The sequence below is a fragment of the Spongiibacter sp. genome, assembly GCF_041602295.1.
Lineage (GTDB): Bacteria > Pseudomonadota > Gammaproteobacteria > Pseudomonadales > Spongiibacteraceae > Spongiibacter.
Window position 1 is genome coordinate 1 of the sequence record NZ_JBFIGO010000018.1, and the last position, 41,457, is coordinate 41,457.

Below are 41,457 nucleotides of genomic sequence, written 5' to 3' on the forward strand. Positions count from 1 at the left end.
CTCAGCACCTCAGCACCTCAGCACCTCAGCACCTCAGCACCTCAGCACCTCAGCACCTCAGCACCTCAGCACCTCAGCACCTCAGCACCTCAGCACCTCAGCACCTCAGCACCTCCGTGGCATGGTAATTGCTCTTTTTATAGATAGTGACGGTCGTTTGGCGGCCGCCGCAATGAAGATTCGTGAGCATCCGCCGGCGAGACCAGCCGGCGGTGATACCTAAACAGGGCGCTGTCATGACTACCTTACCTCCGACCAGTTTTATTAGTCCTGCCAAAGATGGCCACAAGCACAGCGCGGCGACGGCGCTTAACGACCGGGCTGAAGCGGCGCCACTACTGCCTTTCAGCAATGTGATGGCCGACCAGTTACCGGCGACGGAGGCGACGGCAGGACCGGGTGTAGCGCTCTTGTCTGCACAGCCCCTGGCGGACTCGGGGGAGTTGGCGGGCGAGTTCGTCGCTGACCTGGGCCTCACTTCGGCCGCAGAGGACGGCGGCAAGATATTGCCCGAAGAGCGACAAAATTTGCCGCTCTTCGGGGGGGCTGCCCAAGTCAATTTGGCCAGCGGCGCAATCGCTCAGGCGCCCGGTGAAGGCAGCGATGCTTCCGTTAAAAGGCGAATTCCGGAGACACCGCTCACTGTGAAAAGTGGCGCGGTGGAGGCACCTCCGCTCGGCGGCGGCGAGTTGTCGTCGGCCGCTGCCCGCAGTGGCGGAGGCTCAGCACTACTATGGAAGGTAGCACCGGCGGCTGCGCCTGTTGAGGGCGCGGCGGCGTCAGCAGGCGCGACTAATAGAGGAGCTGAGGGAGACGGGCCATTGCTGGCATTCGGCGCGGCAGCGCGCGGTGTTGACGCCGCTGTATCGGCTTCTGCGCAGGCAGCGGTGCTGACACCGGCACCATCGCAGCTCGATGTGGCGGCAAGTGAAACACGCTTGGACGCGGGTGAGTTGACGGACGTTGCGCGCCAGCTCGGTGCGCGGCCGATGGCCGGTGCCGAGAAGGCGAATGCACTGCAGCTGACAATAAGCCAGCACGCAATCGATGATCCGGGTTGGAGTCAGGCGCTGGGTGCGCGCCTGCAGTGGATGGCGAGTCGCGGTGTACAGAGCGCGACCCTGCGATTACACCCCGAGGAGTTGGGCGGTATTAACGTGCAACTGAGTATGAATGGTGATCGCGCCGCCGTGCAGTTTCAAACCCAGCACAGCGAAACCAGCGAGTTGCTAGAAAGGCTGATGCCGCGCCTGAGTCAGGCCATGGAGCAACAAGGCCTGCGTTTGGAAGACGCTAAAGTGAGCCATCACACGGCGTGGGGCGAGGCACAGCAACAGAATCAACAGTTCGCCGATCGCAATCAGCAGTTTTTTGCGCGACTCCAACGGCCCGATGTGGCGCTCAGCGACAGTGAGCCGGAGGTGGTGAGGACATCTGAGCGCCGCGACTCGGGCGATTCGTCGGTCGACGCCTACGCCTGAGTCGAGTCGTTCGTTAGCGTCTTTTTTCCTGATTTCCCTTCCTTAAGCAGTAGCTAACTGCCGGCGATTCCTCTGCGGATCGCTTTTTCTGGCGTCGCCAATAAATTGGCGGCGCCGTATTCTTGTTTCTTAACGTACTGATTTTAATCAAAAAAATTGAATGGCATGGCGATTGCAGATAACGCTCTGAGACACTCTTATGTTGATATTTTGGCGCGTGTCGTCACAACGTTTTAAGGCTTTAGCACTATGTTGAAAAATAAATTTGTACTGATTGGCTTGGTTGTTGTGCTGCTGCTGGCAACAGCGGGGGGCACTTGGTTTTTCGTGAGTGGCAATGCGCCGGTTGAGGTCGCTGAGGGCGCAGAAGGGGAGAAGGCGGTTAAGGAGAAGGAGTTAGCCAAGCCGGTGCTTTACAGCCTAGACCCTTCCTTTGTTGTGAACTTGCTGAATGAACGGGGCACCCGCTTTTTACAGGTCGACGTGCAAGTGATGAGTCGCGATGAGAAGGCCATCGACCGGGTGAAGGAGCACGAAGTGCAGATCCGCCATGAGCTGATCATGATGTTCAGCAGTTTGACGCGCGACATGATTGTCGATCGCCAGGGGCGAGAAGCGGTGCAGCAGCAAACGGTGGACAGTATAAACCGGGTGCTCAAAGCCCAAGTGGGCAAAGCGGGTGTCGACGCGGTGTATTTCACTAAGTTTGTGGTGCAGTGAGGCGAATGTGAGCAGCGTACTAGACCCCGAAGAGCTCGAAGCGTTGATGGCGCAGGAGCAGGGCGGCGCGGTAGAGGGCAAGTACAACCTTGCCCGGCAAGACTACGCGGTGCAGCGCCTGATTCCCACATTGTCGCTGATCCAGTCCCAGTTTGCCGCCGCTGCCTGTCGACGCATGGGTGAATTCATTAGCGGTATACAAAGTATCGAAACCGACCGTATTACGGTCATGAAGTTTGATGAGCTGCAGGGCGCATTGCCGGCGCCCTGCAGTATCTCACTGGTTTCCGGTATGCCGCTGGGTGGCCGGTTGATTATCGCCTTTGAGTCAGAGCTGGTGTTTCACCTGGTCGACCGCTACTTCGGTGGTTACGGCAGCGCTGCTGCCGATGCCGCTCGCGAACAGTTTTCAGCCTCTGAATACAGTTTTATGGAAATCTTGGCCGCGGCCCTGCTGCCCGATCTCGGTGAGGCGTGGAAGGTGGTGATGGCCGGGACCCCGACGATAGAGAGCCAGTGTAGTGACCCACGTTTACTGGAAGGGTTTAGTGACGCTGACTCACTGGTCGCTACGCGCTTCTCCGTGGATATCGGCGACTTCACTGGCGGGCTTTGGTCGGTCGTGCCGTGGAGTGCCATTGATGCGGTGAGAGATAGTTTGGCGGAGAGCGGTGGCGCCAATAAAAAGCCGGCCAGTGAAGAGTGGCGAAGTCGTATGGCCACGCGCCTGGACGAGACCTGCGTGGAGCTGGTGGCGAAGCTTCCGGGTACGCGTATCAGTTTGCAGCGCGTTGCAAACTTAACTGTGGGTGAGGTGATTGAGTTGCCGTCGGCTGAAGAGGTGTTGTTGATGGCCGGTGAGCAAGCGCTACTGCGCGCGTCGTTGGGCAGTCACCAGGGGCAAATCGCCGTAAAAGTTCTAGGCCCGGCGGGGCGCGGCAGACCAGATTCTGATGTTTAAGGGGAAGGTAAATGGCAAGTGATTTGAATTTGGACAAGATCATGGATGTTAACGTTGATGTCTCGGTAGAGGTGGGGCGTCGGCGGATGAGTATTCGCGACATCAAAGCCCTGAACCAGGGGGCGATCATCGAACTGGATCGCGCTGCCGGTACCCCGTTGGATGTACTGGTCAATGGCACGTTGGTGGCCCGTGGGGAAATTGTCGTGGTCAAAGAAAAGTTCGGCATTATGCTCACCGAAGTGCTGGGGCAGGATGAGGAGGGCGGCGAGTGAAGCCTGTGGCGGCAGTGTTAATGCTGCTCCCATTGTCGTTGGCGCACGCTGGCGACGCCGCCGATAAGGTCGCATTGCCGATAGCGGCGGGTGAGGATGTGATCGGTTTGCTCGGCAGCCTGCTGTTGATGGCTCTGCTGTTAGCCGCCGGACTGTGGTTTTTGCGTCGCCTGCGCAGCGCTCAGGGGCCCAATCGCGGTGGGGTCGAGGTAGTGGCGCAAATTCCTTTAGGGATGAAAGAAAAACTGCTGGTCGTGCAGGTGGGTGAGCAGAGTTTACTGGTGGGCTGCACGCCTGCCTCTATGCAAACCTTGCATAGCTGGCCCAGTGCCGACAGCCCATCGCTGCCGCCGACAGGTGATTTTGCCAAGCTGCTAAAGGGGCGCTTGACCGCACTAAAACCGGAGCGCAGTGATGAACCGCGCTAACGTTCTCGCCTTGTTGTTGATGTTAGTTCCACTGGCGGCATCGGCGGCTGATCCGCTGTCACTGCCCGCAGTAAGCAGTGCTGCGAATGCGGCCGGTGGTCAGGAGTACAGTGTATCGCTGCAACTTCTGGCGATCATGACGGCCTTGACGCTGCTGCCGGCGTTGTTGCTGGGGATGACGGCTTTCACGCGCATTATGATTGTGTTGTCTATTCTACGGCAGGCACTGGGCACCGGGCAGACACCGTCGAATCAAGTGTTGTTGAGTCTGGCGCTGTTTCTCACGTTATTCATTATGTATCCCATCGGTGAGCTGGCCTACCAGCAAGCCATTGCGCCTTATTTGGCGGAGGAAATGCCTTTTCAAGAAGCGGTGCAGCAAGGGTTTGCGCCGTTTCGCGAATTCATGCTCAGCCAAACGCGCGAGGATGATATCGCCCGCTTCGCGAGCATTGCTGGCCACGATGCGTATCAGCAGCCGGAAGATGTGCCGTTTTCGGTGTTGATGGCCTCGTTTTTAACCAGTGAACTGAAAACCGCATTTCAGATCGGCTTTTTGATTTTCATCCCCTTTGTGGTGATCGATTTGGTGGTCGCCAGCGTGCTGATGTCCATGGGCATGATGATGTTGTCGCCGATGATGATTTCACTGCCATTTAAAATCATGTTGTTTGTGCTGGTCGACGGTTGGGGGCTGATCATGGGCTCGCTGGCGGCGAGCTTTTATCGCTGAGGTTGCCATGACTCCGGATACTGTGATTGAACTTGGTCGTCAGGGAATGAATATCACGGTGTTACTCGCTGCGCCGCTACTGCTATCTGCCCTCGCTGCGGGCTTGTTGATCGGTATGTTTCAAGCGGCAACCCAGATCCAGGATATGACACTGAGCTTCATTCCCAAGCTGGTCGTGCTGGTGGCGGTGCTCGGTCTCACCGGGCCGTGGATGCTGCGCCATTTACTTGATTACACGCGGAATCTGTTTGAAATGATTCCCCTGTTGGTGGGCTGATGATCGCGGTCAATGAGGCGCAAATTCTGTCGTGGATGGCGGCCCTTTGGCTGCCTTTTGCGCGTGTCAGTGGCGTGATGTTAACCGCACCGCTGTTCAGTGCCTCCTATGTGCCAATGCAGGTCAAAATTGTGCTCAGCGTAGTGATTTGCATGGTGCTCATGCCGCTGTTGCCGGCGCCGCCTGCCGTCAACTTGCTGAGTCTTGGCGGTATGTTGTTACTGGCTAACGAGCTTCTGCTGGGGCTGTGTATCGGATTCATTGTCCAGCTGGTGTTTGATGCCATCGTACTCGCCGGCCAGTTGATCGCCAACGGTATGGGGCTGGGGTTTGCCATGATGTTAGATCCGCAGCGCGGTGTGCAAGTGCCGGTGTTGTCCCAGTACTTATTGATTATCTGCATGCTGTTATTTGTGGCCCTGGACGGCCACCTCAACCTATTGAGTCTGTTGGCACGCAGCTTTGATATTTGGCCCAGTGGCGGTCGAACCGTCGGGCCGCAGTCCCTGAACACGGTGCTGCTGTGGGGGAGTGAGCTGTTCTCTGGCGCGATTCGCGTGGCGCTGCCTGCGATTATTGCTCTGCTGGTCGTTCAAGTTGCAGTGGGTGTTATCAGTCGCGCCGCTCCGACTCTTAATTTGTTTGCGGTGGGCTTTCCTCTGGCGATGTTGATGGGGTATTTGATTGTCGATCAACTGATACCCAACTTGTTGCCGGTGTTGACTACCCTGTTGGAACGCGCGCTGACTCAACTGTCGGTGTTCCTGGGAGGCTGAGATGGCGGAGAATCAGGACGGTCAGGAACGTACCGAAGAGGCATCGGCAAAGAAATTGGCCGATGCCCGCAAGAAAGGCCAGGTGCCCCGCTCAAAGGAGCTGGCGACGATGATGGTCACGGTGGCCGGCGCGCTGATGCTGATCGCATCCGGTAGTTTTATGGGTGAGCGCATGCAGGCATTGCTGCGCGGCAGTCTGTCGGCAGATTTTTTGCTCAGCCCTGCTGAGCGCATGCCCGGACAACTCTATGCCTTGTTACTACACGGCTTGCTGTCGATTTGGCCATTGATGCTGGTGGCATTGTTGTCGGCGATTGTCGCCAATGTGGTGCTGGGCGGCTGGACCTTTAAGCTGAGCCTGAAGCTGGACCGTCTGGATCCGATTAAAGGGGTGGCAAAGCTGTTTTCCGTACGCAGCCTGGGTGAGCTGTTCAAGTCGATCGCCAAGATGAGCTTCATCGGATTGGCGGCGTTTTTTTTGCTGCGCTTTATGGCCGAAGACATGCTCGGCTTGGGCATGCAGTCGCCGCGTCAGGCGATTGTTAACAGCGCGGGGCTGCTCGCCTGGTTCTTTTTTATTGTCAGTTTGCCTCTGGTGGTGATTGCCGCTATCGATGTTCCCTGGCAGCTGTGGAACTACAAAAAAGAACTGCGTATGACCCTTCAGGAAGTGCGGGATGAACACAAGGAGTCTGACGGCCGCCCCGAAGTGAAGGCCAAGTTGCGCGAGATGCAACAGGCTGCAGCGCGCCAGCGAATGATGGAAAAGGTACCCACAGCCGATGTGGTGATCACTAACCCGACCCACTTTGCAGTGGCCTTGCGATACGACGAGGCGCGCTCGGCAGCTCCGGTGCTGGTTGCTAAGGGCGCCGACCAGGTGGCAGCGCGGATTCGCGAGTTGGCCAAGGACAATGCCGTTAGCATTGTCGAGTCACCGCGTCTGGCGCGGGCGGTTTTTGCCAGTACGGAATTGGATGCGGAGATTCCCGCCGGCCTGTATTTGGCGGTGGCGCAAATTTTGACCTATGTCTATCAGCTGCGCAGTTGGCAGGCCGTGGGTGGCGACTATCCGGTGGCGCCTGAACCCGAGGTCGATGACAGCTATCTCAAAGATTTACTGTGAACGGCGGTTATCAGCCCGAAGTTAAACACTGAGCGAGAATATTAAATGGCTACTCAACAAATCAGCGTGCCCAATTGGGTTCAGGGAATAGCTGGCAGCGGTATTGGCGTTCTGCTGTTAATGATGGCCTGTTTGGGGATGCTGGTTATTCCCATGCCCCCCGTGCTTCTGGATCTGCTGTTCACCTTTAATATTGCCCTGTCGCTGGTGATTATCATGGCGGTGATCTATGTCGAGCGGCCTATCGACTTCTCGGTATTTCCCACGGTGCTGTTGCTGGCAACGCTGTTGCGTTTGGCCTTGAATGTGGCGTCCACACGGGTAGTACTGCTCGAAGGACACACCGGCCCTGGTGCGGCGGGCAAGGTGATTGAATCGTTTGGCGAATTCGTGATCGGCGGCAACTATGTGGTCGGTATGGTGGTGTTTGTCATCTTGGTGGTGATCAATTTTGTGGTGGTCACCAAGGGCGCGGGACGGGTGTCGGAAGTCACCGCTCGTTTTACTCTGGATGCCATGCCGGGCAAACAGATGGCGATCGATTCCGATCTTAATGCCGGCATTCTCAGTCAGGAAGATGCCAGCCGCCGCCGTGAGGAAGTGCGCACCGAGGCCGATTTCTACGGCTCGATGGATGGTGCCAGCAAATTTGTCCGCGGCGATGCCGTGGCGGGCATTTTGATTCTGTTCATCAACGTGCTGGGCGGGCTCGGGGTGGGCGTCGGCCAGCACAACCTCAGTTTTTCCCAGGCCATGCACAACTATACCCTGTTGACGATCGGTGATGGCCTGGTGGCGCAGTTGCCCTCCCTGCTGCTGTCCACTGCGGTCGCGATTATTGTGACGCGGATATCGCGCTCGCAGAATATGGGCGAGCAGATGGTCGGCCAATTGGCGGCGAAGCCGCAGGTTCTGTATATGGTCGCCACCGTGATGGGGCTGATCGGCATTATTCCTGGTATGCCGAATATGGTTTTTCTGTTGCTGGCCGCACTGTGCGCGGTGGGGGGCTGGTTGATTGCTCATCAAGCCGATAAACCGGCGCTGGTCGAGGAGGGCGATTCGCCGGAAACCCTGCCTGAAGTTAAAGAGCCGAGCGAGCTGAATTGGGATGAAGTCACACAGATGGACGTGGTCAGCCTGGAGGTCGGCTATCGCTTGATTCCTCTCGTTGACCGCAATCAAGGGGGAGAGTTGATTGCGCGGATTACCGGGGTGCGCAAAAAACTGTCGAAAGATCTCGGTTTTTTGGTGCAGGCGGTGCACATCCGCGACAACCTCGAGCTGTCGCCCGGCAGCTATCGTATTCAACTGCTGGGTGACAGCGTTGCCCAGGGGGAGATTCAGGCCGGTAAGGAGTTGGCGATCAATCCCGGTGGCGCCCAAGGGGGGCTCAGCGGTTTGCCGACCAAAGACCCGGCCTTTGGCATGGATGCCATTTGGATCGATCCCAGTCAACGGGATCAGGCGCAGACGCTGGGGTATACCGTGGTTGACCCCTGCACGGTGGTTGCGACGCACCTGAGTCAGGTGATTAGGCAGCACGCCCACGAGTTGCTCGGTCACGAAGAAGTGCAGCAGTTGTTGGACCGCTTGGCTGCCAGCGATCCGAAGTTGGTCGAGTCTTTAGTTCCGCAGCAATTGCCGCTGAGCGTGGTGGTTAGGGTGTTGCAAAACCTGCTTAAAGAGAATGTGTCAATTCGCAGTATTCGGTTAATTGCCGAATCTTTGGCGGAGCAGGCGCCGCGTAGTAAAAATCCTGACGAACTTTTGGAGGGGGTTCGCGTTTCTTTGGGTCGAATGATTGTTCAGGAAATCAATGGCTTAGAGGAAGAGTTGCCGGTTGTTGCGCTCGATGCAGAGCTGGAACAGATGTTGCAGGATATGGTGAGAGGAGGCAGCGGCGCCATTGGTTTGGAACCGGGTATTGCCGAACGCATACAGCGGGAGTTGGCGGACTTTAGTAATCGCCAAGAACTCGCAGGGCAGCCTTCGGTGGCATTGGTTTCGCCATCGATCCGGCCCTGGTTGTCGCGGTTTACGCGGCGCAGTGTGCCTGCCCTGCATGTGCTGTCCTATAACGAAGTGCCGGATAGCAAGGAAGTGCGTTTGCTGTCGACTATCGGCCAGCAGGCGCGAATAGCTTGACGTTGGGCTCAGTGGGAGCGGTGAAATGAATGTAAAGACATACCGAGCAGCAGACAGTGAGCAGGCGATGCGCATGATCCGCGCCGCTCACGGCCCCGATGCGGTGATCTTGGATTGCAAGTCTGTTGCTGGCGGTGTTGAGCTGGTGGTGAGCTGGGAATCGCTCGATGGCGGTTCGGCGTCGTCCGCGGAGTCGAGTACTTTGGCGGCACTGATGAATCGGCGTGACGCCGCCGATCAGCGCCAAAAAATTGACGAGCTGCCAGTCGCGCCACAACTGGCCTGGTCACAGGGGGATGAGCTGCTGCATCTCAAGCAGGAACTGGCGGCGATGAAGTCGATGCTGACGTCTCAGCTCAAGGATCACAACTGGCAGGCGCTGAGCGCCGAGCAACCCGCGCAGCGGGGCTATCATCAAATATTGTCGGCAATGGATATCGAGCCGGGCATCGCCGAGGCGCTGCAGCGCGAATTGCCCGCCGGCGAAAGTGACACGGTGCAGCGCGAAATGCTGAAGATGTTGCTGCAGCGCCGCCTGCCGGTCGCGCCGGCGGCGGATAAAGGGGCGATTTGCCTGTTGGGCCCTCAAGGCGCCGGTAAAACCACCACCGTTGCCAAACTCGCCGCCCAACATGTAATGCGTCGCGGCCGCGACGACATTGCCATTTTAACCACCGACAGCGGCCGCGTCGGGGCCCAGGAACAGCTGCGTGCCTACGGCCGTATCTTGCAGATTCCGGTACACGCTGCCGGCAATGCCGATGAAGCCGCGCGCACCTTCCGGTTGTTGCAGAAAAAGGCGCTGGTGCTGGTCGATACCGCGGGTCTGTCATTTCGTGATCGCGACGGCCTGGCGGAGCTTGAGCAGCTGCTCGGTGTGATGCCCGGATTGCAGTGCTACCTGACCCTGCCGGCCGACAGCGAGGCCTATGTACAGAGTGAGATCATCGATGCTTATGCGCGCTTTTCCCCGGTGGGGGCGGTGCTCAGTCGTATCGACGAAGCCATGCGGCTAGGGGCAGTGCTGTCGAATTTAATTCAGCACCGGCTGCCGGCAGTCTGGTGTACCAATGGCCCGAGAGTGCCGCAAAATCTCAGTGTTGCCGATGCCGGCAAGCTGGTGAACATGGCAATGTGCATGGCGCGCAGCTTCAGTAGCGAGCCGCGTCGCGATGTACAGCGCGAACCCGCCGCACTGTCGTCGGGAAGTTATATTGCGTAGAGCGACCGTCCTGTAAAAGATAAGGAAGCATTATGAAGCCAGTAAAAGTGATTGCCGTTAGCAGTGGTAAAGGGGGAGTTGGCAAGACCAATGTTTCGGTCAATCTCGCCTGCCAGTTGGCGCGTCGCAACCGCCGTGTGTTGTTGATGGATGCCGACCTGGGGCTCGCCAACGTCGATATCATGTTGGGATTGCGGCCCAAGTGGAATTTGTCCCATGTGCTGGATGGCAAGTGTGCGATTCAGGATATTTTGATGCCCGGTCCCAGCGGAATCTCGATTATTCCGGCGGCATCCGGCGTGAAAAAAATGGCTGAGTTGGGCAATGATCAACACGGTGCGATTGTCAGGGCGCTGAGTGAACTCAGCAGCGACTACGATGTGCTGGTGGTCGACACCGCTGCGGGTATTTCCGACAGCGTGATCACCTTTAGCCGCGCGAGTCAGTATGTGCTGGTAGTGGTCACCGACGAACTGACGTCGATGGCCGACGCCTATGCGCTGATTAAAGTAATGAGCCGCGACGCCGGCATTAAACGCTTTAAGGTGTTGCGCAATATGGTTGACAGTCACGACCAGGCCAGGGACGGTTTTGAGCGGCTCAATGAGGTGGCACAACGGTTTTTGGATGTAACCTTAGAGTATGCCGGTTTTATTCCTCGCGATCGTTTTTTGGTGAAAGCCGATGCCAACCAGCAGGCGGTCAGCGAACTGTATCCCGGTGCCGACGCCTCCTTGGCGTTTCGCCGGCTCGCCGAAACGGTTGATAAGTGGCCGCTGCCGGAAGGCCCTAGCGGCAATCTAGAGTTCTTTGTCGATAGAATGTTGCAACCGGGCCACATGGGAGTTGCCGTGTGAGTCGCCATGCCGCCTACCTCGATGTGCAGGTCGGCAGCCGCGATGAGCTGGTGACCCGCCATGCACCGCTGGTTAAGCGTATTGCCTATCACTTGCTCAGCCGGCTGCCGGCTAGTGTTGAGGTGGATGATCTGATTCAGGCGGGCATGATTGGCCTGCTGGAGGCGGGCAGTCACTATCAGGCCGATCAGGGGGCAAGTTTTGAAACGTATGCCAGCATTCGCATTCGCGGTGCGATGATCGATCAGATGCGTCAGGGTTCCTGGGCGCCGCGCTCGGTGAATCGGCAGCTGCGGGAAATTTCTGCAGCGGTTAACCGCGTCGAGGCGCGCTTGGGACGGGAGGCCGGCGCAGCCGATATCGCCGCGGAGATGGGTATTTCGTTGGACGACTACCATGAACTGCTGCGCGACACCTCGGCGGTGCGATTGTTTAGCCTTGATCAGCTTGCCGAGGGCGAGCCCGCGAGCGGCGATGCGCCTGATGACACGCCCCACCGACAGGCTGAGAGCGCCGGCTTGCAGCGGGCTTTGGCGGTGCAGATTGCCGCGTTGCCCGAGCGCGAAAAACTGGTGATGGCTCTGTATTACGATAAGGGCCTTAACTTAAAGGAAATTGGTGAGGTGTTGGAGGTGAGTGAGTCGCGGGTTTGTCAGATCCACAGTCAGGCAGTGCTGCGCTTAAAGGCTCGCCTTGGCGACTGGCTGGCGGCCTAGGAGCGGAACATGCAGAGCGACACGGCGGCAATTGTGCAGTGGTTTGGCGAGTTGAGCGACTTGACGGTACTGGGCATTTTGTTAAGCAGTGCCGGTGTCGCGCTGTTGCTATACCTGTGGCAGGGACGGCGTTCGCGTGACGAGCTGTTGGTTGCCTCCTTGCAGGGGACGCTGGCGGCTCAGCAGAGCAAAATTGATGCCCAGGCGAGCTCTTTGTCGCTGCTCGGTGAGCGGGTGCTGGCGCTGGAGGAATATCTGGAGTTGGTGAGCAGTCGCCAACAGCAGATGGACAGCGACAAGCGCGACGCCCGTTTTTACCAGCAGGCCATCCGCCTGGCCGATCAGGGTCTGCCGGCAGATGAGCTGGTACAGCGCTGTGGTATTTCCCGCTCAGAAGCGGAGTTGATTACGGCGATGCGCAGCAGTCGTTAGTCGTCGCTGCCCTGTTCGTAGATATTTTCGCCCCCTGGTTGATAGTAGTAGTTCTGCGGTAATTTATCTTTTAAGCGGTAGGCAAAGGCGATGACCTCGGCGACCGCGATATAAAGCATTTCCGGAATTTCTTCATCGAGCTCGACGCGGCTTAGCAGGCGCAGCAGTTGCTCGTCCTGATAAATCGGCACATCGTGTTCGTTGGCCAACTCTAAAATGCGTCGTGCGATTTCCCCCTCGCCTTTGGCGCTGAGGGTTGGCGCTGATTCGCCATCATAATGTAGCGATACCGCCATCGTTCCTTGAGCCGGGGACTCCTTCATGCGTGGTCATCCAGTAGTGAGCTAAAGGCGGGAGTTGTAGCGCGCATTGGGCTGGCCTCGCAGTCAATCTGTGGGTCGCTTATCCCCTGGGCACTCAGTCGTTCCCGCAGCTCTTGCTGGTGGCGGGTGAGGAGTTGCCGAGTGCTGGCTTCGCTGGCTTCGAAGTGAATGTGTAATTGCTGGTCGCGGTCGGTCAATACTGCGCGAATTGGGCCCAGCCCCGGCAAGTCAAAGTTCAGCGTTAAGGACCAGCCGCTTGGCGGCAACTCGCTCGGTTCGCCTTGTGCCCGGCTGTCGTCGCGTCCCTCGCGCGGCGGTTGTAACTGGAATTGCCAGACATCGACGCCATCGCGGTCGCGTACCGGCAGTTCGATGACGGCGCTGTGATCACGATTTTGCAGTTGCAGGAGCTGTTGGGCGTCCTGCCGCGCGAGTACGCCGCGCACTTCGCCGAGTATCTGTGTCAGTTGGTCACGGGCTGCTGGCGGCATCGTGGGTTCGAGGCGAGGCTGGGGGTGGAGCTGCCCCGGTAGGTCACTTTTTACCGGTGTGCTGTAGTGTGGCTCGCCGCGCGCCAGGGTATTGGGCGGCAGCGGGCGAGGCGCTTGGGGTGGATGTTGTGCCAGTTTGCCGGGGGGCGGCAGGGCTGGTGGGCCACCGCTTGCTGTGTCGGGGAGTGCTGCCGGCCGCGCCGGACTTGTTGGGGTCTCTGGGCCATAGCTTTTTGCCAGGGGTAGTTGTGGTGATGTCTGACGCAGCTGTAATTGCGCCGCCAAGCGCAGGAGTGCGGCCTTTAGGTCGCGTTCGGGCGGCTGGCCTTTAAACAGGCTGGCTTCTAAAAATTGGCCGCTGTCACGCAGTGCTTGCTGGACACCCGTGGCGTTAAAGAGCTGTTGACGGCGCGGCAGCGTCTCGAGTATCGGCGCCAATAAGCTGCGCAGCGCTGGGTCGCCTGCCTGATGGATGTGCTGGAGACTGGCCATCAGTTGGTTGAGAGGTTGTTGTTGAGGTAGGCGGCCACGCAGCAGGGGGGCGATATTGCTGGCGCCGCGCTGAAGTATTTCCAGCTCTGGGCGCTGCCGCGCATCTCTGCCGGTGACGCGCAATTGGAGCTGCTCCCCTTGGCGCAGGGCGGTTTGACTTTCGGCCATCAGCCGGAGATTGCCCGAGGCGAGTTCGTAGAGATGTTGGGCCCGCTCACCCAGCACCACGGCATTGAGCACCCGGTCAATGGCCAGCACCGGTGCCGGGCCGGCGGGGCGCAGCAGTGCCGCGGGCTGGGTGTTGTGCGTGGGGTTAATGATAACCATGCCAATGACCTGTAATGGCGCTGTACTTGCCGGTGTTATAGCCACATTAACGGCAGCGACAGCAGCGGACTTAAGCGATTTATGAAGAAACTATATCGCGCACGATATAGTCGTGTATTATGTCTTGGTCATTTACCGTCACAGTGCGTTGCCTGCCGCAGCGCTGTTTGCGAGGAGAGAGTTGCTATGAGCAGTTTTTATGATTTTAGTATTAACAGCCTGCAAGGCAAGCCAATGAATTTGGCCGATTACGCCGGAAAATTGGTGTTGCTGGTGAATACTGCGAGTAAATGCGGATTGACGGGCCAGTATGAGGGCTTGCAAGCTCTGTACGATAAGTACCACGCTCAGGGCTTGGTCATTATTGCTGCGCCCTGTAATCAATTTGCCAATCAAGAGCCGGGGGATGCCGAGGCGATACAGGGTAATTGCTTGATTAACTACGGTGTGAGCTTCCCGGTGACCGAGAAAATTGAGGTCAACGGCAAAAACGCCCACCCGCTGTTTGCGTATCTGAAGAAGGCCGCACCGGGGACGTTGACCAATGCGGTAAAATGGAACTTCACCAAGTTCTTGGTGGGGCGGGACGGCCGGCCAATTCGCCGTTATTCCCCGACCACCAAGCCGGAACAGCTCGAGGCCGATATTGTCGCGGCCCTAACCGTCTGAGGTATAGCATGTCTGACGAAGTGCCTGAGGAATTGCGTCTCGATAACCAGCTCTGTTTTCCGCTGTACGCGGCGTCGCGTTTGGTGACGCGCCTGTATAAGGACCGCTTGGAGCCACTGGGGATTACCTATCCACAGTATATTGTGCTGATGATTCTTTGGGAGGAGGCGCCCTGTCCGGTTAAAACGGTCAGTCGGCGGGCGATTCTGAATACCAATACCCTGACGCCCTTGCTTAAACGCCTTGAGTTACAGGGATACATCACTCGTGAGCGCGACGGCGAGGACGAGCGCCAAGTGCTGGTGCATTTGACCCTGGCGGGGCGCTCGCTGCGCGATCGCTGTGCCTGTGTGCCGTGGGAGTTGCTGGAATCCTCTGGAGTGTCGCTGGACAAGATGATTGCCTTGCGCGACATGCTTAACGAGGTATTGCCGGATCTGCGGCGGTCGCTGGAACTGTAGTCGGTCGCGCTGAGGCAGCGGGCACAAAAAAGGGGCGACTGCTTGGCAGTCGCCCCTTTTGCTTATCGAGACCGAGCTTTGCGGACTAGCTGAAGGCCTTGATGATATTGCCCAGCATTTCCTTGGCGTCGCCAAAGAGCATGCGAGTGTTCTCTTTAAAGAACAGCGGGTTTTCAATACCGGCAAAGCCCGATGCCATGGAGCGCTTGAGTACAAACACATTGCGCGCCATATCGACATTGATGACGGGCATGCCGTAAATCGGGCTGCCTTCCATCTCGCGGGCGGCGGGGTTAACCACGTCGTTGGCACCAATAACGATAGCCACGTCGAAGGTTTCCATGCGCGGGTTGACGGCGTCCATTTCCAGCAGCAGGTCGTAGGATACGTCGGCCTCGGCCAGCAGAACGTTCATATGGCCAGGCATACGACCGGCAACGGGGTGGATGGCGTACACCACCTCGGCACCGTTCTTTTCCAGAATTTCCTGCAGCTCTTTAACCACGTGCTGGGCCTGGGCAACCGCCATACCGTAACCGGGCACGATCACCACGCTGGAAGCGGCTTCCAGTACGTAGTAGGCGTCGTCGGCAGACATCGGCTTGGCTTCGCCTTCGATTTTCTGTGCGGCGCCACCACTGGCAACGGCGCTGAAACCGCTGAACAGCACATTGCTCAGCGAGCGGTTCATCGCTTTACACATGATTTGCGTCAGGATAATCCCGCTGGCGCCAACCAGAGAGCCGGCAACAATCAGAATGATGTTGTTGATGGCAAAACCGGCCGCACAGGCCGCCAGGCCGGAGTAGCTGTTCAGCAGTGAAATGACCACCGGCATATCGGCGCCGCCGATGGGGATCACCAGCATCACACCCAGCAGGAAGCTCAGACCAATTACCGCGTACAGATACAGGCTGACGCTCGGGTTCATGGCAAACAGCGTGGCAAAGACGATAATGGCGATGATCAGCGCGATATTAAAGAAACGCTGTCCAGAGAACACCAGTGGTCGCCCGGGCATTTTCTCGCTGAGTTTGCCGTAGGCAATCAGCGAGCCGGTGAAGGTGATGCCACCGATCAGGATGGACAGCACAATGGTGACCATCTGGAAGGTGTCTGCGTCCATGCCGTACAGTGCCGCCCAGCCTACCAGCAAGCTGGCGATACCGCCGAAGCCGTTAAACAGGGCAACCATTTCTGGCATGGAGGTCATGGCGACGGAGCGTGCGACGACGGCGCCAACCAGGCCACCGGCAACGATGCCGACGGCGATCCATTTGTAGTCGATAATGCTCTGGTCGAGCAGGGTGATAACCACGGCGATAAACATACCCACCGCAGAAACCAAGTTACCTTTGCGCGCTGTGGCTGGTGAGCCAAGCATTTTAAGGCCAAAAATAAACAATACGGCCGCTGCCACATAGGACAGGTTGACCAGCAATTCAATACCCATTACTTAGCGTCTCCCTGTTTTTTCTTGAACATGGCGAGCATGCGATCGGTCACCATATAGCCGCCGATGACATTGATGGTGGCCATGGCGACGGCGATAGTGCCGAGAACGGTGGCCAGCTGCGAGTGCTGGGCGCCGGCGGACGTCAGTGCGCCGACCAGGGTGATACCAGAAATAGCGTTTGAACCCGACATCAGCGGTGTGTGCAGGGTGGCGGGTACTTTGTTGATCAGCTCGAAGCCGAGAAAAATCGACAGCATCAAGATGAAAGCAAGAAATACGATTTCCATCTTTTTCTCCTACTTAATCAGGTTGTTGATGGTGTCGTTAACGATCTCGCCGCCGTGAGTGATCACACAGCCTTGCAGAATGTCGTTTTCGAAGTCGATAACCATCGCTTGTTTGTCTTTGTCCCAGCCTTCGTCAACCAAGTTGAAGAGGTTGGAGGAATACATCTGACTGGCGTCGCGGCTGACGTAGTTGGCCCAGTTGCCGTTGCCGACAATGGTGACACCGTCGACTTCGACAGTTTCACCGGCGACTGAACCTTCAACATTGCCGCCAGTTTCCGCTGCCATGTCGACAATCACGCTGCCGGGCTTCATGCCGGCGACCATGTCTTTGGTCACCAATACCGGTGGTTTGCGGCCAAATACCTGGGCGGTGGTGATAACGATGTCGGACTCGGCAATTTGTTTTTTCTGGCCTTCGAGCTGCAGCTGGCGCTGCTCTTCGGTCAGTTCTACGGCGTAACCGTCTTTGGTTTGGCCGGTCTCGCCCAGGTCGATTTCCAGGAACTTGCCGCCCAGCGAGCGCACTTGCTCGGCTACCACGTCGCGGGTGTCAAAGGCGACAACCTTGGCGCCCAGGCGCTTGGCGGTGGCAATGGCCTGCAGGCCGGCAACGCCGGCGCCAATGATAAACACGGTTGCCGGCTTCAGGGTGCCGGCAGGCGTCATCATCATCGGCAGAATGCGCGGCAGCTTGGTGGTGGCAATCAGCACCATAACGTAGCCGGCAAGGCTGGCTTGCGAGCTGAGCGCATCCATCTTCTGTGAGCGGGTGCTGCGCGGAATCATTTCCATGCTGATGGCGGTGACCTGCTGGTCGCGAAACGCCTTGATTAACTCGTGCTCGTTGAAAGGGTCCAGGTAGCTGACGTGAATACAGCCGGCCTTCAGCTGTTTGATTTCGTCGATGGAGGGTTTGCCAATGCGCAGCACAACATCGGCTGCAGACAGAATCGCTGCGCGATCCTCTACTACCGTTGCGCCGGCGTCGACGTACTCCTGGTCACTGAAACCACTGCCCAGGCCAAGTCCCGCTTCAATCTGAACGACGGCTCCCGCGCGCACCAATTTTTTGGCATCGCTCGGAATGATCGCAACTCGATTCTCCCCAGAGGCGAGTTCTTTTGGAATTCCTAAGAGCATCTTTAAAGATCCATTGTTGATTTTGATTTGGGTGTTGCTAGTTTTTAAAGCGGCCTAGGATATTACATTGAGCGCTAAGAAGCGATAACACCGGTTTCAGTTAATTTAAGCTAACAATTTCAAAACCTTATAGATTTCCATAATGGTCTAATTCATATGGCTGATGGCGAAGATTGCCGCTGGTGATACTTGTTGAAAGTGTTCATATATCACTTTTATGAGCTATTTATATCTAACTGGCTGTTACCTAAGCATTTAACAGCATACATTTAGACAGTGTGGCCGAGCGGTCTCTGAAGGGGGGCGAGGTGCCGGGTTAACGGAGCTTTCACTTATTTTATTTATTGCGTGCGCTGATTGTTGATGCTTAATAAACCCGTGTGGATTATGTTGCTGACCACTCTGGCCTATGCTGTGGCGGGGCGGTTGGCGCTGTTACTGGCGATTCCGCCGGGTTACGCCACGGCGATCTGGCCCGCGGCCGGGATAGCCTTGGCGGTGTTGTTGCTGTGCGGCTACCGGTTCTGGCCAGCGGTGGTCGCGGGTTCCTTCTTGGTGAATGCGCCGGGTGCGCTGGTGTTGGGGCAGGGGGCTGGAGCGCTGCTGGTCTCGGCGCAAACGCCGCTGTTAATTGGTAGTGGGGCGGCCCTGCAGGCCCTGTTCTCGGTGTGGCTGCTGCGCCGCTTTGTGTCTTACCCCGTTAGCTTGGATACCACCGCGTCGGTGCTGAAGTTTATTGTGCTGGTGTGCGGGCTGGGCAGCACCGTGAGTGCCAGTGTCGGGGTGTTGGCGCTGCTGGCTGGCGGGCAGTTGGCCGCCAGCAATGCCTTGTATAACTGGTTCACTTGGTGGGTGGGCGACGGCCTGGGGGTGATGCTGGTCGCGACGCTTATCTTTGTGTTTTGGGCCGAGCCGCGGGGTATTTGGCGCAGTCGCCGGCGGTTGCTGCCGCCGGTGTTGCTGCTCGCCTCGCTGGTTATGGTGGTGCTGTACGTCTTAGCCAGTCGTTGGGAAATGGCCCGTCAGCAGGGGGGGTTTGAGCGCCACGCCAGCCAGCTCTATCAGCAGACTGAGGCGGTGTTGCGCAGTTATTTCGAAAGTCTGTATGCGGTGCAGGCATTTTTCGCGACGACTGACGCAGTGAGTGCGGCAGACTTTGAGCGCTTTGTCAGGGGCACATTGGCCCGCAATGCCGGTTTTCAGGGCATCGCCTGGAATCGGGTTGTCGCGCACAGTGAGCGGGCGGCGCTTGAAAAGGCGCTCAGTGAGGAGTTGGGCGAGGCGGTGGTACTCACTGAAGTGGACCAAAATGGTACGCGTATGCGCGCGGCCGAGCGCGATAGCTATGTGGTGATTCGCTATATCCAGCCGCTGGAGCACAATCGCGCCGCGCCCGGTTACGACATCAGTGCGAGCCCGGCGCCGCGCCGCGCATTGCTGAATGCTTTGCGGCGGGCGCCGGCGGCCACGTCGCCAATTCGCTTGGTGCAGGAAACCGGCGAGCAACTGGGGGTCGTGGTGTATTTCCCGGTTGTGCGGGAGGACGGTCGCCTGCGCGGCTATGCTGCCGGTGTGTTTCGGTTGGGCGACTTGATGGAAACGGTGTTGGCTAACGAGAGCCTGCGGGGGCTTTCCCTGTGCTTGGTCAGCGGCGGTGCGAAGCCGCAAACGCTCTATAGCAAAGGTGAGGGGCGCTGCGGGCAAGGCGCGCTGTTTAGCCGCGCCTGGGAAGTGCAGTTTGCCGATCAGCGGTGGCGCTTGGAAGTCGCCGGGGGGCAATCTTACTTAGTCGGCAGTCGCTCAATTATTCCCTGGGGGATGCTGGTGACGGGACTGCTATTCGTCGGCTTGTTGGGCATGTGGCTGCTGGTGCTGACCGGGGCTAAATTCCGCTCGGAGGAGAGTGGCCGCGAGCTGACGCGGATGTTGGCGCAGTTGCGCGAAACCCAGGGACAGCTGGTCGAGGCGGAAAAGCTGGCAGCCCTGGGGGGCATGGTGGCCGGCTTTGCCCACGAACTGAATACCCCCATTGGCATTGCAATTACCGCCGAGTCGACCCTGGCCGCTGACCTGCGGCAATTGGAGGAGCTTGAGCTTGAGCGTGGGGTGGATGAGGAGTCGTCTGAGCGGCGTCAATCCCTGCTGCGGCGGATGCGCGAGGCGTCGACGATGGTCTTGGACAACCTGCAGCGCGCCGGCAATTTGATTGACAGTTTCAAGCAAGTCTCGGTGGATCAAGCCGGTGCGGATATGCGGCGGATTAATTTGTACGATTATCTGCATGACTTGCTGCTGCATTTGTCGCCCAATTATCGTCGCGGGGGGCACGAAGTGCATTTTGACTGCCCCCGCGATATTTATCTGCAAACGGTGCCCGGTGGGTTGGCGCAGGTGGTGGTGAATTTGATGAATAACGCCATCAACCACGCTTTTGCGCCGGGGCAGAGCGGCTGTATTCGGCTGTGGGCGGAGCGCGAGGGCGAAGAGGTATTGCTGCATTTCAGCGATGATGGCGTGGGTATGCCTGAGGCGGTGTGCGAGCACGTATTTGAGCCGTTTTTTACCACTCGCCGGGGTGGTCGTACGGCCGGTAGCGGCTTGGGCTTACACCTGGTGTACAACATCGTGCGGCGCCAGCTGGGCGGTGATATCCGTGTCAGTTCGACACTGGGCGAGGGCAGTTGTTTCACCTTGCGTCTGCCGCTGTCTGCAGAGGAGGGAACGAGCGGTTCGCGAGAGGCGCGCTTTGATGCCCTGCCAGAGCGCCGCAGCGGTTTTATGTAGTCTGGCTTTTGCTATGGGTGAAGGCCGGTAAACAATAACTCCAGAGAGTTGCGGATATCCGCCAAGCCCTGTGTATAGATGTCGGGCGATGACAGTTGTTGGTGGTAGATGCCCATCATTTGGCCGCGGACATACAGTGCCAGTTGGCGGTCGCTGCAGTCGCGGCGTACCAAGCCGTGTTGCTGGGCATAGCGCATGATTTGAGTGAGGGTGTCGACGTTTTGCTGGCGGTTTTTTTGCAGTTGTTGGTTCACGGCCGGCGACTCATGGCAGAGGCTGTAGCGCATGGCAAAACGGGTGATCTGCTCGGTGGTGGGCGCTTCCAGCAGGCGCTGGTATGAGGCGAGCAAGGTGTCCGTCAGTGCCTGCAGGGTCATCCGTCCCGCCGCGGCGTCCTTCAACAGGCTTTGCATCGCCTGCTCTAGTGGTGTGCTCAGGCGGTCAATCATCGCGCCGATCAGTTCATCCTTGTTCTTGAAGTGCCAGTAAATAGCGCCGCGGGTAACGCCAGCGCTGGCGGCGACGTCGCTCAGTCGGGTGTTGTGAATGCCATTCTCGGCGAATAGCTGTTCTGCCGCTGTCAGCAGGTTGTCGCGAGTGATGGCCGCCTCGGCTTTTGAGCGTCTCATTCTTGCCCTGGTCTAGAATAGTGGTATTAAGGTGTTTGGCACTTTACATACCTGCGTGCATGTATGTAAAGTGCCGCAGTCTTTGCTCGTCTCGGATTATCCGCCTATGAAATTTCCTGTGCTGGCGCGCCGCGCCCTTCAACTGCGTGCCGTTGCGCGGTTTCAACTGCTGTTTGTCGCGCTCGCCGGCGTGTTGGTGGCCTGCGATGAGGCTGCGGTGCCGGCGCCGGTGGAACGCGCCCAGGCGGTTAAGACACTGTTGCTCAGTCCGGCCGATGTGCCGGTGAGTGGCCACTATGCCGGCCGCATGGAGAGTTCGAAAGAGGTGCAGGTGCGGGCGCGCGTTGAGGGGATTTTACTGCGCCGTGCCTACATGGCCGGTCAGCGTGTCGAGGCCGGACAGTTGCTGTTTGAGATTGACGCCGCGCCCTTCGAAGTGGCGCTGAGTCGCAGCCGCGCCCAGTTGGCAAATGCGCGCGCGAGTCTGTCGTCGGCGGAGCGGCGCTGGCGGCGCGCCAGTGAGTTGATTCAGAGCAATGCCATCAGTCAGCGCGATCGCGATGATGCGGAGTCGGGGCTGGAGCAGGCCCGAGCCGCAGTGCAGCTCGCCGAGGCGGAGGTAAGTGCCGCGCAGATCAACCTCAGTTATTGCCAGGTAAAGGCGCCGATCGCCGGTATAACGAGTCGCGAATTGGTGTCGGAGGGCTCTTTGGTCGGCCCCAATAACAGCTTGTTGACCACGATTACGCAACTCGATCCGCTGTGGGTCAATATGTCGCTGCCCGATGAAATGGTGCTGTTGCTGCGGCGGATGATTAAAGAGGGCGAGTTAAGCTACGACGAGAGTCAGAAGGCCGTGATTATCGAGACGGCGGGGAATCAGCAACACCCCTATGCCGGCCACATTGATTTTAGCGACAGCGCGGTCGATCGGCTGACGGGCACTGTGCAATTTCGCGCAACTGTCGCCAACCCGGATGGCAGTTTACTGCCGGGGCAGTTTGTGCGGGTGCGTTTGCAGGGCTTGTATAGCCGCGATTCTCTGGTGCTGCCGGAGCGCGCGGTATTGCAAAATGCCCACGGTAGCTATGTGTATGTGGTGAATGGCGAGCAGCGTGCCGAGGTTCGTCAGGTGGGGCTCGGCCTAGAGGTGGAGGGCGGCTATATTGTTGAATCCGGCCTGCAGGCGGGTGAGCAGGTGGTGGTGGACGGTCTGGTCAGGGTGCGCCCCGGCGCGCTGCTGGCGCCGGAGTTGATAAGCCTGGCTTACGACTACGGTCCGAAACCGCACTTTGCTGATGCGCCGCGCCAGCGCTTGCTGACGACCGCGAGCGCGGGTGCAGAGGTTGGGCAATGAGCGCGCGCTTTTTTATCGATAGACCGGTTCTGTCCATCGTTCTGTCGCTGTTGATCTTACTGGCCGGTGGCGCGGCGCTGGGACAGCTGCCGATTTCGCTATACCCGCAGATTTTGCCGCCGCAAATCGTCGTCACGGCGGTCTATCCGGGTGCCAATGCCGAAACCTTGGCCGAGACGGTAGCGGCGCCCTTGGAGCAAGAGCTGAACGGCGTGGACGGCATGTTGTATATGAACACCCAGGCCTCTGCTGCTGGCACGGTCAGTATTAATGTGACCTTTGCCACCGGCACTGATCCCGATCAGGCGGCCATTGACGTCAGTAATCGTGTCGCTGTGGCGGAGAATCGCCTGCCGGAAGCAGTGAAGCGGCTGGGGGTGGTTGTCGACAAGCGCTCTACAGATATTTTGATGATCTTTTCGCTGTCGTCGAAACTGCCCCAGTACGACGCGATATATCTGAGCAATTACGCCCTGCTTAACATTATCGATGAGTTGCGTCGTTTGCCGGGCATTGGCAGTGCGCGGTTGATGGGCGCTCGCGATTACGCCATGCGAATCTGGTTACAGCCAGATCGCCTTGCCGAGCTGGGACTGACGCCGGCCGATGTTGCCAAGGCGATACGCGAACAGAATGCCAATTTTGCCGCGGGCAGTTTTTCGGCGGAACCGGTGTCCAGCGACGAGCCCTTTACCTATGCGGTGAGCACTCAGGGCCGGCTGGCGACGGTGGCGGAGTTTGAAAACATTATTATTCGCGCCGAGGCCAATTCGGCAGCGCTGCACTTGGGGGATATTGCGCGGGTCGAGCTGGGCGCCAAGGATTATTCCTTCCGCGGAAGTTTTAACGGTGAGCCCGCGGTGCCGGTGGCAATGTATTTGCGCCCGGGGGCCAATGCCCTGGAGACCGCCAAGGCGGCGCAGGCGGTCATGGCGAGAGTCAAAGCCGCCGCGCCCGAGGGCGTGGATATCGAGCTGGCGTTTGATGCGACGGTATTTGTCGAGCACTCGATCAAGGAAGTGGTGGCGACGTTCTTCGAAGCATTGCTGCTGGTGATTTTGGTGATGTTTCTGTTTCTGCAGAATGTGCGCGCCACGTTTATTCCCTTGCTGGCGATTCCGGTGTCGATTGTCGGCACCTTTGCCGGCTTGTACGCGCTGGATTACTCCATCAATTTGCTGACCTTATTCGGGCTGATTTTGGCCATTGGTATCGTGGTTGATGATGCGATTATTGTGATCGAAAACGTCGAGCGCATTATGGCTGAAAAGCGGGTAGCTGCCATCGATGCGGTGCGCGAGGCCATGGCTGAGGTCAGCGGGCCGTTGATTGCGATTGTGTTGGTGCTGTCGGCGGTGTTTTTACCGGTGATCTTTATCGATGGTCTAAGCGGCGAGATGTACCGGCAGTTCGCCGTGGCGATCACCGTTTCGGTGGTGCTGTCTGGTGTGGTTGCGCTGACGCTCACCCCGGCACTGTGCGCGATAATGCTCAAGCCGCACGGTGCTCCGGCTGAGCGCGGGGGGGCATTGGCGGCGTTTGAGCGGGGTTTTGATGGCTTGCGCAATGTGTATCTGCGGCTAACCGCCATGGCCTTGCGCCGGCCTGTGGCAGCGTCAGCGGTGTTTTTGCTGTTGGTGTTGGCGACGCTGTGGTTATTTAGCCGATTGCCCGCCGGCCTGGTGCCCGCCGAAGATCAGGGCTATATCATGATGGCCTACAACACCCCGCCGGCGGCCTCGCTGTCGCGCACTGCGGCGGTGACTGACGCGATGGCGCCGCGGGTGCTGGCTCAGCCCGGGGTGAAGTCAATTATGACCTTCTCCGGTTTTGATATTTTGTCGTCGACGCTGAAAACCAATGCCGGGGCTTCGTTCATCATCTTTGACGACTGGGCACAGCGCGAGCAGCCCGGCATGGACTCTCAGGCTTTGGCCGCCGCGATGCCTGCCTTGGGCGCCGATCTGCTGGATGGTCAGATGATGGCCTTCAATCCGCCGCCGATTATGGGCTTGAGCAGTACCGGCGGTTTTGAATTTTATCTGCAAAGCCGCCTAGGCGGCGATCTGGCGAGTCTGAACAGTGCGGTGTGGAAATTGGTGGCAGCGGCGAACCGGCAGCCGGAACTGAGCCGTGTATACAGCACCTTCCGCATGGATACGCCGCAATATAAGTTGACGCTGGACCGCGAAAAGGCCATGAGCCTGGGGGTGCCAGTGGCCGATGTCTTTAGCACCATGCAGGCGACGTTTGGCAGTCTATATGTCAACGACTTCACGCTGTTTGGTCGCAGCTTTCAGGTGAATTTGCAGTCTGAGGAAGAGTTTCGGCGCTCGCCCAACGACTTGGGCAAGGTGTTTGTGCGTTCCGACACGGGCAGCTTGATACCGCTGGGCTCACTGTTGCAAGTGGAGCGGGTGGTGGGCCCTGACGCGGTGGCGCGTTTCAACGGCTTTACCGCGGCAAAAGTCCTGGGGGCAGCGGCGCCGGGCTACAGCTCGGGAGAGGCCATTGCGGCATTGGAGCGAGTCGTTGGCGAAGTGCTGAGTGATGATTACAGCGTCGGTTGGGTGGGCAGCGCCTACGAGGAAAAATCGTCAAGCGGCAATTCCAGCAAGGCCTTTGTCATGGCGGTGATCATGGTATTTTTGATTCTCGCCGCGCAGTACGAGCGCTGGTTGATGCCGGCGGCGGTGGTGATGGTGGTGCCCTTTGCACTACTCGGCGCCGCGCTGGCCGCTGCGCTGAGAGGCTTGGATAACGATATTTATTTTCAGATTGGCTTGGTGTGTCTGATTGGCCTGGCGAGCAAGAACGCCATCTTGATTGTTGAGTTTGCCATGCAGCAGCGCGACCGGGGTATGACGATCACCGATGCGGCCCTGGCGGCGGTGCGCCTGCGCTTCCGGCCAATTGTGATGACTTCGCTGGCCTTTACCCTGGGTTGCTTGCCGCTGGCCTTGTCCAGTGGTGCCGGTGCGGCCAGTCGCATTGCGCTGGGCACTAGTGTGATCGGCGGGATGCTGGTGGCCACTTTTGTGGCCACGGTATTTGTTCCCTTGTTTTATGTGTTGATGGCTCGGCTGGGCGAGCGACTGGCGGCGGCAAAAGCCGATTAACCGTGCGCCTTAGTCGCTGCTCATCCGCGCACTAAAGTCCCAATTGGATAGGGTCTTGGGGCGCAGGCAGATAGCGACTTCGTCTTCCTTGCGGCTTAACAGCCAGTTGGCAAGGTCGCGATTGCCGTCACCGAGATAGCGTTCAATCAGCTCGCTGAGTAATTTGCCATCGCGGTCGCTGGACAGTTCCGCCACCGCCTTGCCGCGTACGCCGCGATAGGGGATGGTGTTTACCGCGACTTCAAAGCCGCAATTCGGATTGTTTTCCAGCAGGCGGATAATTTTTGCCGAGCGGTGGCTGGCGCAGTAAAAGCAGCCGTTGTGGTAGCGAAACCACAGCGAGCAGATGAGCGGAAAGCCGTCGCCGTCGATCGCCGACAGGCGCAGTGGAATGGTGGCCGATTCAATAAAGCTGGCTGCTTGCATTGTTGCCGTCCTCTTGTCGCTGGGTGGAGTTAGCGTTATTTTTTTAGTAGTTGTATGCCGCGCTCACTAATGCTGACCCTGCGTTCTTTATAGAGGCGGCTCAGCCCCTGTTTAAACGCCTTTTTGCTGACCCCAAAGATGCGTTTTATCGCCTCGGGGGGGCTTTTGTCGCCCAGGGCGAGAAAGCCGTCGTTGCGTTCCAATTGCTCAATGATCAGCTCGGCAATATCGGGGGCGCGCTCGCGAGCGGGTTTGCTGAGCCCGAGGTCGATGCGCTTGTCGTCGCGGACGCGGCGCACCCACGCCGTGAGCCGGTCACCGCGGTGTAGCGGTTTGACCAGTTCACTGTCGTAGAGCAGGCCCCAAAACTGATGGTTTACCACGCATTTATAGCCCAGCTCGGTCTTGCTGGCGACTTGAATGTCGACTTGCTGGCCACTGCGTAGACCGTCAACGGTATCGCTGATGTGCTTGTCCAGGCGCATACTGGCCACCAGTCGGCCGCGAACATCCGGATAGACGATGACGAGTACAGCGCGGCCGACGCTGAGATTGCCCAGTTGTTCGCTGTGCGGCAGCAGTAATTCCTTGTCCAGTCCCCAGTCGAGAAAGGCGCCGACCTCGGTAATCGCGCTAATGCGCAGCATGCCGACCTCTCCGCACTGGAGAGTGGGCCGTTGCCGGCTGGCGATCAGGCTGCCATCGTTGTCATGTAGCACAAAGACATCGAGGTTGTCGCCGACGGCGCACTGCGGTGGCGCTTGCCGGGGGCTGAGAAAAATCTCGCCAAGCTCGCCGCCATCGAGATAAAAACCCGCAGGTGTGCTGCGGCTGACGCTAAGCGTATTAACGCGTCCGATACCAGGCATGATCATTTCCGGTGGGTAAAACGAGGGGAGATTATGAACGCTGGCGGCGCGCACCGCCAGCATCACTGTGTCCGGCAGGGCTGCCGGACACTGGGGGAGGAGGGCTTAAGCCAGCTCGATAGCCACGGCCAGCGCTTCACCGCCGCCGATACACAGCGAGGCGATGCCGCGCTTTTTGCCTAATTTTTGCAAGGCGTAGATCAGGCTGATGATGATGCGTGAGCCGGTGGAGCCCACTGGGTGGCCCTGGGCGCAGGCGCCGCCGTGGATATTGACCTTGGCGTGGTCCAGTTCCAAATCGCGGATGGCCATCATGGTCACCATGGCAAAGGCTTCGTTGATTTCCCACAGGTCGACATCGTCTTTGCTCCAGCCGGTTTTGGCGAGCAGTTTCTGCATGGCGCCAACCGGGGCGGCGGTGAACAGTTCGGGCTCTTGAGACTGGCGGCTGTGGGCGACAATGCGAGCCAGTGGCGTGCTGCCGGTCTCCTGCAGGGCTTTCTCGCTCATCAGCACCATGGCGGAGGCGCCGTCGGAAATAGAGCTGGCGTTGGCAGCGGTGATGGTGCCGTCTTTGGCGAAAGCGGGGCGCAGTTGCGGGATCTTGTCCAGGTTGGCGTTCAGCGGCTGCTCGTCGTGTTCAACAACGGTTTCGCCTTTGCGGGTTTTTACCACTACTGGCACGGACTCGGCCTTGAGTGAGCCGTCTTCAATCGCCGTTTTGGCGCGGTTCAGCGATTCAATGGCGTAGGCGTCCATTTCCTCGCGGCTGAAGCCGCGTTCATTGGCAGTTTGCTGGGCGAAGCTGCCCATCAGGCGACCGCTGTAGGCGTCTTGCAGGCCGTCGAAGAACATATGGTCCTCGAGGCCCTTGCTGCCGGTGCCGACACCCTTGCGAGCATTGAGTACCAGGTGGGGCGCATTGGTCATGCTTTCCATGCCGCCGGCGATCATGATGTCGCAGCTGCCGGCTTTGATCTGATCGTGGGCATAAATGGTGGTTTGCATGCCGGAGCCGCAGAGCTTGTTGACGGTGACCGCACCGGCGGATTTGGGGATGCCTGCCATGATGGCCGCCTGGCGGGCGGGGCCCTGCTTCAGGCCGGCGGGGAGTACGCAGCCCATGATGACATCTTCCACTTTCTCAGCGGGAATGCCGGCGCGCTTTACCGCCTCGGCAATGGCAGCGGTGCCCAGCTCTACAGCGGTGACGTCGCGGAAGCTGCCCAGCATGCCCCCCATCGGGGTGCGGGCTCCGGAAACGATATATACGGCATCTGACATGGCTTTTGATCCTGTGGTCGATGGTTGTTGCGGTCGCTGCTGTGCGCTATCTGCGGTCGCTAATCCTGTAATTTTGCGGACGTCATTTAGCCATGCAGGTCCCGTATTATCAAGTTATCCATGTTATTCACCGGCTGAATGGTCGCTATTTTTTGCGCTGTCGACGGCGAACAGCTTGGGCCGCACGCTGCGTCGAAACTGCCCTGGTGTGACCGCGTAATACTGTTTGAACAGCTTGCCGAAATAGCTGACGTCACCGTAGCCGCACAGTGGGCTGATGTCTTCTACGGCCAGGTTGCTGTTCTGCAGCAGGTCGCGTGCGGCGTCAAGGCGCAGTTGTTGCAGATACTGTAGCGGTGACTGTCCACAGGCGTGGTGAAAGCGGCGTTGGAAACTGCGCGGGCTCAGGCCACTGCGCGCCGCCAAATCGGCGATGCGGATGGAGTCGGCGAGATGGCGGTGCATCCAGCTCTGTGCCAGGGCAATAACCTCGTCGCCGTGACGCTCGCTGTATTCGCCGCGATAGGCCTGGCTGGCAAAGGGGCGGCGGCTCTCGGGCGAAAACTGGCGGGTGACGCGCTGCGCGATGTGGGCCCCCCAATGCCGGTCGATAAGGTGAATCACCAAGTCGGCGGCGCTGTTGACGCTGCCGGTACAGTACAGTGCCCCGGCCTGGGTAATGAGGTGGTCGCGGTGCATCTGCACTTGGCGATAGCGGCGCTCAAAGTCATCAAAGTAGTGCCAGTGGGTGGTGCTTGCGCGGCCGTTTAACAGCCCGGCCTCGGCGAGGAAATAGCTGGCGTTGCCCACTGCGCAGATTTCACAGCCGGCGGCGGCGAGGCGTCGCAGCCACTGCTGGACATCATGCCGACGGGCACCACTGCGCAGTGGGTGTCGCCAGCGGCTGGCAATGATCAGTATGTCGGGTTGCGGCCATTGCGACTCGGCTCGCGAGCTGTCGAGTAGTGAGTCGACTTGCAGGCGCAAGCCGCCGGATAGATTGAGCGGCGGCGGGTCGAGGCTGAGCAGCGACATTGTGGCCGGGGCCGCTTGGCGGCGCTGTAAAAACTGCTGATTGCAGGCGTCAAATAATTCCATCGGCAGGCTGATACTGGTGGTCAGGGCGCGATTAAAAACCAATAGGCCGATGTGGCGCGGGTTGTTGGCTGTGAGCATAATGTTGACACTGTTGGCGTAAATGCCATATTTAATGACTGATATGACATTATAGCCTTGGCGTCCGCTGAGTACACTGCCTGCCATTGTCGGCTCGAGTGGGTGGTTTTTGTGAGCAATTTGCCAGTTGTCGTTGGTTTTGGTGGGGTGAACCCCGCCGGTCGCAGCTCGTTTCATCACGGCTATCGCCGTTTGGTGCTGGATGCCCTGCCGGAAGCGGCACAGCAGCGCACTCTGCAGAGTTTGTCGGCGCTAATGGGCTTGGATGACAGCCTGCAGGGGACGGCGCGGCGCGACTACATTGTTGCCCACACCTTGATTCGTAAAATTGAATCGGCGGCGTTTGATGTTGATCACGTCGCCTGGAATAAGCGCCTGCAGTTGCGCGGTGCCGATGCCAGCCTGGAGTTTGTCACGCGCCGCAAGCAGTTGCCCGAGCGTCTGCCGGCCGGTTGGCAGCTGCGCGATATCGGCGGTGGCGAGGTGGTGGTGACGGTCAGCGAGGCCGTGGATATGTTGTTGCCGACCACCCGTAAATTAGAGGTGTCCAGTGCCGGGCAGTTGCCCAGTGGTTTTGACCCGGCGTCTTACTATGCTTCGCGCAACCATCCGCGGGGCTTGCAGTTGTCGGTATTTGGCGCCTCCGATGCCTTGCAGTCAATGGGTATCGATTGGGACAGGGTGCGCGCCAGTGTTCACCCCGATCAGATATCGGTGTATGCCAGCTCAGCTATGGCACAGCTGGATGAAGCCGGTTTTGGCGGCTTGCTCAGTGCCCGTGCCAACGGCGGTCGGGTCAGCTCTAAGCAGCTGGCCTTAGGCTTGGCCGATATGCCGGCAGATTTTGTCAGTGCCTATGTATTGGGCAATGTGGGCGGTACCGGCCCCAGCCTCGGCGCCTGCGCCACGTTCTTTTATAACCTGCGTCAGGCCGTGCAGGATATCCGCAGCGGAACAGTGCGGGTGGCGGTGGTCGGGGCGGCAGAGTCGGGTATAGATCCGCGAGTGATGGATGGTTACGCCACCATGGGGGCGCTGGCCAGTGATGCGGAATTGCTGAAACTGGACGCGGGAAAAGGCTTGTTGGAACCCGATTATCGCCGCGCCAGCCGGCCATTTAGCAGCAATTGCGGATTTACTATCGCCGAGGCCAGTCAGTTTGTGGTGTTGTTTGACGACGCCTTGGCGCTGGAGCTGGGGGCACAGATTCACGCCTCTGTGCCGGAGGTGTTCGTTAATGCTGACGGTTATAAAAAGTCGATTTCCTCGCCGGGGGTGGGCAACTACTTGACGGTGGCCAAGGCGACGGCGGCGGCGGCGGCCATCATTGGTGATGACGCGGTGAGGCGGCGGTCCTTCGTGCAGGCTCACGGCACAAGTACGCCGCAGAACAGGGTGAGTGAATCCCATATTCTCAATGAAACCGCCAAGGCTTTTGGTATTGAGCAGTGGCCGGTGGCGGCTATCAAGGCGTATCTCGGTCACAGCGTCGGTGCGGCCTCGGGGGATCAGTTGGTTGCCAGTCTCGGTGTGTGGCAGGAGCATATACTGCCGGGGATCACCACTATTGATCATATTGCCGACGATGTGCAGCGCAGCCATTTAATGTTGCCTATGCAGCATATGCAGCTGGAGGCCGGGGCGATGGACGCTGCTGTCCTCAATGCCAAGGGCTTTGGCGGCAATAATGCCAGTGCCTGTCTGCTGTCACCGCAATTTACTGAGCGTTTGTTGCGCGGCCGGCACGGCCGGCACCGCTGGTCTGAATATTGTGAGCGGCGGGAGGCGGTGGTCGACTCGGCTAACGCCTATGATGAGGCGGCACTGCGTGGCGATTTGTCAGTGCACTACCAATTTGGCGAAGGCGTGTTAGCGGCGGAGGATTTGGATATCCAGCGCGACAGTATCGGTATTGCCGGGTGGTCACAGCGGGTGAAGTTGGCCAGTGAATCCCCCTATGCCAACTGGCTTACTGAGGAGTCTAACGACTAGCGTTATACGCAGCTTTGCTTCGGGTTTCTTCTAGTTGGCCATAGGCAAATACGGATGCTGTGTGCCCCCGTTTTCTGGTCCACTAGAATAAAGTCAGTGGAGCCGGTAAAAATGAGAGAATATCTGCGTCACCCAAGCAATATTCCCGTTGAAGTGGAAGTGGTTGAGCGCCGTGAGCGGCGGTCGGCTCAGGCCTGCGATGTCAGTATTGCCGGGCTGTGCTGCGAAGTGGACAAGCCGGTACAGCCGGGTTCGGATGTGACTTTTAAGGTGCCCTCATTGTCGGTTGATTATACCGGCCACGGGCGGGTGGTGTGGTGCAAGCCCAGCGCGGGCCGTTATCAACTGGGTATTGAGTTTTGCTCGGGACGCGACGCGTACCGAGCGCGCATGGTGGAGCAGATCTGCCAGATTGAAGATTACCGCTGCCGTGTTGCGGAATGTGAAGGCCGTAGCCTGGATGGCGAAGAGGCGGCGGCTGAATGGATTTCTCGCTTTGCGGCGACCTTTCACCAACGCTTTGCGGCGCAATAGTTCACTATTGTCGCCGCGCCTCCTATTTCCTCTCTGAAGCCCTGAAGTCCGCCATTCCTGCTTTATTCAACGACGTTTAACGCTGTTCTCAGGCAAGACAGCCGTGCGGATTCGTGGTTGAATACTCCCCCCGCGACGGGAAGAGGATTTCAGAGGACATAATTCATGAACCATGAAGCGAGTGCCCGGGTAGTGATTGATATGCCCAGGGAGCTAGCCTGGGAGCTGTTGAAAGATCTGTCGTTGGCCCACCACTACGTCCCTGGCGTGCTGCGCTGTGAGCTGCACGAGGGGCCGCGACAAGGCCTCGGTGCCAGTCGTCGCGTCTATCAAAAGATGGGGCGCTGGATGGACGAGACGGTGACAGAGTGGAATGAGGGGAGCGGTTTTGTTATTCGCTTGCACCGCGGCGACAAGGGGCCGTCGGCACCGTTTAAGCAGGCCCAGTTTCGCTACCGGCTAGAAGATGCCGGCCACGGCCAGACGGCATTGACGACCAGTTTGGTGTTTGACATGCGCTGGGGGGCGCTGGGGCGCTCTCTTTATCGTCGGCTGATGGCCGGGGCGTTTCGCGGCATTATTCGCGATATCAGTGTTTCCATGAAGGCGTTTTACGAGTCGCGAGGGCTGAAGTCTGTGGCGGGTGATGCCGAGCAGACCGTGTTGGACGGTGGGCATTGATGGATGCGCTAACTCTGCTGCAGCAACGCAATTCGGCCAGCAAGCTTTGCGAGCCCGCGCCTGACGCTGCGGAGATGGCGGAGGTCTTTGCCGCCGCCGCCCGCGCTCCAGATCACGCGCGCCTGCGGCCTTGGCGTTTTCGGCTTGTTGAGGGTGAGGCGCGCAGGCGACTGGGGGAGCTCTACGCAGAGGCTGCCCTGCGTCGTCAGCCATCGCTAGGCGAGGCGGAGCTGGATAAGTATCGCCGTCAGCCACTGCGTGCGCCGATGCTGATTGTGGTGTCAGCGGTGGTGCAGCAGCACCCAAAAGTTCCCAAAATTGAACAGCTATTGTCGGCCGGTTGCGCCGCCTATGCCAGCCTGCTGGCAATAGAGGCTCTGGGTTATGCCGGCATTTGGCGAACCGGTGACCACGCCTTTGATCGCCATGTGATGAGCGGTTTGGGGATGCTCGACAATGAGGAAATTGTCGGGTTTTTGTATGTCGGTAGTCGCGATGGCGCGGCTAAGCCGCTGCCGGAAGTTGCGGCATCAGACTTTGTTGAAACTTGGATGGGCCTATGAAGATTGTTGAACCCCCCGTATTTGAAACCTTGGCTCTGCGTATGGAGCAGCACGTGGCTTGGGTGGCGCTAAACCGCCCGGACAAGGCGAATGCGATGAACGAGGCAATGTGGGCGGAGTTGCAACAGTGTTTCGAGTGGGCTGACGCTGAACCGGGCGTACGTGTCGTGGTGCTCTGTGGTGAGGGGAAAAATTTCTGTGCCGGCATTGATCTCGGCATGTTCGCCGGATTGGCGGAGGTGATGGGGCGCCAGCCTGAGCTGGGTCGTCGTATCGAATGGTTCCGCCGCCATATCAAGTCATTGCAGGCAAACCTCAGCGCTATTGAGCAGTGCCGCAAGCCGGTGCTGGCGGCCATTCACGGTAACTGTGTGGGTGGCGGTATCGATATGGTTAGCGCCTGTGATATGCGTTACTGCGCTGAGGGGGCGGTGTTCTCCATCAAGGAGATCGACATTGGTATCGTCGCCGATGTCGGCACCCTGCAGCGTCTGCCCAAGCTGATTTCACCAGGGATGGTGAGTGAGCTGGCGCTTAGCGGCCGCAATGTCGGCGCCGCAGAAGCGGAGCGCATCGGACTGGTTAATCGCGCTTATAACTCCTATGAGGAAATGATTGATGGTGTTTCCGAGTTGGCGCAGAGTATTGCCCGCAAATCGCCGCTGGCGGTGCGCGGTACCAAGGAAATGATTCGCTACAGCCGTGATCACAGCGTTGACGACGCGCTCAATTATGTCGCCACCTGGAATGCCGGCATGCTCAGCCAGGAAGATGCGATGTTGGCAATTTCGGCGGCCAGTGGCGAGGCGCCAGATTTCAAGGACTGACCCGCAAAGATTACTATTCGTTCAGGATGGGGAAAATCGCCTCAGCGGCGCTTGTTCCCTGTCCTGCTGTTGGTAAACTACCTGTAACCTGCGGCGTGAAAGCGCGGCAACGGTGATTATAACTCGATGCAAAAAAATACAATTTTTAAGAGCTCGCTGCTGACCTTGTTGCTGCGTCCGCTTTTTCTGTTCATCACTAAGTTGCTGGGCTGGAAAATATTGGGCGAAAAGCCCGAGTATAAGAAGTGTGTGATGATTGCGGTGCCACACACCAGCAATTGGGATTTTCCCGCCATGATGGTTATCGCCTTTGTGCTCGGCATGGATGTGCACTGGATGGGCAAACACACGCTGTTTCCCAGAGGGCCGCTGGGCGCGATTATGCGCTGGTTTGGCGGTATATCGATTGATCGCCGCAAGAGCAACAACACAGTTGAGCAGGTGGCAGAAGAATACCGCACGCGCGATGAGTTGATGGTGGTGATTCCTCCCGAGGGCACGCGCAGTGCGGTGGAGCGTTGGAAAGCCGGGTTTTACCACATTGCTCAAGCGGCGGATGTGCCCATTATTTTGGGCTACGTCGATGCAAAAACAAAAACGATGGGCTTGGGACCGGCGTTTTTCCCCACCGGGAATTACGAGGCCGACCTGAAAGAAATCAAAGCGTTCTACAAGGATATGCGGGGCATTAACGAGCAGTAATCGTCGTGCTCTGACTCCCCGGCATTCGGCGTAGACCAATAATAAAACGACAGCCAACCGGGGCTTTTATATGACAGGAAAAAACAGCTGGTCAGCCTTGCTGCTGGCCTTCGGCAGTGTATTGCTCAGCGCGACTGCGATGGCGCTTACTCCCAGCGAGGTGAGCACTCGCGAAATTGCCAGCAACCCGCCCGGGGATTGGCTTTCCTACGGTAAAGACTATCGCGAGCAGCGTTTCAGTGAGCTGAAGCAGGTGAATCGCGATAATGTCGCCGACTTGGGCCTGGCCTGGTCGTTTGACACCGATCACAATCGCGGCCTTGAGGCCACGCCAATCGTGGTTGACGGCGTCATGTATGTCACCGGCAACTGGAGTGTGGTGTACGCCCTTGACGCCCGCAGCGGTAAATTGCTGTGGAAATACGACCCTAAAGTGCCGCGCGAGTGGGCCAAAATGGCCTGCTGCGATGTGGTCAATCGCGGTGTTGCCGTCTACGAGGGCAAGGTGATTTTCGGCAGCCTCGATGCCAGATTGATCGCGCTGGACGCGGCGTCGGGCGAGCTGCTTTGGGAGGTGCAAAGCGCGGATATTGAGGCCTACCCCTATACCATTACCGGTGCTCCGCGGGTGGCTAAAGGCTTGGTCTTTATTGGCAATAGCGGCTCTGAGTACGGCGTGCGCGGCTTTGTTAGCGCCTTTGATGTCAATACCGGTGAGATGCGCTGGCGCTTTTATACGGTGCCGGGAAATCCCGCTGACGGCTTTGAAAATGATGCGATGCGCCGCGCCGCCGAAAGCTGGAGCGGAAACTGGTGGGAGTATGGCGGCGGCGGCACGGTGTGGGACAGCATTGTCTACGACGACGAACTCGACCAGCTGTATATCGGTGTCGGCAATGGTTCGCCCTGGAGTCACCGCATTCGCAGCCCGGAGGGGGGGGATAACCTCTACCTGTCGTCAATCGTAGCGCTGGACCCCGATACCGGTGAATACCTGTGGCACTACCAGGAAACCCCCGCTGAAAGTTGGGACTACACCGCGACCCAGCAAATTATGCTCGCCGACATGGAGATCGAGGGGCAGCTGCGCAAGGTGATCTGGCACGCCCCCAAAAACGGTTTCTTTTTCATTATCGATCGTGAAAATGGCAAATTGCTGTCGGCCGAGCCCTATACCGACGTCAATTGGGCGACGCATTACGACTTGGAAACCGGCCGGCCGGTGGAAACCGATATCGCGCGCTATGGAAAAGGCCCCGAGTTAATTCGCCCGTCGTCGATGGGTGCCCACAACTGGCAGGCGATGGCCCACAGCCCAGAGACCGGCTATGTGTATATTCCGGTGATTAGCAGCCTTTTTCAGTATGAAGATGTGCAGGACTATCTGCACCGCTGGGGGCAGTGGAACCTGGGTGTTCCGCTAGCGCAGCCGGCGCTGCCCGACCCGATTCTGGCGCAGTTGATGATTAAGGCCATGACGCGCGGCTCACTGTTGGCCTGGGATCCACGCACCCAGAGTGCGGCCTGGGAATTGCCCCACAAGCTCACCTGGAATGGTGGGGTGTTGGCGACAGCCGGTGGCCTGGTCTTTCAGGGTACTGCCGAGGGGCAGGTCATTGCCGTCGATGCCAAGACCGGGGATCAGCTCTGGAGCTTTGATGCCCGCACCGGAGTAATGGCGCCACCGGTGACCTTCAGCGTTGATGGCGAACAATATATCAGCGTATTGGTGGGCTGGGGCGGTGCGTTCGGGCTGATTGCCGGCCTGGAACAGGAGCATGCGCCACCGCCAAGCAGGGTGTTGACCTTTAAACTCGGTGGTGACGCCCGTTTGCCGGAGAATGCGGCCAAGTCGTTGCACGAGCCGCCGCCGCGCCTGACGGATGATGAAGCGGTGCTGGCCGAGGGGCGCGACCTCTATTATGCCTACTGTGCAGCCTGTCACGGCACTGAGGTGGTTTCCAATGGGGCGATTCCGGATTTGCGTCATCTGCCGCGGGCCTTCCACGATAACTTCAATGCCATCGTCCTCGATGGTGTGATGAGCAAGCTCGGGATGGTGGGGTTTGGCGAAGTGCTCAATGAGGAGCAGGCCTTTGCCATCCATGCGTTTATTCTCGAACATGCCAATATTGACAAAGAGCTGCGCGCGCAGCCGCAGTGGTGGCGGGACTTGAAGACATGGTTTTTCTCCGCCCTTGCCTGGTTGGTCAGCTTGCTGACCTGAGGGGAGGTGCGAATGGAAAGAGGCCTGCGGGCCTCTTTTTTGTTTTAGGGTGGGTTCACAGGAGTTGTCCATGTACAGGCGTGTTGAGTTAAGAGAGTTTGGTGGCCCGGAGACCTTGGTGTTGCGTGAGGAGGCCGCTTTGCCTCAGCCGTCGGCGGGGCAGCTGAGGGTAAAGGTGTTGGCGGCGGGGACGGGCTTTACCGATACCATTATTCGCCAGGGGCAATATGTGGGGGTTAAGCAAAAGCCTCCGTTTACGCCGGGTTACGACTGGTTCGGTGTTGTTGATGCGCTGGGCGAGGGGGTGACGGACTTCGCTATTGGCGATGCCGTGGCCGATATGCCGGTGATCGGCGGCTACACAGAATATCTCTGCGTGGACGCCGAGCGAGTGGTGCGCGCGCCGAAAGCGCTGGATGCCGCGGCGGCGGTGTGCATGATTTTGTCCTATACCACCGCCTATCAAATGTTGACTCGCGAGGCCAATATGCAGGCCGGGCAGAGCTGCTTGATTCACGCCGCCGGTGGCGCGGTGGGCACGGCGCTGCTGGAATTGGGTCGGCGCATGGGCTTGACCATGTACGGCACGGGCTCGGCGGCCAAGCGCGAGGTGATTGAGAAATTTGGCGCGACCCACATCGATTACCGCAGCTGTGATTTTGAAGAGCGTATTAACACGCTGACCCAGGGGGGAGGTGTTGATGCGGTGTTTGACACCATCGGAGGGAAAAATTGGTCGCGCTCCTACCGCTGCCTGCGGCGCGGTGGTCGCTTGGTCGGCTTTGGCGCCCTGCAGTTAACGACCGGCGAAGAAAGCGTGCCCAGCGTGATATTCGGCTTCGCCAAATTGATGGCGCTGTGGAAGCTGTTGCCCGATGGTCGTCGCAGCGGTTTTTACAACATTCAGACCCGTCGTGAACGCTACCCGGAAGAATTCCGCGAAGACGTCCAGGCCTTATTCGGCATGCTGGCGGCTGGAGAGTTGCAACCGGTGATTGCTGAGCGTGCCCGCCTGGAAGATATTGTCGACATTCATCGGCGTCTTGACTGCGGCGATATCGCGGGGAAAGTGGTTATTGACATGGCTTGCCCCGCCGCCTAATGGTCAGGCTGGCAGCCCCGCCAGCCTTATGCGTATTTGTCCTTACTTGCATTTTTGATATAGCGAAGATGTTGGAGTGTCTTCGCTATTGCGATTGCATCTGGCGCATTTCTTATGGTAACGGTCGCTGGGCGGCTGCCGGCCTGGAAGTTTTCCACATTATCTGTGGATAAGTTGGTGGGTAAGTTGTCAGTTTGTCGCCCTAAGCGCGGTGTTATCGGCTTTGTAACAAATTGGTCAAAATTTAGTCACTATTATAAAGTTCATATAAAACAATGAGTTATCTATTTTTTGTGAGTTTTTGTATGACTTTTGAACGCTAAGCCCGCTGCCTTGGGGCTTGGAGGCCTATCTGTGAATAAGTGTTACGTCAAGAGTTGATTTATGTAACGTGTTACGAAATGCAACTGCGCCGCTTTGGTGCTTGGCGCAATGCCCGCAGCGGGCGCGGGCTACAGCGAATCCGGGCCGGTATAACTGCAGCCGCTGGTGCAGGTTTCGCGGATCTCAATGCGCCGCAGCGGCTGGAGCTGTGGCTTGAGTTGCTGCCAAATCCAGATGGCGAGGTTTTCGCTGGTGGGGTTTTCCAGTCCGGGGATATCGTTTAAGTAGTAGTGGTCGAGGCGATCAATAATCGGCTTGACCGCGGCTTTGATGTCGCCAAAGTCCATTATCCAGCCGCTGTGTTGGTCGGGTTCGCCGCCGACGACGATGCGCAGTAAAAAACTGTGGCCGTGTAGGCGGGCACATTTGTGGCCCTCGGGAACGTTGGGGAGGCGATGGGCGGCTTCGAAGCTAAATTCCTTGAAAATTTCCACGTGCGGGTCTCGGGCTGTTGCGGTTGGGCGGCTATGGTAATCAGCTGTCTTGAGGCTGTACAGCGCGACGACTTAGGCGAGTGTATAAAGCTTGTACAAAGTGGTGGTTATTTGTTCGCTTGTCTGCTTAAAAAATAAGCAAAATCAGTTGGATAGCGCTTTTTTTAGAAATTCGTAAAAAAATTGGGCGGAGGGTTTGACAAGCAAAGTCATTACTGTAGAATGCGCGTCACTCGATTGAGACACAGGGTGATTAGCTCAGCTGGGAGAGCATCTGCCTTACAAGCAGAGGGTCGGCGGTTCGATCCCGTCATCACCCACCAAGTCGAGTTGTTAAAAGTATGCGGACCGGTAGTTCAGTTGGTTAGAATGCCGGCCTGTCACGCCGGAGGTCGCGGGTTCGAGTCCCGTCCGGTCCGCCAACTTTTACAAGCTGAGACATTCGTCGAGGCTACTATCTAAGACCTCCCTAATTTAATGTTGTTATTTTACAGTCACCCGGATCGCAGCCGCGTCGGGGGTATTTTGCCGTGCCTTTGCCGCTGATGCTATGTGTGACCTCTGGCCGTTCTTTGGCGCTGTTTCCCGCTATATTAGGGAATAGTGATTTGACCGAATGGAGAGTGCCTTGTCAGTTTTGACTGAAGCCGTCATGTTCATTGTCGACGATGTCGTCGTCAAGGAAATGTACTTTGCCGAGTTTGAGGCGGTGCTCGACGACGTTGTCGGGGTGCCGGATTTTGCGGGTCAGGAGCTGCAGGCGGTATTTCTGCAGATCAATGGCGCGCTGAAAATCACCGGGGCCGTGTTTTTTATCATCAGTTTTGACAAGCGCGGTCGCATTGCCGGGAACTGGAATATTCCGCTACGTCATTTGCTGGATCATGCCGGTTTCGGTCCTGATCTCGGCGCTGGTGTTATCAAAGTGGCCTGCCGAAGTGCCTGTCCGGTGTCCTGGTACCGCAGTCAGCTGTGGGACCCGGTGATGGCCGGCAATGCCAGTTTTCAGGCTCTCAATGCGGCGGTGCTGCGCAATCGCTTGGGGATTGTTAGTGATGTGGCGAGTGTGTCGACACCGCGCGCAGCGATGTCGGCATTCTTTCAGAATCAGCCGTCAACCGAAGTCGAAGCGGTCGGTGACAGCGGCGCTGAGGAAGGTGCTGAGACCACGGCCCCGGATGTTGCGCCACAGACATCGACTCCGGTGTTTCACCGCCGCTACCGCGCGCGGTTAAAGGCGATACGCAGTGCTGAGCAGCTTCGGCAGGCAACCGAGGCTCAGCGCCATCGCGCGGAACTCGCGGCGCTGGAAGACGAGGGCAGTCGCAGGCTGGCCGAGCGCAATGCCCAGTTGGAGGCCGAGAGAGCCCGGGCTGCGGAGCTGGAGGGGCAGCGCCGGCAGTTGGCGTCGCAGTTGGAGAGGCAGGAGCAGCTTCTAGAGGAGCGGAATCGCGAATATGAGGCCATGCTCGGCGCGCAAAATAACGCCGCGCAAGCCGAGGAGCTGGAGAAACTCCGGGCGAATTACGCCCGTGAGCTGAAGTTAAAGTTGCAGCAGCACGCAGTTGACTATGAGGACCGCCTCAATCGTCGTGAAACTGAGCTCTATCAGCGCGCGACTGAAATTGTGGAATTGCGCGCGGAACTCAGTCGCCTGCGCGAACAGAATCGCGAGTTGCTGCTCAGTGGCGACAGCAAGATGCTGCAGGACATGTCGGAAAAGGGCGTGGTGTTTGTCGCCTATCATCCGGGTATAGAGCATCTGGTCATTGACCGCCAGGAAATGTCGGCTTATTTGCGCGACCCCCAGGCCTTCGCCGCGCAGCGCTGCGACGTTAGTCTGGAGCAATATCAACGCTGGCTGCAACACTACCGCTTACCGATTTGCCGCAGTCAGAATGCCGCGGGGGAATACTGCGGTCAACCGGTCGACAAGGTGATGCGACCCAAGCTATTTCGTGCCGGGGACAGCGACCGCTGCGCTGAGCACGGCGATGGCTGAGCCCCTTGTTCAGCCGCTGAGCAAGGGAGTTGATGTGCTTCGGCTGGATCGTTGTCACGGCCTGGCTCCGGGTAATAAATGGTTTAAGTTGCGTCGCAACATCGCCACTGCCACTGCGCAAGGCGCGTCGCAGCTGCTGAGCTTTGGCGGTGCCCATTCCAATCATTTGCACGCCCTAGCCGCCCTCGGCTTGGAGTTGGGCTGGCCAACGGCCGCATTTATTCGCGCCGACGCGGCGCAGAGCACCCCCTGTATGGATGATTTGCAGCGCTGGGGAATGCAGCTGCACCGCCTCAGTCGCAGTGAGTATCGTCGTCGTCACGATCCGGTGTTTGTGGAATCGCTGTTGCAGGGCTTTGAAAATCCCTACCTGATTCCCGAGGGGGGCGGCAATTTGGACGGTGCGCAGGGCTGTGCGGAGATCGCCGAGTTACTGCCGCGGCGCGGCGCTGACTATGCCTTGATTATGATCGCCTGTGGAACGGGTACGACCTTGGCCGGGCTGGCGGCCGGCGTCGCCGACGGCGTGCAATTGCTGGGGGTGCCGGTGCTCAAGGCGGAAGC

At 58.4% G+C, this 41,457-nt stretch carries 40 protein-coding genes and 2 tRNA genes; 31 read left to right on the forward strand and 11 right to left on the reverse strand.

Annotation, left to right across the window (positions count from 1 at the left end):
- Positions 1 to 236: 236 nt before the first annotated feature.
- The 14 genes from ABYM29_RS05225 to ABYM29_RS05290 all read left to right on the forward strand — a co-directional run bounded on the left by ABYM29_RS05225 (position 237) and on the right by ABYM29_RS05290 (position 12,152).
- Positions 237 to 1,481 (forward strand): flagellar hook-length control protein FliK, encoded by a 1,245-nt coding sequence (locus tag ABYM29_RS05225; RefSeq protein ID WP_372863006.1) that lies wholly within the window; start codon positions 237 to 239, stop codon positions 1,479 to 1,481.
- 249 nt (positions 1,482 to 1,730) lie between these two features.
- Positions 1,731 to 2,201 carry a flagellar basal body-associated protein FliL gene (gene fliL, locus ABYM29_RS05230; RefSeq protein WP_372863008.1) on the forward strand — a complete coding sequence of 157 codons (471 nt, stop codon included), beginning with the start codon at positions 1,731 to 1,733 and terminating at the stop codon, positions 2,199 to 2,201.
- Positions 2,202 to 2,208: 7 nt separating this feature from the next.
- Positions 2,209 to 3,162, forward strand: a complete 954-nt coding sequence (locus ABYM29_RS05235; protein ID WP_372863011.1) for a flagellar motor switch protein FliM — start codon at positions 2,209 to 2,211, stop codon at positions 3,160 to 3,162.
- 11 nt (positions 3,163 to 3,173) lie between these two features.
- The gene (gene fliN / locus ABYM29_RS05240; RefSeq protein WP_372863013.1) at positions 3,174 to 3,437 is read left to right on the forward strand and encodes a flagellar motor switch protein FliN; all 264 of its coding nucleotides are present in this window, start codon (positions 3,174 to 3,176) and stop codon (positions 3,435 to 3,437) included.
- Between the two features lie 20 nt (positions 3,438 to 3,457).
- The gene (fliO, locus tag ABYM29_RS05245) at positions 3,458 to 3,865 is read left to right on the forward strand and encodes a flagellar biosynthetic protein FliO (protein ID WP_372863016.1); all 408 of its coding nucleotides are present in this window, start codon (positions 3,458 to 3,460) and stop codon (positions 3,863 to 3,865) included.
- On the forward strand, positions 3,852 to 4,598 hold the full coding sequence (gene fliP, locus ABYM29_RS05250) for a flagellar type III secretion system pore protein FliP (RefSeq protein WP_372863018.1): 747 nt from the start codon (positions 3,852 to 3,854) through the stop codon (positions 4,596 to 4,598). Before fliO ends, fliP begins: the two co-directional genes overlap by 14 nt.
- Before the next feature lie 7 nt (positions 4,599 to 4,605).
- Positions 4,606 to 4,875, forward strand: coding sequence for a flagellar biosynthesis protein FliQ (fliQ, locus tag ABYM29_RS05255; protein ID WP_372863021.1), 270 nt, complete (start codon positions 4,606 to 4,608; stop codon positions 4,873 to 4,875).
- Positions 4,875 to 5,651, forward strand: a complete 777-nt coding sequence (fliR, locus tag ABYM29_RS05260) for a flagellar biosynthetic protein FliR (RefSeq protein ID WP_372863024.1) — start codon at positions 4,875 to 4,877, stop codon at positions 5,649 to 5,651. Before fliQ ends, fliR begins: the two co-directional genes overlap by 1 nt.
- A 1-nt stretch (position 5,652) precedes the next feature.
- Positions 5,653 to 6,777: a flagellar biosynthesis protein FlhB gene (flhB, locus tag ABYM29_RS05265; RefSeq protein WP_372863026.1), complete on the forward strand. Its 1,125-nt coding sequence runs from the start codon at positions 5,653 to 5,655 to the stop codon at positions 6,775 to 6,777.
- Positions 6,778 to 6,822: 45 nt separating this feature from the next.
- Positions 6,823 to 8,925, forward strand: a complete 2,103-nt coding sequence (gene flhA, locus ABYM29_RS05270; protein ID WP_372863029.1) for a flagellar biosynthesis protein FlhA — start codon at positions 6,823 to 6,825, stop codon at positions 8,923 to 8,925.
- A gap of 25 nt (positions 8,926 to 8,950) precedes the next feature.
- Complete coding sequence (gene flhF, locus ABYM29_RS05275) at positions 8,951 to 10,147, forward strand: flagellar biosynthesis protein FlhF (protein WP_372863032.1); 1,197 nt, start codon at positions 8,951 to 8,953, stop codon at positions 10,145 to 10,147.
- A 32-nt stretch (positions 10,148 to 10,179) separates the two neighbouring features.
- The gene (locus tag ABYM29_RS05280; protein ID WP_372863035.1) at positions 10,180 to 11,004 is read left to right on the forward strand and encodes a MinD/ParA family protein; all 825 of its coding nucleotides are present in this window, start codon (positions 10,180 to 10,182) and stop codon (positions 11,002 to 11,004) included.
- Entirely contained in the window at positions 11,001 to 11,720 is a 720-nt protein-coding gene (locus ABYM29_RS05285) for an RNA polymerase sigma factor FliA (RefSeq protein ID WP_372863038.1), read from the forward strand. The genes ABYM29_RS05280 and ABYM29_RS05285 overlap by 4 nt, the downstream gene beginning before the upstream one ends.
- A 9-nt stretch (positions 11,721 to 11,729) precedes the next feature.
- Positions 11,730 to 12,152: a DUF2802 domain-containing protein gene (locus ABYM29_RS05290; RefSeq protein ID WP_372863041.1), complete on the forward strand. Its 423-nt coding sequence runs from the start codon at positions 11,730 to 11,732 to the stop codon at positions 12,150 to 12,152.
- On the opposite strand, the gene ABYM29_RS05295 is transcribed toward ABYM29_RS05290, so the two are convergent.
- Both ABYM29_RS05295 and ABYM29_RS05300 read right to left on the reverse strand, forming a co-directional pair.
- Positions 12,149 to 12,475, reverse strand: a complete 327-nt coding sequence (locus tag ABYM29_RS05295) for an EscU/YscU/HrcU family type III secretion system export apparatus switch protein (protein ID WP_372863042.1) — start codon at positions 12,473 to 12,475, stop codon at positions 12,149 to 12,151. The genes ABYM29_RS05290 and ABYM29_RS05295 overlap by 4 nt on opposite strands.
- Positions 12,472 to 13,785: a flagellar hook-length control protein FliK gene (locus ABYM29_RS05300; protein ID WP_372863045.1), complete on the reverse strand. Its 1,314-nt coding sequence runs from the start codon at positions 13,783 to 13,785 to the stop codon at positions 12,472 to 12,474. The genes ABYM29_RS05295 and ABYM29_RS05300 overlap by 4 nt, the downstream gene beginning before the upstream one ends.
- A gap of 186 nt (positions 13,786 to 13,971) precedes the next feature.
- Between ABYM29_RS05300 and ABYM29_RS05305 the strand changes: the two genes are divergently transcribed.
- Together ABYM29_RS05305 and ABYM29_RS05310 are read left to right on the forward strand one after the other, a co-directional pair.
- Positions 13,972 to 14,454, forward strand: a complete 483-nt coding sequence (locus ABYM29_RS05305) for a glutathione peroxidase (protein WP_372863048.1) — start codon at positions 13,972 to 13,974, stop codon at positions 14,452 to 14,454.
- Positions 14,455 to 14,462: 8 nt separating this feature from the next.
- Positions 14,463 to 14,915, forward strand: a complete 453-nt coding sequence (locus tag ABYM29_RS05310) for a MarR family winged helix-turn-helix transcriptional regulator (RefSeq protein WP_372863050.1) — start codon at positions 14,463 to 14,465, stop codon at positions 14,913 to 14,915.
- Between the two features lie 85 nt (positions 14,916 to 15,000).
- On the opposite strand, the gene ABYM29_RS05315 is transcribed toward ABYM29_RS05310, so the two are convergent.
- From ABYM29_RS05315 to ABYM29_RS05325, 3 genes are read right to left on the reverse strand one after another with little or no spacing between them, the layout of a single operon-like run.
- Complete coding sequence (locus ABYM29_RS05315; RefSeq protein ID WP_372863052.1) at positions 15,001 to 16,368, reverse strand: NAD(P)(+) transhydrogenase (Re/Si-specific) subunit beta; 1,368 nt, start codon at positions 16,366 to 16,368, stop codon at positions 15,001 to 15,003.
- Positions 16,368 to 16,658, reverse strand: a complete 291-nt coding sequence (locus ABYM29_RS05320; RefSeq protein WP_372863055.1) for an NAD(P) transhydrogenase subunit alpha — start codon at positions 16,656 to 16,658, stop codon at positions 16,368 to 16,370. Before ABYM29_RS05320 ends, ABYM29_RS05315 begins: the two co-directional genes overlap by 1 nt.
- Positions 16,659 to 16,667: 9 nt before the next feature.
- Positions 16,668 to 17,801, reverse strand: a complete 1,134-nt coding sequence (locus tag ABYM29_RS05325) for an NAD(P) transhydrogenase subunit alpha (RefSeq protein ID WP_372863057.1) — start codon at positions 17,799 to 17,801, stop codon at positions 16,668 to 16,670.
- A 363-nt stretch (positions 17,802 to 18,164) separates the two neighbouring features.
- On the opposite strand from ABYM29_RS05325, the gene ABYM29_RS05330 reads away from it, so the two are divergent.
- Positions 18,165 to 20,585: a CHASE domain-containing protein gene (locus ABYM29_RS05330; protein WP_372863060.1), complete on the forward strand. Its 2,421-nt coding sequence runs from the start codon at positions 18,165 to 18,167 to the stop codon at positions 20,583 to 20,585.
- An 11-nt stretch (positions 20,586 to 20,596) separates the two neighbouring features.
- On the opposite strand, the gene ABYM29_RS05335 is transcribed toward ABYM29_RS05330, so the two are convergent.
- A complete protein-coding gene (locus tag ABYM29_RS05335) occupies positions 20,597 to 21,214 on the reverse strand; it encodes a TetR family transcriptional regulator (RefSeq protein WP_372863063.1) in 618 nt (205 codons plus the stop codon).
- Positions 21,215 to 21,320: 106 nt separating this feature from the next.
- Between ABYM29_RS05335 and ABYM29_RS05340 the strand changes: the two genes are divergently transcribed.
- Together ABYM29_RS05340 and ABYM29_RS05345 are read left to right on the forward strand one after the other, a co-directional pair.
- Positions 21,321 to 22,571 carry an efflux RND transporter periplasmic adaptor subunit gene (locus ABYM29_RS05340; protein WP_372863065.1) on the forward strand — a complete coding sequence of 417 codons (1,251 nt, stop codon included), beginning with the start codon at positions 21,321 to 21,323 and terminating at the stop codon, positions 22,569 to 22,571.
- On the forward strand, positions 22,568 to 25,690 hold the full coding sequence (locus tag ABYM29_RS05345) for an efflux RND transporter permease subunit (RefSeq protein ID WP_372863067.1): 3,123 nt from the start codon (positions 22,568 to 22,570) through the stop codon (positions 25,688 to 25,690). The genes ABYM29_RS05340 and ABYM29_RS05345 overlap by 4 nt, the downstream gene beginning before the upstream one ends.
- Positions 25,691 to 25,699: 9 nt before the next feature.
- On the opposite strand, the gene ABYM29_RS05350 is transcribed toward ABYM29_RS05345, so the two are convergent.
- From ABYM29_RS05350 to ABYM29_RS05365, 4 genes are all read right to left on the reverse strand, one after another.
- Positions 25,700 to 26,116 (reverse strand): pyridoxamine 5'-phosphate oxidase family protein, encoded by a 417-nt coding sequence (locus ABYM29_RS05350; protein ID WP_372863070.1) that lies wholly within the window; start codon positions 26,114 to 26,116, stop codon positions 25,700 to 25,702.
- A 35-nt stretch (positions 26,117 to 26,151) separates the two neighbouring features.
- Entirely contained in the window at positions 26,152 to 26,985 is an 834-nt protein-coding gene (locus ABYM29_RS05355) for a S1 RNA-binding domain-containing protein (RefSeq protein WP_372863073.1), read from the reverse strand.
- Between the two features lie 105 nt (positions 26,986 to 27,090).
- Positions 27,091 to 28,269, reverse strand: a complete 1,179-nt coding sequence (locus ABYM29_RS05360) for an acetyl-CoA C-acyltransferase (protein WP_372863076.1) — start codon at positions 28,267 to 28,269, stop codon at positions 27,091 to 27,093.
- A gap of 123 nt (positions 28,270 to 28,392) precedes the next feature.
- Positions 28,393 to 29,445 (reverse strand): GlxA family transcriptional regulator, encoded by a 1,053-nt coding sequence (locus ABYM29_RS05365; protein WP_372863079.1) that lies wholly within the window; start codon positions 29,443 to 29,445, stop codon positions 28,393 to 28,395.
- A gap of 111 nt (positions 29,446 to 29,556) precedes the next feature.
- Here ABYM29_RS05365 and ABYM29_RS05370 point away from each other — a divergent pair, with 111 nt between their 5' ends.
- The 8 genes from ABYM29_RS05370 to ABYM29_RS05405 all read left to right on the forward strand — a co-directional run bounded on the left by ABYM29_RS05370 (position 29,557) and on the right by ABYM29_RS05405 (position 38,073).
- Positions 29,557 to 31,437: a beta-ketoacyl synthase gene (locus tag ABYM29_RS05370; RefSeq protein ID WP_372863081.1), complete on the forward strand. Its 1,881-nt coding sequence runs from the start codon at positions 29,557 to 29,559 to the stop codon at positions 31,435 to 31,437.
- 111 nt (positions 31,438 to 31,548) lie between these two features.
- Positions 31,549 to 31,971 carry a PilZ domain-containing protein gene (locus ABYM29_RS05375; RefSeq protein ID WP_372863084.1) on the forward strand — a complete coding sequence of 141 codons (423 nt, stop codon included), beginning with the start codon at positions 31,549 to 31,551 and terminating at the stop codon, positions 31,969 to 31,971.
- A gap of 165 nt (positions 31,972 to 32,136) precedes the next feature.
- On the forward strand, positions 32,137 to 32,652 hold the full coding sequence (locus tag ABYM29_RS05380) for an SRPBCC family protein (RefSeq protein ID WP_372863086.1): 516 nt from the start codon (positions 32,137 to 32,139) through the stop codon (positions 32,650 to 32,652).
- Positions 32,652 to 33,215, forward strand: a complete 564-nt coding sequence (locus ABYM29_RS05385; protein WP_372863088.1) for a nitroreductase — start codon at positions 32,652 to 32,654, stop codon at positions 33,213 to 33,215. The genes ABYM29_RS05380 and ABYM29_RS05385 overlap by 1 nt, the downstream gene beginning before the upstream one ends.
- On the forward strand, positions 33,212 to 34,042 hold the full coding sequence (locus tag ABYM29_RS05390) for a crotonase/enoyl-CoA hydratase family protein (protein ID WP_372863091.1): 831 nt from the start codon (positions 33,212 to 33,214) through the stop codon (positions 34,040 to 34,042). The genes ABYM29_RS05385 and ABYM29_RS05390 overlap by 4 nt, the downstream gene beginning before the upstream one ends.
- A 126-nt stretch (positions 34,043 to 34,168) precedes the next feature.
- Positions 34,169 to 34,744 carry a lysophospholipid acyltransferase family protein gene (locus ABYM29_RS05395; protein ID WP_372863093.1) on the forward strand — a complete coding sequence of 192 codons (576 nt, stop codon included), beginning with the start codon at positions 34,169 to 34,171 and terminating at the stop codon, positions 34,742 to 34,744.
- 70 nt (positions 34,745 to 34,814) lie between these two features.
- Positions 34,815 to 36,971, forward strand: coding sequence for a PQQ-dependent dehydrogenase, methanol/ethanol family (locus ABYM29_RS05400; protein WP_372863096.1), 2,157 nt, complete (start codon positions 34,815 to 34,817; stop codon positions 36,969 to 36,971).
- A 70-nt stretch (positions 36,972 to 37,041) separates the two neighbouring features.
- Entirely contained in the window at positions 37,042 to 38,073 is a 1,032-nt protein-coding gene (locus tag ABYM29_RS05405) for a medium chain dehydrogenase/reductase family protein (RefSeq protein ID WP_372863099.1), read from the forward strand.
- Positions 38,074 to 38,525: 452 nt separating this feature from the next.
- Here ABYM29_RS05405 and queD read toward each other — a convergent pair whose 3' ends face one another.
- The gene (queD, locus tag ABYM29_RS05410; RefSeq protein ID WP_372863102.1) at positions 38,526 to 38,891 is read right to left on the reverse strand and encodes a 6-carboxytetrahydropterin synthase QueD; all 366 of its coding nucleotides are present in this window, start codon (positions 38,889 to 38,891) and stop codon (positions 38,526 to 38,528) included.
- 247 nt (positions 38,892 to 39,138) lie between these two features.
- Here queD and ABYM29_RS05415 point away from each other — a divergent pair.
- The 4 genes from ABYM29_RS05415 to ABYM29_RS05430 form a co-directional block, all read left to right on the forward strand.
- A tRNA-Val gene (locus tag ABYM29_RS05415) sits at positions 39,139 to 39,214 on the forward strand.
- A 22-nt stretch (positions 39,215 to 39,236) separates the two neighbouring features.
- Positions 39,237 to 39,313, forward strand: a tRNA-Asp gene (locus ABYM29_RS05420).
- Between the two features lie 206 nt (positions 39,314 to 39,519).
- Positions 39,520 to 40,893: a hypothetical protein gene (locus ABYM29_RS05425; protein ID WP_372863105.1), complete on the forward strand. Its 1,374-nt coding sequence runs from the start codon at positions 39,520 to 39,522 to the stop codon at positions 40,891 to 40,893.
- Positions 40,886 to 41,457 (forward strand): 1-aminocyclopropane-1-carboxylate deaminase/D-cysteine desulfhydrase (locus ABYM29_RS05430; RefSeq protein WP_372863107.1); only part of this gene is annotated, 572 nt, incomplete at its 3' end. The genes ABYM29_RS05425 and ABYM29_RS05430, both read left to right, overlap by 8 nt.

Coding starts and splice junctions, on each gene's coding strand:
- ABYM29_RS05225 (WP_372863006.1), top strand. CDS start 237: ATGACTACCTTACCTCCGACCAGTTTTATTAGTCCTGCCAAAGATGGC.
- ABYM29_RS05380 (WP_372863086.1), top strand. CDS start 32,137: ATGAACCATGAAGCGAGTGCCCGGGTAGTGATTGATATGCCCAGGGAG.
- ABYM29_RS05355 (WP_372863073.1), bottom strand. CDS start 26,985: ATGCCTGGTATCGGACGCGTTAATACGCTTAGCGTCAGCCGCAGCACA.
- ABYM29_RS05320 (WP_372863055.1), bottom strand. CDS start 16,658: ATGGAAATCGTATTTCTTGCTTTCATCTTGATGCTGTCGATTTTTCTC.
- ABYM29_RS05365 (WP_372863079.1), bottom strand. CDS start 29,445: ATGCTCACAGCCAACAACCCGCGCCACATCGGCCTATTGGTTTTTAAT.
- ABYM29_RS05385 (WP_372863088.1), top strand. CDS start 32,652: ATGGATGCGCTAACTCTGCTGCAGCAACGCAATTCGGCCAGCAAGCTT.
- flhB (WP_372863026.1), top strand. CDS start 5,653: ATGGCGGAGAATCAGGACGGTCAGGAACGTACCGAAGAGGCATCGGCA.
- fliQ (WP_372863021.1), top strand. CDS start 4,606: ATGACTCCGGATACTGTGATTGAACTTGGTCGTCAGGGAATGAATATC.
- ABYM29_RS05335 (WP_372863063.1), bottom strand. CDS start 21,214: ATGAGACGCTCAAAAGCCGAGGCGGCCATCACTCGCGACAACCTGCTG.
- fliO (WP_372863016.1), top strand. CDS start 3,458: ATGCTGCTCCCATTGTCGTTGGCGCACGCTGGCGACGCCGCCGATAAG.
- fliL (WP_372863008.1), top strand. CDS start 1,731: ATGTTGAAAAATAAATTTGTACTGATTGGCTTGGTTGTTGTGCTGCTG.
- fliP (WP_372863018.1), top strand. CDS start 3,852: ATGAACCGCGCTAACGTTCTCGCCTTGTTGTTGATGTTAGTTCCACTG.
- fliR (WP_372863024.1), top strand. CDS start 4,875: ATGATCGCGGTCAATGAGGCGCAAATTCTGTCGTGGATGGCGGCCCTT.
- ABYM29_RS05310 (WP_372863050.1), top strand. CDS start 14,463: ATGTCTGACGAAGTGCCTGAGGAATTGCGTCTCGATAACCAGCTCTGT.
- ABYM29_RS05325 (WP_372863057.1), bottom strand. CDS start 17,801: ATGCTCTTAGGAATTCCAAAAGAACTCGCCTCTGGGGAGAATCGAGTT.
- ABYM29_RS05360 (WP_372863076.1), bottom strand. CDS start 28,269: ATGTCAGATGCCGTATATATCGTTTCCGGAGCCCGCACCCCGATGGGG.
- ABYM29_RS05280 (WP_372863035.1), top strand. CDS start 10,180: ATGAAGCCAGTAAAAGTGATTGCCGTTAGCAGTGGTAAAGGGGGAGTT.
- ABYM29_RS05330 (WP_372863060.1), top strand. CDS start 18,165: ATGCTTAATAAACCCGTGTGGATTATGTTGCTGACCACTCTGGCCTAT.
- ABYM29_RS05295 (WP_372863042.1), bottom strand. CDS start 12,475: ATGAAGGAGTCCCCGGCTCAAGGAACGATGGCGGTATCGCTACATTAT.
- ABYM29_RS05350 (WP_372863070.1), bottom strand. CDS start 26,116: ATGCAAGCAGCCAGCTTTATTGAATCGGCCACCATTCCACTGCGCCTG.
- ABYM29_RS05345 (WP_372863067.1), top strand. CDS start 22,568: ATGAGCGCGCGCTTTTTTATCGATAGACCGGTTCTGTCCATCGTTCTG.
- ABYM29_RS05395 (WP_372863093.1), top strand. CDS start 34,169: ATGCAAAAAAATACAATTTTTAAGAGCTCGCTGCTGACCTTGTTGCTG.
- ABYM29_RS05340 (WP_372863065.1), top strand. CDS start 21,321: ATGAAATTTCCTGTGCTGGCGCGCCGCGCCCTTCAACTGCGTGCCGTT.
- ABYM29_RS05300 (WP_372863045.1), bottom strand. CDS start 13,785: ATGGTTATCATTAACCCCACGCACAACACCCAGCCCGCGGCACTGCTG.
- ABYM29_RS05305 (WP_372863048.1), top strand. CDS start 13,972: ATGAGCAGTTTTTATGATTTTAGTATTAACAGCCTGCAAGGCAAGCCA.
- flhA (WP_372863029.1), top strand. CDS start 6,823: ATGGCTACTCAACAAATCAGCGTGCCCAATTGGGTTCAGGGAATAGCT.
- ABYM29_RS05290 (WP_372863041.1), top strand. CDS start 11,730: ATGCAGAGCGACACGGCGGCAATTGTGCAGTGGTTTGGCGAGTTGAGC.
- fliN (WP_372863013.1), top strand. CDS start 3,174: ATGGCAAGTGATTTGAATTTGGACAAGATCATGGATGTTAACGTTGAT.
- flhF (WP_372863032.1), top strand. CDS start 8,951: ATGAATGTAAAGACATACCGAGCAGCAGACAGTGAGCAGGCGATGCGC.
- ABYM29_RS05375 (WP_372863084.1), top strand. CDS start 31,549: ATGAGAGAATATCTGCGTCACCCAAGCAATATTCCCGTTGAAGTGGAA.
- ABYM29_RS05390 (WP_372863091.1), top strand. CDS start 33,212: ATGAAGATTGTTGAACCCCCCGTATTTGAAACCTTGGCTCTGCGTATG.
- ABYM29_RS05315 (WP_372863052.1), bottom strand. CDS start 16,368: ATGGGTATTGAATTGCTGGTCAACCTGTCCTATGTGGCAGCGGCCGTA.
- ABYM29_RS05405 (WP_372863099.1), top strand. CDS start 37,042: ATGTACAGGCGTGTTGAGTTAAGAGAGTTTGGTGGCCCGGAGACCTTG.
- ABYM29_RS05400 (WP_372863096.1), top strand. CDS start 34,815: ATGACAGGAAAAAACAGCTGGTCAGCCTTGCTGCTGGCCTTCGGCAGT.